Origin of the sequence: Microbacterium sp. CGR1, assembly GCF_051062835.1 — a bacterium.
Lineage (GTDB): Bacteria > Actinomycetota > Actinomycetes > Actinomycetales > Microbacteriaceae > Microbacterium.
The window spans coordinates 1308310-1364678 of sequence record NZ_JAOTPG010000001.1 but is presented as its reverse complement, the minus strand read 5'-3'; the positions used below and the strand labels follow the sequence as shown (position 1 = coordinate 1364678).

56 protein-coding genes and 1 tRNA gene (2 of these 57 only partly in view) are annotated in these 56369 nt (G+C 68.1%); 29 read left to right on the top strand and 28 right to left on the bottom strand.

Translation table 11 applies throughout. From position 1 onward, the window contains the following. Both OD997_RS06690 and OD997_RS06685 read right to left on the bottom strand, forming a co-directional pair. Positions 1–539, bottom strand: the 5' portion of a protein-coding gene (locus tag OD997_RS06690; RefSeq protein WP_434330904.1) for a hypothetical protein. Its footprint begins 388 nt before the window's first position; the window shows 539 of its 927 coding nt (coding positions 1–539); the start codon lies at positions 537–539; its stop codon lies beyond the left edge, outside the window. A gap of 204 nt (positions 540–743) precedes the next feature. Next, positions 744–1139 (bottom strand): hypothetical protein, encoded by a 396-nt coding sequence (locus tag OD997_RS06685; protein WP_434330903.1) that lies wholly within the window; start codon positions 1137–1139, stop codon positions 744–746. On the opposite strand from OD997_RS06685, the gene OD997_RS06680 reads away from it, so the two are divergent. Beyond that, positions 1138–1365, top strand: coding sequence for a hypothetical protein (locus OD997_RS06680; protein ID WP_434330902.1), 228 nt, complete (start codon positions 1138–1140; stop codon positions 1363–1365). The genes OD997_RS06685 and OD997_RS06680 overlap by 2 nt on opposite strands. 217 nt (positions 1366–1582) lie before the next feature. Here OD997_RS06680 and OD997_RS06675 read toward each other — a convergent pair whose 3' ends face one another. Both OD997_RS06675 and OD997_RS06670 read right to left on the bottom strand, forming a co-directional pair. After that, entirely contained in the window at positions 1583–2107 is a 525-nt protein-coding gene (locus tag OD997_RS06675; protein WP_434330901.1) for a hypothetical protein, read from the bottom strand. Between the two features lie 323 nt (positions 2108–2430). Then, positions 2431–3786: a DUF222 domain-containing protein gene (locus OD997_RS06670; RefSeq protein WP_434330900.1), complete on the bottom strand. Its 1356-nt coding sequence runs from the start codon at positions 3784–3786 to the stop codon at positions 2431–2433. A 134-nt stretch (positions 3787–3920) separates the two neighbouring features. Here OD997_RS06670 and OD997_RS06665 point away from each other — a divergent pair, with 134 nt between their 5' ends. The 6 genes from OD997_RS06665 (at position 3921) to OD997_RS06640 (ending at position 11327) form a co-directional block, all read left to right on the top strand. Then, positions 3921–4718 carry a phosphotransferase gene (locus tag OD997_RS06665; protein ID WP_434330899.1) on the top strand — a complete coding sequence of 266 codons (798 nt, stop codon included), beginning with the start codon at positions 3921–3923 and terminating at the stop codon, positions 4716–4718. A gap of 39 nt (positions 4719–4757) precedes the next feature. Beyond that, positions 4758–6569 (top strand): ABC-F family ATP-binding cassette domain-containing protein, encoded by a 1812-nt coding sequence (locus OD997_RS06660; RefSeq protein WP_434330898.1) that lies wholly within the window; start codon positions 4758–4760, stop codon positions 6567–6569. Positions 6570–6692: 123 nt separating this feature from the next. Next, a complete protein-coding gene (locus OD997_RS06655; RefSeq protein WP_434330897.1) occupies positions 6693–8513 on the top strand; it encodes a Na+/H+ antiporter in 1821 nt (606 codons plus the stop codon). 91 nt (positions 8514–8604) lie between these two features. Next, positions 8605–9525: a MetQ/NlpA family ABC transporter substrate-binding protein gene (locus OD997_RS06650; RefSeq protein ID WP_056312353.1), complete on the top strand. Its 921-nt coding sequence runs from the start codon at positions 8605–8607 to the stop codon at positions 9523–9525. Positions 9526–9624: 99 nt separating this feature from the next. Then, entirely contained in the window at positions 9625–10668 is a 1044-nt protein-coding gene (locus OD997_RS06645; protein WP_434330896.1) for a methionine ABC transporter ATP-binding protein, read from the top strand. Continuing rightward, positions 10668–11327 (top strand): methionine ABC transporter permease, encoded by a 660-nt coding sequence (locus OD997_RS06640; protein ID WP_056312350.1) that lies wholly within the window; start codon positions 10668–10670, stop codon positions 11325–11327. Before OD997_RS06645 ends, OD997_RS06640 begins: the two co-directional genes overlap by 1 nt. On the opposite strand, the gene OD997_RS06635 is transcribed toward OD997_RS06640, so the two are convergent. Together OD997_RS06635 and OD997_RS06630 are read right to left on the bottom strand one after the other, a co-directional pair. Beyond that, a complete protein-coding gene (locus tag OD997_RS06635; RefSeq protein WP_434332350.1) occupies positions 11314–12237 on the bottom strand; it encodes a pseudouridine synthase in 924 nt (307 codons plus the stop codon). The two genes, OD997_RS06640 and OD997_RS06635, sit on opposite strands and share 14 nt — an antisense overlap. An 18-nt stretch (positions 12238–12255) precedes the next feature. Continuing rightward, positions 12256–12750 carry a MarR family winged helix-turn-helix transcriptional regulator gene (locus OD997_RS06630; RefSeq protein ID WP_434330895.1) on the bottom strand — a complete coding sequence of 165 codons (495 nt, stop codon included), beginning with the start codon at positions 12748–12750 and terminating at the stop codon, positions 12256–12258. A gap of 71 nt (positions 12751–12821) precedes the next feature. Between OD997_RS06630 and OD997_RS06625 the strand changes: the two genes are divergently transcribed. From OD997_RS06625 to OD997_RS06600, 6 genes are all read left to right on the top strand, one after another. Then, positions 12822–12893, top strand: a tRNA-Gln gene (locus OD997_RS06625). A 1-nt stretch (position 12894) separates the two neighbouring features. Then, positions 12895–14325, top strand: a complete 1431-nt coding sequence (glmU, locus tag OD997_RS06620) for a bifunctional UDP-N-acetylglucosamine diphosphorylase/glucosamine-1-phosphate N-acetyltransferase GlmU (protein ID WP_434330894.1) — start codon at positions 12895–12897, stop codon at positions 14323–14325. Between the two features lie 9 nt (positions 14326–14334). Beyond that, complete coding sequence (locus OD997_RS06615; protein ID WP_056513449.1) at positions 14335–15369, top strand: ribose-phosphate diphosphokinase; 1035 nt, start codon at positions 14335–14337, stop codon at positions 15367–15369. Positions 15370–15454: 85 nt separating this feature from the next. Beyond that, a complete protein-coding gene (locus OD997_RS06610) occupies positions 15455–15922 on the top strand; it encodes an FMN-binding protein (RefSeq protein ID WP_434330893.1) in 468 nt (155 codons plus the stop codon). 17 nt (positions 15923–15939) lie between these two features. Further along, complete coding sequence (locus OD997_RS06605) at positions 15940–16797, top strand: FAD:protein FMN transferase (protein ID WP_434330892.1); 858 nt, start codon at positions 15940–15942, stop codon at positions 16795–16797. A gap of 27 nt (positions 16798–16824) precedes the next feature. Continuing rightward, positions 16825–18399 carry an FAD-dependent oxidoreductase gene (locus OD997_RS06600; protein ID WP_434330891.1) on the top strand — a complete coding sequence of 525 codons (1575 nt, stop codon included), beginning with the start codon at positions 16825–16827 and terminating at the stop codon, positions 18397–18399. A 202-nt stretch (positions 18400–18601) separates the two neighbouring features. Here the strand turns inward: OD997_RS06600 and OD997_RS06595 are convergent, their stop codons facing one another. Together OD997_RS06595 and OD997_RS06590 are read right to left on the bottom strand one after the other, a co-directional pair. Next, positions 18602–20074 carry a sensor histidine kinase gene (locus OD997_RS06595; protein WP_434330890.1) on the bottom strand — a complete coding sequence of 491 codons (1473 nt, stop codon included), beginning with the start codon at positions 20072–20074 and terminating at the stop codon, positions 18602–18604. A gap of 26 nt (positions 20075–20100) precedes the next feature. Further along, on the bottom strand, positions 20101–20829 hold the full coding sequence (locus OD997_RS06590) for a response regulator transcription factor (RefSeq protein ID WP_042540306.1): 729 nt from the start codon (positions 20827–20829) through the stop codon (positions 20101–20103). Between the two features lie 164 nt (positions 20830–20993). Between OD997_RS06590 and OD997_RS06585 the strand changes: the two genes are divergently transcribed. Both OD997_RS06585 and OD997_RS06580 read left to right on the top strand, forming a co-directional pair. Beyond that, positions 20994–22466, top strand: a complete 1473-nt coding sequence (locus tag OD997_RS06585) for an ABC transporter permease (RefSeq protein ID WP_434330889.1) — start codon at positions 20994–20996, stop codon at positions 22464–22466. A 67-nt stretch (positions 22467–22533) separates the two neighbouring features. Then, entirely contained in the window at positions 22534–23259 is a 726-nt protein-coding gene (locus OD997_RS06580; RefSeq protein ID WP_434330888.1) for an ABC transporter ATP-binding protein, read from the top strand. Positions 23260–23315: 56 nt separating this feature from the next. Here OD997_RS06580 and gndA read toward each other — a convergent pair whose 3' ends face one another. Together gndA and OD997_RS06570 are read right to left on the bottom strand one after the other, a co-directional pair. Then, positions 23316–24764, bottom strand: coding sequence for an NADP-dependent phosphogluconate dehydrogenase (gene gndA / locus OD997_RS06575; RefSeq protein WP_434330887.1), 1449 nt, complete (start codon positions 24762–24764; stop codon positions 23316–23318). Between the two features lie 124 nt (positions 24765–24888). Next, complete coding sequence (locus OD997_RS06570; RefSeq protein WP_256381367.1) at positions 24889–25014, bottom strand: hypothetical protein; 126 nt, start codon at positions 25012–25014, stop codon at positions 24889–24891. A gap of 222 nt (positions 25015–25236) precedes the next feature. Between OD997_RS06570 and OD997_RS06565 the strand changes: the two genes are divergently transcribed. Beyond that, positions 25237–25845 carry a 50S ribosomal protein L25/general stress protein Ctc gene (locus tag OD997_RS06565; protein WP_434330886.1) on the top strand — a complete coding sequence of 203 codons (609 nt, stop codon included), beginning with the start codon at positions 25237–25239 and terminating at the stop codon, positions 25843–25845. 119 nt (positions 25846–25964) lie between these two features. After that, positions 25965–26546 carry an aminoacyl-tRNA hydrolase gene (pth, locus tag OD997_RS06560; protein WP_434330885.1) on the top strand — a complete coding sequence of 194 codons (582 nt, stop codon included), beginning with the start codon at positions 25965–25967 and terminating at the stop codon, positions 26544–26546. Positions 26547–26588: 42 nt separating this feature from the next. Here the strand turns inward: pth and OD997_RS06555 are convergent, their stop codons facing one another. Both OD997_RS06555 and trpS read right to left on the bottom strand, forming a co-directional pair. Further along, positions 26589–27353 carry a hypothetical protein gene (locus OD997_RS06555; RefSeq protein WP_434330884.1) on the bottom strand — a complete coding sequence of 255 codons (765 nt, stop codon included), beginning with the start codon at positions 27351–27353 and terminating at the stop codon, positions 26589–26591. A gap of 24 nt (positions 27354–27377) precedes the next feature. Continuing rightward, a complete protein-coding gene (trpS, locus tag OD997_RS06550; protein WP_120493997.1) occupies positions 27378–28382 on the bottom strand; it encodes a tryptophan--tRNA ligase in 1005 nt (334 codons plus the stop codon). Positions 28383–28439: 57 nt separating this feature from the next. Here trpS and OD997_RS06545 point away from each other — a divergent pair, with 57 nt between their 5' ends. Next, the gene (locus OD997_RS06545) at positions 28440–28772 is read left to right on the top strand and encodes a hypothetical protein (protein WP_434330883.1); all 333 of its coding nucleotides are present in this window, start codon (positions 28440–28442) and stop codon (positions 28770–28772) included. A 36-nt stretch (positions 28773–28808) separates the two neighbouring features. Here OD997_RS06545 and OD997_RS06540 read toward each other — a convergent pair whose 3' ends face one another. From OD997_RS06540 to sdhC, 6 genes are all read right to left on the bottom strand, one after another. Continuing rightward, positions 28809–29651, bottom strand: coding sequence for an exodeoxyribonuclease III (locus OD997_RS06540; protein ID WP_434330882.1), 843 nt, complete (start codon positions 29649–29651; stop codon positions 28809–28811). A 10-nt stretch (positions 29652–29661) separates the two neighbouring features. Further along, on the bottom strand, positions 29662–30867 hold the full coding sequence (locus OD997_RS06535) for a YihY/virulence factor BrkB family protein (RefSeq protein WP_434330881.1): 1206 nt from the start codon (positions 30865–30867) through the stop codon (positions 29662–29664). A gap of 77 nt (positions 30868–30944) precedes the next feature. After that, positions 30945–31712 carry a succinate dehydrogenase iron-sulfur subunit gene (locus OD997_RS06530; RefSeq protein ID WP_434330880.1) on the bottom strand — a complete coding sequence of 256 codons (768 nt, stop codon included), beginning with the start codon at positions 31710–31712 and terminating at the stop codon, positions 30945–30947. A 2-nt stretch (positions 31713–31714) separates the two neighbouring features. Further along, the gene (gene sdhA / locus OD997_RS06525; RefSeq protein WP_434330879.1) at positions 31715–33541 is read right to left on the bottom strand and encodes a succinate dehydrogenase flavoprotein subunit; all 1827 of its coding nucleotides are present in this window, start codon (positions 33539–33541) and stop codon (positions 31715–31717) included. A 19-nt stretch (positions 33542–33560) separates the two neighbouring features. Beyond that, positions 33561–34004, bottom strand: coding sequence for a succinate dehydrogenase hydrophobic membrane anchor subunit (locus OD997_RS06520; RefSeq protein ID WP_056312310.1), 444 nt, complete (start codon positions 34002–34004; stop codon positions 33561–33563). Beyond that, entirely contained in the window at positions 34004–34438 is a 435-nt protein-coding gene (sdhC, locus tag OD997_RS06515; RefSeq protein WP_434330878.1) for a succinate dehydrogenase, cytochrome b556 subunit, read from the bottom strand. The genes OD997_RS06520 and sdhC overlap by 1 nt, the downstream gene beginning before the upstream one ends. Before the next feature lie 176 nt (positions 34439–34614). Between sdhC and OD997_RS06510 the strand changes: the two genes are divergently transcribed. From OD997_RS06510 to OD997_RS06465, 10 genes are all read left to right on the top strand, one after another. Next, complete coding sequence (locus OD997_RS06510) at positions 34615–35730, top strand: mannose-1-phosphate guanylyltransferase (RefSeq protein WP_434330877.1); 1116 nt, start codon at positions 34615–34617, stop codon at positions 35728–35730. 148 nt (positions 35731–35878) lie between these two features. Further along, the gene (locus tag OD997_RS06505) at positions 35879–36991 is read left to right on the top strand and encodes a BMP family lipoprotein (RefSeq protein WP_434330876.1); all 1113 of its coding nucleotides are present in this window, start codon (positions 35879–35881) and stop codon (positions 36989–36991) included. Positions 36992–37152: 161 nt separating this feature from the next. Next, positions 37153–38667: an ABC transporter ATP-binding protein gene (locus OD997_RS06500; RefSeq protein WP_434330875.1), complete on the top strand. Its 1515-nt coding sequence runs from the start codon at positions 37153–37155 to the stop codon at positions 38665–38667. Then, a complete protein-coding gene (locus OD997_RS06495; RefSeq protein ID WP_434330874.1) occupies positions 38664–39983 on the top strand; it encodes an ABC transporter permease in 1320 nt (439 codons plus the stop codon). Before OD997_RS06500 ends, OD997_RS06495 begins: the two co-directional genes overlap by 4 nt. Beyond that, positions 39980–41266 (top strand): ABC transporter permease, encoded by a 1287-nt coding sequence (locus OD997_RS06490; RefSeq protein ID WP_434330873.1) that lies wholly within the window; start codon positions 39980–39982, stop codon positions 41264–41266. Before OD997_RS06495 ends, OD997_RS06490 begins: the two co-directional genes overlap by 4 nt. Before the next feature lie 7 nt (positions 41267–41273). Beyond that, entirely contained in the window at positions 41274–41672 is a 399-nt protein-coding gene (locus OD997_RS06485) for a cytidine deaminase (RefSeq protein ID WP_042536471.1), read from the top strand. After that, complete coding sequence (locus OD997_RS06480; protein ID WP_434330872.1) at positions 41669–42961, top strand: thymidine phosphorylase; 1293 nt, start codon at positions 41669–41671, stop codon at positions 42959–42961. Before OD997_RS06485 ends, OD997_RS06480 begins: the two co-directional genes overlap by 4 nt. 51 nt (positions 42962–43012) lie before the next feature. Next, the gene (locus tag OD997_RS06475; RefSeq protein ID WP_434330871.1) at positions 43013–44128 is read left to right on the top strand and encodes an adenosine deaminase; all 1116 of its coding nucleotides are present in this window, start codon (positions 43013–43015) and stop codon (positions 44126–44128) included. 18 nt (positions 44129–44146) lie between these two features. Then, positions 44147–45250: a polysaccharide deacetylase family protein gene (locus OD997_RS06470; RefSeq protein ID WP_434330870.1), complete on the top strand. Its 1104-nt coding sequence runs from the start codon at positions 44147–44149 to the stop codon at positions 45248–45250. Between the two features lie 31 nt (positions 45251–45281). Further along, positions 45282–46133: a carbohydrate kinase family protein gene (locus OD997_RS06465; protein WP_434330869.1), complete on the top strand. Its 852-nt coding sequence runs from the start codon at positions 45282–45284 to the stop codon at positions 46131–46133. Between the two features lie 25 nt (positions 46134–46158). On the opposite strand, the gene OD997_RS06460 is transcribed toward OD997_RS06465, so the two are convergent. From OD997_RS06460 to OD997_RS06425, 8 genes are all read right to left on the bottom strand, one after another. Continuing rightward, positions 46159–46908: an alpha/beta hydrolase gene (locus tag OD997_RS06460; RefSeq protein ID WP_434330868.1), complete on the bottom strand. Its 750-nt coding sequence runs from the start codon at positions 46906–46908 to the stop codon at positions 46159–46161. A gap of 48 nt (positions 46909–46956) precedes the next feature. Beyond that, entirely contained in the window at positions 46957–48264 is a 1308-nt protein-coding gene (locus tag OD997_RS06455) for a flavin-containing monooxygenase (protein ID WP_434330867.1), read from the bottom strand. Positions 48265–48371: 107 nt separating this feature from the next. Next, positions 48372–49529, bottom strand: a complete 1158-nt coding sequence (locus tag OD997_RS06450; protein ID WP_434330866.1) for a mannitol-1-phosphate 5-dehydrogenase — start codon at positions 49527–49529, stop codon at positions 48372–48374. Beyond that, positions 49529–49960 (bottom strand): PTS sugar transporter subunit IIA, encoded by a 432-nt coding sequence (locus OD997_RS06445; RefSeq protein WP_434330865.1) that lies wholly within the window; start codon positions 49958–49960, stop codon positions 49529–49531. The genes OD997_RS06450 and OD997_RS06445 overlap by 1 nt, the downstream gene beginning before the upstream one ends. A gap of 67 nt (positions 49961–50027) precedes the next feature. After that, positions 50028–51659 carry a PTS mannitol transporter subunit IICB gene (locus tag OD997_RS06440; protein ID WP_434330864.1) on the bottom strand — a complete coding sequence of 544 codons (1632 nt, stop codon included), beginning with the start codon at positions 51657–51659 and terminating at the stop codon, positions 50028–50030. Next, positions 51656–53281 (bottom strand): phosphoenolpyruvate--protein phosphotransferase, encoded by a 1626-nt coding sequence (ptsP, locus tag OD997_RS06435; protein WP_434332349.1) that lies wholly within the window; start codon positions 53279–53281, stop codon positions 51656–51658. The genes OD997_RS06440 and ptsP overlap by 4 nt, the downstream gene beginning before the upstream one ends. A gap of 56 nt (positions 53282–53337) precedes the next feature. Further along, positions 53338–53619, bottom strand: a complete 282-nt coding sequence (locus OD997_RS06430; RefSeq protein ID WP_056312281.1) for an HPr family phosphocarrier protein — start codon at positions 53617–53619, stop codon at positions 53338–53340. Further along, a complete protein-coding gene (locus OD997_RS06425; protein WP_434330863.1) occupies positions 53616–53933 on the bottom strand; it encodes a PTS sugar transporter subunit IIB in 318 nt (105 codons plus the stop codon). Before OD997_RS06425 ends, OD997_RS06430 begins: the two co-directional genes overlap by 4 nt. A gap of 169 nt (positions 53934–54102) precedes the next feature. Here OD997_RS06425 and OD997_RS06420 point away from each other — a divergent pair, with 169 nt between their 5' ends. Continuing rightward, positions 54103–56025: a BglG family transcription antiterminator gene (locus OD997_RS06420; protein WP_434330862.1), complete on the top strand. Its 1923-nt coding sequence runs from the start codon at positions 54103–54105 to the stop codon at positions 56023–56025. Between the two features lie 10 nt (positions 56026–56035). Here OD997_RS06420 and OD997_RS06415 read toward each other — a convergent pair whose 3' ends face one another. Continuing rightward, positions 56036–56299: an HPr family phosphocarrier protein gene (locus OD997_RS06415; protein ID WP_434330861.1), complete on the bottom strand. Its 264-nt coding sequence runs from the start codon at positions 56297–56299 to the stop codon at positions 56036–56038. A 5-nt stretch (positions 56300–56304) separates the two neighbouring features. Beyond that, positions 56305–56369: the 3' end of a phospho-sugar mutase gene (locus OD997_RS06410; protein ID WP_434330860.1), read on the bottom strand. 1606 nt of this gene lie beyond the right edge of the window; 65 of the gene's 1671 nt are visible here — the last part of the coding sequence; the start codon falls outside the window, past its right edge; its stop codon occupies positions 56305–56307.

Here is a 56369-nt window from a genome sequence, read left to right as displayed (position 1 = left end):
GCGGCATCCCAGAGATCGACGACGGTGAAGCACGCCTCCACCCAATCGGTGTCGATTGCGGTGCGATAACTCGCTGCGTCGTCAGGTCCGGGGGACGGAGATGACTGCACCGGCGATGTCTTCTCATTCGGAATAGCGGCGTCCGCGACCGTCCGAGCGTCACCGAGGATGACTCGTATGTCGGAGCCGGGAGGCAACGGCAGCGCGTCGATGACGGCGGCGTAGAGCGCGGGTTCGAACTCCACCACCAGCTGAGGTGATCCGGCGCGCGTCGCCTGGAGGTAGCGTGCCAGCGTGAGTGCTCCGGCCCCCAGATGCACGGTGAACAGCGGCGCATCAGGCTCGGCGGCGGCATCCATTGCGCGGGCGATGTGTCGGGTGTAGCTGTACTCGAGGGCTGTGGGTTCGGTGATCGAGACGACGGACTGCGGAATTCCATCCACGCTGAGCTCGAAGCGACCGGGTCGCCTTCTCGACTGCACCAGCTTTGCCTTGCGGTTGGCTAGTGAGAGCGAGAACACCCGGCGACTCCATGGCACCTGTCTAGTTTAGGCCGGACGGAATCGGTCGGTGGTTGCCTCTCGAGGAGCAGGGCGCCATAGGCGAATATGCTCTCGGAAGGCCGACCCTCCTCGAGATCGTCGAGTCGTACGAGACAGCGATCAGCCATCTGGCAGAACAGGGCCGCTCGGACCTTCGGGCCGGAGTCTCTTTCTTGTTGGCGTGCTGCTGTGGTGCGTTCTTCAGCAGCCGATGCCGGCCGGGTTCTCGTCGCAGGTGTGGGCGACGAGCGCGGTGCGGGCCTCGAGGATGCGGATCTCCTGCGTGGTGCCGCTGGTCGTGAGCTGCCCGGGAATGTCGATCCATCCGCCGCCGAGGTCCACCTGCGCGGTGTACCGGATATCCACGCGGGCCGGGTAGACGCCCGGTTCGCGGTAGACGTGGCTGGTCGGGGTTGGCGTGAACTGTGCTTGGCCGAGCGCCGCCCAGGTCTGCCCCGGCGTCGTGAGGGTCGCGGAGCTGCCGTCGCCGTAGGTGTACTCGTATCCCGCCGGCGTGAAGCGCACGCGAAGCGGGATGCCGAACAGCTCGCCGACCTGGATCTGCGACGTCGCAGCTCCGATGAAGTTCGTCGGCATGCCAGCGATCCCGACGTTGCCCGGTTCTGAAGCCGCGTCGACGGATTCGGGTGCGAACCGCACCAGGTCGGCGATCCTGATCGTGGGTATGCCCGGTGCAGGAGGCGTGGCCGCCGTCGGGGATGCGGGCTGGTTCGAGCGCCGCGCACAGCGGGTCGTGCCGGAGTCGTTCATGCAGGCGGCGAGGTCGATCGCCTCATCGCTCGGTCCTGACGGTCCGCGCTGAGTGCCGGGCCCTCCACCTCCGCGAGGTGAGCCGGAGTTCGAGTTCGTGTTCGTGCCCGGCTGCTCCTGCGTGCCGGAGACCTCGAGCGACGTGCCGTCGGTCGAGCCGCAGAGGCCGAGTAGCGATGTCTCAGGCGCGCATCCGGTTGCGATAGCAACGGGCGGCGAAGCGAAGCTGAGAAGCGATACGACGAAGACGCAGATTGAGCGCTTTGATCTCAGCATCTCTCACCGTCCGTTGTTGTCGTGTCAGAGATCAGCAGTGATTCCCTGTCGCCCACGAAAGTTACCTCGAGCACCACCAGGTCTCCTCTTCCGGGTGGAGTGACATTGGCGCCTGTGTTGTCTAGCAGCGACAGGGTCGAGACGTCGGTGCAAACGATCATGGCTACTGACGCAACGCTCGTGGAGAGCTCGCTGGAATCGCCCTCAATAGAATTAATGCTGGCCGCACCGACCGCGGACAGGCCGCGAGACAGCAGCATGTTCTGTGTATCGATGTCGGCTTCGAGAGCTGTGCCTGTAAGAAAGCGCTGAGGATCGGCATCCGCCGCGCCGGCCCGCCGAGCGTTGCCCGCATCGTTGTACGCCCGATAGACCTCTTCCGCGGCGGCGAATGCCTCCTCCTCGCTGGCGAACGCAGGTGTCGATGTCGGTGTCGGGGGCGTTGGCGCTGGCGCGCATCCCGCGAGGCAACCGAGCGCCGTGGTCAGTGCGACGGCGGCTAGCGCGACCGCACACACAGGCGGGCGCCTCCGACGCATCCGCATCGCATCACGCATGGCCCACCGACCACTGCAGACCGATGTAGAACCGGTATACCTGCCCGGCGCCCGCCGACGCTCTTTCAGCAGCCAGGTCGGCGTCCCGACCGGGCGTCACGATGGTCGCTGAGGTGCAGCCTGCGAAAGCGCAGGTCATAAGCAAGATACTGACAACCGAGCTGAAGCGTGTGCACGTGGAGATAACTGGAGATTGAGGAGGAGTCACCGCGCCACCGTAGTGAAATCCCGCTGCGCGGCGTCGCGGTTGTCCACAGCCCTGGGGTCGGCACGCGTCGAAACCGTCAGAACGGGGCGCGCACGTCTTCCGACACGGTGAAGGTGACCGTGTTCGGTGCAGGGGGAGTGTCGATGTAGGTGCGGCCGGTCGGGCTCGTCCATTCGACCACCCCGCCCGGCTTCTGTTCGACGTGCCAGGGGGAGTGGTGCTTCAGGACGTGGTGTCGCCGACAGAATGAGGCGAGGTTCGTCTCGCAGGTCGCGCCGCCCGCCGATGCTGCGTGGTTGTGGTCGAGGTCGCATTTCCGCGCCGCGATCCCGCATCCGGGGAATCGACAGCGTTGGTCTCTCGCTCGAAGATGTCGTCGGAGATGTTTTCCTGGTCTGTATCTGTCGACCGCGAGCACCCGCCCGCTGATCGGATGCGTCATGACCCGATCCCACCCCGTGGCCGTGCCCGCGAGCTTTCGCGCGGTATCGGTGTCGATGGGGATAACCCCGTCGAGCTCGGCCGGCGGGCTGGCCGAAGCCCCGTCGAACGGCGTCTGCTCGTGTGAAGCCGCGTCCGCGTCATCTGCCATCAGGGTCGTCACCGGAACCGTGACCTCGATGCGTGCCGTGATCTCTGCGAGCAGCCCGTCTTCGGTGTCATGCCCGGTCGGCGTGCCGCTGAGCACCAGGTCGGCCAGCAGGTCGGCACGGATCTCATCGACAGTTCGGTCGTCGGCGACGAAGTCGAGCCCCTCTCGCTTCGCCGACCGCCTCGCGCGAAGGTTCTCATCGCGCAGTGCGTGAGCCATCTGCGAGAGGCGGTCGAACATTCCGTGGATCAGCGCCGCGGGCGCGTGCACATGCAACCCGGCCATCCCGTCTTCGCCGTCGGTCACCCAGACGCGCCGTTGAGCGCGTGCCTTGCGGTGTCGCTCTGTCACCGTCGTCGGAGCGAATCGCTCGGCCACTCGACGCGCCAGCGCGCGAAGCCTGTTGGGGGACTCGACTGCGGCGAGAGGAAGCATGATCGTCGCGTACGCGTGGCGGGCGCTCGGGGACTCGATGTGCGACCCGGCGTCGACGATGACCCGGGAATGTGCGGCACTGATGCGCCCCTGACCTTGCGCCTCCCACACGGTCGGGAAGAGGTCGATCAGCATTCCCGCAGCAGCCATCCGGCGCTCGATGGTGCGGTCGCTGACGTGCTGCACGGCCGCGATCTCGGCGGCGATGGTGCGGATCGAGTGGTCGCCGCGATCAGGATGGTCACCCTGTTTCGCGATGTCGATCGCCAGTCGCCCGGCGATCGCGAGAAGGCCGTCGCGAGCCGCCATCATGCTGCTCACCGTCGCCTCTGCGATCTGCAGCGACGTCACCAGATCGGCGAGTGTCGCCATCTGGGAGTCCGTCGCGTCGAGCAGTGCTGTCATGCAATAAGTAGATCAGGACCCACCGACATTAGAACGTAGTTTCGAGATATACCCGATATGCAATGAAAGAAACGTGCCAGTCGAGTCCAGCAGGGGGGACTCCCTCGCAGAACCTCCTGAAATATCCTCTCCCCATGTCCCCGGCACTCCCACCCTCACGCGAGGCCCTCGACGCCTTCGGCCTCGCGAGCGCCCACCAGCACGAGCTCCTGAACCTCCCCGGCGGGCGGGGACTGACCTGGAGAGCCGGCGACACGGTGCTGCGCCCGTCCGCCGGCGACGGCGAGACGGTGTGGAAAGCGCACGTCCTCGCACAGCTACCCCGTTCCGCACGGTTCCGCACACCGCGTCCGATCGCCGCGCGATCCGGAGAGTGGACGGTCGACGGATGGGAGGCCTGGCAGTGGCTCCCTGGCGCCGCGGATGAGACGCGCGTCATCGACGTGCTCGACGTGGCAGATGCCTTCCACAGCGCGGTCCGCAGGCTCGAGCGCCCCGACTTCCTCGATCAGGCCGACGATCCGTGGGCGAGATCCGACAGGATCGCGTGGGAAGAGGAGCCACCGCCCGCGAACGCGACCCTCCACCGTCTGATCGCTGCGTTCCGCCCGGTCTCGGCACCAGCGCAGATCATCCACGGCGATCTCCTCGGCAACGTGATGTTCGAGGCCGGAGAGGCTCCGGTGGTCATCGACTGGGCTCCGTACTGGCGTCCGACCGGCTTCGCCGATGCGATCGTCCTCGCCGACGCCGCATGCTGGCACGGTCTCGAGACCGCCGAGATGATCCGGCTCGCAGACGACCGGGACGACGGGCGGCAGTTCCTGATCCGCGCACTCGCCTTCCGGATCACGACGTTCGTACTCCTCGGCCACTGGGACGACCGGATGCAGGCGCGGCACGATCCTGCGGTCGAGACCGCCCTAGTCTGACCGGGGCGCACAGCGCGCCCGACTACCCTGGGAGGCAACATGGCACATCTTCTCGGGGCAGAAGCCCTTCACCTCGAATATCCGACCAGGGTCGTCTTCGACTCCGTGACCCTCGGCATCGAAGAAGGTGACCGCATCGGCATCGTCGGCCGCAACGGCGACGGCAAGTCGAGCCTCCTCGGCATGCTGGCCGGGATCAAGGAGCCGAACTCGGGCCGTGTCACGGTGCGCGGCGGCACGACCATCGGCGTTCTCGACCAGGCAGACACCCTCAGCGACGACCTCACCATCAGCGCCGCTGTCGTCGGCGACACCCCCGAGTACGAGTGGGCCGGCGACCCCCGCATCCGCGATGTGATCGAGGGACTGCTGAAGGATCTGCCGTGGGATGCCGAGATCGGCTCCCTCAGCGGTGGTCAGCGCCGTCGTGTCTCGCTCGCCAAGCTGCTCACCGGCGATTGGGACGTCATCGCCCTCGACGAGCCCACCAACCACCTCGACGTCGAAGCCATCACGTGGCTGGCCGGGCACCTCAAGAAGCGGTGGAGTGCGAACTCCGGGGCCCTCATGGTCGTGACCCACGACCGGTGGTTCCTCGACGAGATCTGCACCGAGACCTGGGAGGTGCACGACCGCATCGTCGAGCCCTTCGAGGGCGGCTACGCGGCGTACATCCTGCAGCGCGTCGAGCGCGACCGCATGGCGGCCGCCACCGAGGCCAAGCGCCAGAACCTCGCCAAGAAGGAGCTCGCGTGGCTCCGCCGAGGAGCGCCGGCACGAACCGCGAAGCCGAAGTTCCGCATCGACGCCGCGAACGAACTCATCGCCGACGTGCCGGAGATCCGCGACAAGATCTCGCTGCAGTCGCTCGCCGTCTCGCGCCTCGGCAAGGACGTCGTCGACCTGCTCGACGTCGGAGTGACCTACCCGACCGTCGACGGCGGCACGCGTGAGGTGCTGCGTGACGTCGAGTGGCGCATCGCACCGGGGGAGCGCACCGGCATCCTGGGCGTCAACGGCGCCGGAAAGTCCACGCTCCTCGGGCTCATCTCGGGCACGGTCGAGCCCACCGTCGGCCGGGTGAAGCGCGGCACGACCGTGAAGGTCAAGACCCTCACCCAGCGCCTCGACGAACTCGAGGACGTGCGGCGCGAGCCGGTGCGTGTCGTGATCTCGCGTCTGCGCACCTCCTACACGATGGGCGCGGGATCCAAGGCGCAGGAGCTCACTCCCGGGCAGCTGCTCGAGCGACTGGGCTTCGACTCCGCGCAGCTCTCGACCCCGGTGAAGGATCTCTCCGGTGGTCAGCAGCGTCGTCTCCAGCTGCTGCTCGTGCTCCTCGACCAGCCGAACGTGCTGATCCTCGACGAGCCGACCAACGATCTCGACACCGACATGCTCGCGGCGATCGAGGACCTGCTCGACTCGTGGTCGGGAACCCTGCTGGTCGTCAGCCACGACCGGTACTTCCTCGAGCGCGTGACGGATCAGCAGTTCGCGATCCTCGACGGTCACCTGCGGCACCTCCCCGGAGGGGTCGACGAGTACCTGCGTCTGCGTCAGCTGCAGACCTCGGCCCCAGGCAGGTCGCAGACCGCGGTCAATACCGAGAAGAAGGCGCCCAGCCTCGACGGCGCCGCCCTGCGCGCAGCGCAGAAAGAGGTCTCGTCACTGGAGCGTCGCATCCAGAAGCTCACTCAGCAGGTCGATAAGGCGAAGACCGCTCTCGCAGATCACGATCAGTCGGACTTCGCCGGCCTCGGCGACAAGATGAAGTCGATCAGCGATCAGCAGGCCGAGATCGAGGAACTCGAACTCCGCTGGTTCGAACTCACCGAAGAACTCGACTGAACTGACCCCTCGCGATCCTGCCTCCGTGGGAATACGGTGGCAGTGCGATGCGCTGTGCTCTGGGCGGGGTTCGATGCCATCCGGGATCGCACAGCTTGATCCTGCGGTACCCGGGAGGTTCAGATGGAAGGACTCGAGGTCACCGTCCTGATCGGACTCACGATCCTCGTGGGAACGCTGCTCGCGCCGAGAGTGCGCCTGGCGCTGCCCCTGGTGCTCGTCATCATCGGTCTGCTGCTCGGCTTCGTGCCGCAGCTGCGCGAGATCCAGCTCCCACCCGAGACCGTATTGCTGCTGTTCCTCCCGGTGATGCTGTTCTGGGAGAGCCTGACGACGTCGCTGCGCTCGATCCGCCGTGACTTCCGGTACATCCTGCCGATGAGCACGGTGCTGGTCGTCGCATCAGCCTTCGCCGTCGCGGGAGTCGGACTGCTGTTCGGGATGCCGTGGGAGACCGCCCTCATCCTCGGTGCGGCGGTCGCCCCGCCGGATGCGACAGCCGTCGCCGCACTCGGCCGGCTGCTGCCGCGCCGCATGTTCATGAAGCTCAAGGCAGAGAGCCTGACCAACGACGGCACCGCGCTCGTGCTCTACGCGATCGCCGTGTCGCTCGCGCTCGGCGGCAACATCACACCGCTCTCGGTGACGATGTCGGTGCTCACCTCGTACGTCGGCGGCATCGCGGCCGGTGTCGTGATCGCGGCGCTCGGCTACCTGCTGCTGCGTCGCACCTCGTCGACGATCGTCATCAACGTGACGCTGCTGCTCATCCCGTTCTCCGCCTTCCTGCTCGCCGAGATCGTGCACGCGTCCGGAGTCCTGGCAGTCGTCGTCGCCGGTCTCATCGTCGCCTACGTCTCGCCGAGGGTGACCACGGCCTCGTCGCGCAGGCAGGCCGACGCGGCCTGGCCGTTCGGGGTCTTCCTCCTCAACGGAGCCCTGTTCGTGCTGATCGGGCTGGAGGTGCAGTTCGTCGCGCACGAGATCTCGGCCGCGGCGATCGGACGCCTCGTGCTCATCACCCTCGGGGTGTGGGTCACGCTGCTGGTCGTGCGCTATCTCTTCCAGGTCATGAACATCCTCTTCCAGCGCAGGATCACCCCCCGCCCGTCCACGGGTGCGCGAGCGCGCTCGATGGCGGTGTCGACCGTCGCGGGAATGCGAGGAGCCGTCTCCCTCGCGATCGCGCTGTCGGTCCCTGCGGCGAGTGCGACCGAAGGTGAGATCGCCGGCCGCGACGAGATCGTCTTCGTCACCGCGGGCGTGATCATGCTCAGCCTGCTCGTGCAGGGGCCACTCCTTCCCGCGATCGTGCGCTGGGCGCGGTTCCCCGTCGATCACAGAGAAGACGAGGAGTACGAGCTCGCAGAGCGCGCCATCTCGGGAGCGGCACTCGCGGCCCTCGACGACCTCGCGGCAGAGCACGGCGTCGGGCAGGAGATCCGCGACAAGGTGCGCGCCGAGGGCTACCAGATGCTCGAGTTCTCGAACGCGCGCGCACTGGCCCGTGAACAGGCGATCGTCGACGCCGAGGCGCAGGCGCTCGACGTGCTGCTCGACGAACCGGATCCGCTGGGCAGCGGGAACACGATGTCCGAGGCGGCCGGTGACGGCGAGGCGAGCGACGGCGGATCGGATGCGGCGCAGACGGTGCTGCGTCTGCCGGATGCCACTCGCATCGACGCCGACGGGGAGAGCCCCGAAGGCGAGGTCAGGACCCTGCAGATGCTCGCCACGTCGGTCGACGTCGACGTCATGCAGCGCTCGCCGCTGCTGCGGCACGAAGAGCACACCCGCCTCAAGCTCGCGCTCATCGACCGCAAGCGCGAGGTGCTGCTCGGGCTCCGCAGAGAGGGCACGGTCGATGATCTGGTCGTTCGCCGCATCGCGGCGCGGCTCGACCTCGAACAGGTCCGGCTGCAGGGCATCGAGGAGTACGACTGAGAGCTGTGACGCTCTGTGACACTCGATTGTCGCGCGCGGCGTCGCGCTGCCTAACGTATTCGAGTCCCCCAAGAGAGGAACCCGAACACACATGTCCATCACAGCATCCCGTCGGACCACGTCCGTCATCGCCGCGCTCGCCGCGGTCCCGCTCTTCGTCGCGCTCGCAGGCTGCGCGACGGCATCCTCCGACGCCGGCTCCGGCGGCGGCGACTCCGAGAACGAGACCGTCAAGATCGGCGTCGTCGGCAAGGGAGACGCGCAGTGGGCTCCTTTCGTCGAGGCAGCCGCTGACGAGGGCATCACGGTCGAGCTCGTCGACTTCGGCTCGTACGAGCAGCCGAACCCCGCACTGACCGAGGGCGAGATCGACCTCAACCAGTTCCAGCACATCGTGTACCTGGCCGAGTACAACAGCGCCTCGGGTTCCGACCTGACGCCGATCGGCTCGACCGCGATCTACCCGCTGGGGCTGTACTCGAAGAAGTACGACGACGTCGACAGCATCCCCGAGGGCGAGACCGTCGCCGTTCCGGATGACGCGTCGAACCAGGCCCGCGCACTGCTCGTGCTGCAGTCGGCCGGTCTCATCGAGCTGAAGAGCGGCGGAACGATCTTCTCCGACCTCGCCGATGTCGACACCGACAAGTCCAAGGTGAAGGTCACGGCCCTCGAGGCCGCCCTGATCCCCACGTCGCTTCCCGATGTCGCCGCGGCGATCATCAACAACGACTTCGTAGAGGACTCCGGTCTGACCTTCGACGACGCGATCGCGCAGGACGACCCTGAGGACCCGAACGCGCTGCCGTACGTGAACATCTTCGCGTCGCGCGCCGAGGACGCCGACAACGAGACGTACCTCAAGCTCGTCGAGATCTTCCAGACGAACGAGGACGTGCAGGCCGGTCTGATCGAGTCGTCGGGTGACACCGCGGTTCCGCTGCAGACGCCGGTCAAGGACCTCGTCGCCTCGCTGAAGAAGGTCCAGGAGGACACCGAGGCCAAGAAGTAGGACGACCGGGTGCCAGACACCCCCGTCCGATGAGGGAGAATCGGGTGGCGCTTCGTGCGTCACCCGATTCTTCGTTCCCGAAGCAGACCGGAGCACCACATGCCGATCGTCACCCTGACGAACGTCTCGAAGACCTACCCCTCCCGCACCCGTGAAGACGCCGAGGTCGTGGCCGTCGACGATGTCACCCTCTCGATCGAGAAGGGCGATGTCTTCGGCATCATCGGCTACTCCGGCGCGGGCAAGTCCACCCTCGTGCGGCTGATCAACGCGCTCGAACCCGCGACCGGTGGAACCATCACGGTCGACGATGTGGACATCACCTCTCTCCGTGAGAGCGAGCTGCGCAAGGTCCGCGGGGGGATCGGCATGATCTTCCAGCAGTTCAACCTGTTCGCCTCGCGCAGCGTCAAGGCGAACATCGCGTATCCGCTCAAGCTCGCCGGCTGGTCGAAGGCCGACATCGAGACGCGGGTCGCCGAGCTCCTCACCTTCGTCGGTCTCGCCGACAAGGCAAAGGCCTACCCCGAGCAGCTCTCCGGTGGTCAGAAGCAGCGCGTCGGCATCGCCCGCGCGTTGGCCACAGGGCCCGCCATCCTGCTCGCCGACGAGGCCACCAGCGCGCTCGACCCGCAGACCACGCACGAGGTGCTGGATCTGCTCAAGCGGGTCAATCGGGAGCAGGGCGTCACAATCGTCGTGATCACCCATGAGATGGACGTCATCCAGACCATCGCCACCAAGGTCGCGGTCATGGAGAACGGTCGCGTGATCGAGCAGGGCGATGTGTTCGACGTCTTCTCCGCCCCGCAGAACCCCGCGTCGCAGCGCTTCGTCGGCACGGTCGTCAAGGGCATCCCCTCGCCGTCCGAGCTCGGCGTGCTGCGCGAGCGGCACCGAGGCCGCCTCGTCACGTTCTCGTTCCGCGACGGCGACTCCTCGCAGGCGCAGGTGTTCCTCGACCTCGCGGGCGCAGGCCTCGACTTCGAGCTCGTGTACGGCGGGATCAACGACATCCGCGGGCGGGCCTTCGGCCACCTCACGCTCGCGATCCGCGGCGAGAGCGCCGTGATCGACCGCACACTCGGGGAGATCTCGCAGCGCGTCGAAGTCACCGAGATCGCCGGAGAGGAGGCGCTCTGATGGATCGTCTGAACGAACTGTGGCCCGAATTCTGGAAGGCCGCGCTCGAGACCCTCTACATGACGTCGTTCGCACTCGTGCTCGGCGGCATCCTCGGTCTCGCGATCGGTGTCATCCTCTACGTCAGCCGCCCCGGCGGGCTCGCGCAGAACCGACCCGTCTCGGTCGTCGCGAACCTCGCCGTGAACTTCTTCCGCCCGATCCCGTTCGTGATCTTCATGGCCGTGGCTCAGCCGTTCGCCCGCGTGGTGGTCGGCACCGGCATCGGCACCACGGCCGGCGCGTTCATCATCGGTCTGGCCGCGGCCTTCGCGATCGGCCGCATCGTCGAGCAGCACCTCGTCTCGGTCTCACCCGGAGTCATCGAGGCCGCCCGCGCGATGGGTGCCGGCCCCTGGCGCATCCTCTTCACCGTGGCGATCCCCGAATCCCTCGGACCGCTGATCCTCGGATACACGTTCATCGTCGTGGCGCTCATCGACATGACCGCGATGGCCGGTCTCATCGGCGGCGGCGGTCTCGGAGCGTTCGCGCAGATCTACGGCTTCCGCCAGTTCGAGCCGCTCGTGATGTGGGCGGCCATCGTGCTGATCGTGGTGTTCGTGCACCTGGTGCAGATGCTCGGCACGCGGCTCGCGCGCAAGATCATGCGCCGCTGACAGGCGCTTCCTGCAGCGTGCGCGTCGTGGAGAACACCCTCGGCGCGCCGCTCAGCGGATCCACGAAGTGCAGCTCGCGAGCGAGCAGCTGCATGGGGTGATCGAAGTCGTCCGGCCGCTCGCCGCGCAGCTCGGGGTAGAACGGGTCGTTCAGGATGCCGAGGCCCAGGGCCGCGAGGTGCACCCGCAGCTGATGCATCTTGCCGCTGTGCGGGCGCAGCAGCGTGTGCACGACGCGATCGTCGGCATCGAGGACCTCGATCAGGGTCTCGGCGTTCGGCGCCCGCTCGTCGTCGACCTGGACCTTCAGCTCGTTGCGGAGCTTCACGATGTGGTTGCGGTAGACGAGGGGGTATCGCGACGCATCCCAGTCGACCGGACGCGCCGAGACCGCCTCATAGACCTTCTGCACCTGCCGGGTCTCGAAGAGCAGCTGGTACGGGCCTCTGGTGGCCGGACGCGCCGAGAACATGAGCACCCCGGCGGTCGCCCGATCCAGGCGGTGGATGGGTGCGAGCTCGTCGTTGCCGAGCAGATTGCGGAGGCGGATCAGCGCGGAGTTCTGCAGGAACTTCCCGCCGGGGATGGTCGGCAGGAAGTGCGGCTTGTCGATGACCACCAGGTCGTCGTCCTGGTGGATGACCTCGATCTCGACGGGGAGCCGGGTCTCGACGGGAGGATCACGGTAGTACCAGATGAACTCCTCGACGCCGAGGGGAGTGTCCCGGTTCAGGGGAGTGCCGTCGCGAGCCACGATCTCGCCGCGATCGAACCGACTGAGCAGGCCCTCGGGATCGAGGTGGAAGAAGCGATCGATCATGTAGGCGCCCACGGTCGGCCACTCGCCGCTCATCGGGACGTGCAGGCGCGTGGCGCCGACGCCGTCGCGCACCGGAAGAGGGGAGAGCATCGCCATGTCGTCAGCCCCTCACGCGTCGAAACTGAGGCTGAGCTTGCGCAGCAGCCCGGCGAGGCGGTCGCGGTCGCCCTTGGACAGGGCCTGCAGCAGGTCGTCCTCGACATCGACGAGACGCGTGATCGCGGCATCCACTCGGATCCGCCCGTCATCCGTGAGCGTGACGAGCACGCTGCGTCCGTCGGCCGGGTCGCCCTCGCGTCGCACGAAACGACGTCCGACCAGCCGGTCGATGCGGTTGGTCATGGTGCCGCTCGACACCAGCGTCTGCTGCAGCAGCTGCTTGGGGGAGAGCTGGAACGGCGCTCCGGCGCGGCGCAGAGCCGAGAGCACATCCCACTCCCAGGCCTCCAGGTCGCTGCGGCGGAAGACGTCGCGCCGAGCGCGGTCGAGCAGTCGGGTCAGCCGGTCCATTCGCGACAGCACCTCGAGGGGTGAGAAGTCGAGGTCGGGGCGCTGGGTGTTCCAGGCGCCGACGATCCGATCAACCTCATCAGCCTCTGTCATCCGTCCATTATCGCCGGTAGCACGCAGGCGGACGTGGCAGACTTGATCCGCGGCTCCCTCGAGGGCCGCGGTCCGCCGTGGTGTAATGGCAGCACGACAGCCTTTGGAGCTGTTAGGTCTAGGTTCGAGTCCTGGCGGCGGAGCATGACTGGGAACAATCTCGCGATCATCATCCTCGCCGCAGGCCAGGGAACGCGCATGCGCTCGCGCCTGCCCAAGGTGCTGCACCCGATCGGGGGGCGACCGCTCGTCGGACACGTCCTCACGACTGCCGGCCGGCTCGAGGCCTCCCACGTCGAGGTCGTCGTGCGGCACGAGCGCGACCAGGTCGTCGCTGCTCTCGAGGCCGACTACCCGGACGCGATCTTCATCGACCAGGACGAGGTGCCCGGCACCGGACGCGCCGTGCAGGTCGCGGTCGACGCCCTTCCCGCATCCTTCGACGGAGATGTCCTCGTGCTCTCGGGCGACTGCCCGCTCGCGGATGCCGATACGTTGCGCTCGTTCCTCGACGCGCACCGGGAGGCGGATGCCGAGGCGACCCTGATGACCGCGGTCGTCGACGACCCGAACGGCTACGGCCGCGTCATCCGCGACGCCGAGGGCGGCGTCGACCGCATCGTCGAGCAGAAGGACGCCAGTGCGGACGAGGCGGCTGTGCGCGAGATCAACGCCGGCATGTACGTGTTCCGCGTCGGCACGCTGCGCAAGTACCTCCCGTCCGTGGGCGTCGACAACGCTCAGGGCGAGATGTACCTCACGGACGTGCCCGGGCTCCTCCGCCGCGACGGCAGCCGTGTCGCGGCTTCCGTCGTGTCCGACGTCACGGTGACATACGGCGTGAACGACCGCGCGCAGCTCGCCGAGGTCGGCCGACTGCTCAACCGCCGCATCGTCCGCCGCTGGCAGCTCGAGGGCGTCACCGTCATCGACCCGGCGACGACGTGGATCGACGACGACGCGACGCTCGCACCCGACGTGACGATCCTCCCGAACACGCACATCCTGCGTGCCACGACGGTCGCCGAAGGCGCGATCATCGGACCGGACACGACGCTCGTCGACTGCGAGGTGGGCGAGGACGCGATCGTCCGCCGCACCGATGCCACCCTCGCCGTGATCGGCGCGGAGGCCACGGTCGGACCCTTCTCGTTCCTCCGCCCCGGCACCGTGCTCGGCGCCAGAGGCAAGATCGGCGCCTACGTCGAGACCAAGAACGCCGAGATCGGCGAAGGCAGCAAGGTCCCGCACCTGTCGTATGTCGGGGACGCGACCATCGGCCGCGGAGTCAACCTCGGAGCGAGCACGATCACCGCGAACTACGACGACGTGAACAAGCACCGCACCGTGGTCGAGGACGAGGTGCACACCGGGTCGCACACGACTCTCGTCGCGCCCGTTAGGCTGGGAGCAGGCGCCAAGACAGGTGCCGGCGCCACGGTCCGCAAGGACGTTCCCGCCGGTTCCCTTGCCATGAGCGTCGCCCCTCAGCGCAACATCGAGGGTTGGGTCGAGAAGAACAGGGCAGGCACGGGCGCGGCAGACGCCGCAGCCCGATCCCGAGTGGCGGAATAGGCGAAAACGATGGCGCGCAAGAAGAAGACTGTCGATCTGGACCGGGACAACGGCATCGCCCCCGGGCTCGTCGCCAAGACCAAGAAGCGGCTCGTGGTCGCGGGGGGTCGATCGCACCCCGAGCTCACCGCCGCGGTCGCCGCGTCGCTGGGCACCGAGGTCGTGCCCACCGAGCACCGTACGTTCGCGTCGGGCGAGATCTACGCCCGGTTCGACGTCTCGATCCGAGGGTGTGACCTCTTCCTCATCCAGACGTTCGGCGAGCCGGTGAACGAGTGGCTCATGGAAGCGCTCATCATGATCGACGCCGCGAAGCGCGCGTCGGCCAAGCGCATCACCGTCGTCGCCCCGTACTATCCGTATTCGCGTCAGGACAAGAAGGGCCGAGGCCGCGAGCCGATCAGCGCCCGACTGGTCGCCGACCTGCTGAAGACGGCCGGGGCCGACCGCGTGATGAGCGTCGACCTGCACGCAGCTCAGATCCAGGGCTTCTTCGACGGTCCCGTCGATCACCTCTTCGCCAAGCCCGTGCTGCTGGACTACTTCGAGCGCACGCTGAGCGCGGAGGATCGCAAGATCCTCACCGTCGTCTCTCCCGATATGGGTCGTGTCCGCGTCGCCGACACGTGGTCCGACAGCCTCGGTGCGCCGCTGGCCATCATCCACAAGCGCCGCGACCCGAAGGTCGCCAACCAGGTCTCGGTGCACGAGATCGTCGGAGCCGTCGAGGGACGCACCTGCCTCCTCGTCGACGACATGATCGACACCGGTGGCACCATCGTCAAGGCCGCCCAGGCGCTCAAGGCCAACGGCGCGCATCGTGTGATCGTCGCCGCGACGCACGCGATCTTCAGCGACCCGGCATCCGAGCGCCTCCAGGATGCATCGATCGACGAGGTCGTGATCACCGACACGATCCCGCTGACCGAGTCCCGCCGCTGGGACAAGCTGACGATCCTCCCGATCGCTCCGCTTCTGGGCCGCGCGATCCGCGAGGTCTTCGAAGACGGATCCGTCACGAGCATGTTCGGCGGCGACGCGTAAGCAACTCATATATCGGGCACAGCCCGCGCATAGATCATGTCCCTACGGTCGAATCAACACATCGATCAAGGCCGGGAGGACCATCATGATCCGCACGACTGTACCGACTTCTGTTCGCAAGGGCGCAGCTCTCGCCGGCGTCGCAGGACTCCTCGTCCTCGCGGGATGCTCCGGCACCGCTGACGCCGAAGACCAGTCCACCGACACCGGGACCGACACGAGCACCGAATCGACCGATTCGGGCGCGGCTGCCGGCGACTACGCCGACGGCACCTACACGGCCGACGGCTCGTACCAGACGCCCGAGACGGTCGAGTCGATCAGCGTGACCCTCACGATCGCCGACGGTGTGGTGAGCGAGGTCGAGGTGACGGGCGACCCGAAGGCCCGCGAGACCGAGCAGTACCAGGGCCAGTTCATCGAGGGCATCTCGGATGAGGTCGTGGGCAAGTCGCTCGATGAGCTGAACGTCAGCCGCGTCGCCGGCTCGTCACTCACCAGCGGCGGGTTCAACGAGGCCGTCGACTCGATCAAGGAGCAGGCCGCCGCCTGAGGCGCCCTGACACGGCCATGGCGATCTGGCGCTTCGACGCGATCGGCACGACCTGGGAGATCGAGACCACGAGCGAGCTCGGCTCCGACGATCGGCAGTCCGTCGGTGCCGAGATCGATCGGTTCGACCGCGAGTGGTCCCGGTTCCGCGAGGATTCGGCGGTCACCCGCGTGGGGCGTGACGGCGGAAAGATCTCGTCGCCGGATGCCGGGGCGATGCTCGACGCCTACCTCGAGCTCTCGCAGGCGACCCGCGGCGCGGTCAATCCGCTCGTCGCCGACAGCCTCGCAGCGCTCGGCTACGACGCGTCGTACTCGCTCGTCGCGGGTGATCCGATCGCCGCACCTCGGGCCTGGACCGAGCGCCTGCGATGGACGGAGGGCGAGGCCACGGCATCCGCTCCCGCACTCCTCGACGTGGGAGCACTCGGCAAGGGCCGCCTCGTCGACATCGTGACCGATGCGCTCGCCGACGTGCCCGGTGATCTCGTCGTCGACGCGGGCGGTGACATGCGGGTGCGCGGCAGCGCCGTGCGCGTCGGCCTCGAGCATCCGTACGATGCGAGCAAGGCGATCGGTGTCATCGAGCTGCAGGATGCGGCGCTGTGCGCTTCGGCGGTCAACCGCCGCGCGTGGGGCGAAGGCCTCCACCACGTGCTCGACGCTCGCACCGGAGTTCCCGTGCGCACCTGGGCCGCGACCTGGGCGATCGCGCCTGCGGCGATGAGGGCGGATGCCGTCGCCACCGCGCTCTTCTTCGACGGCGGCCCCGAGCTCGCAGCATCGTGGGGCGTCGAATGGGTGCGGATGTCGACGGACGGCCGCGCCGAGCGCTCGCCCGGATGCCCTGCGCAGCTGTTCACCACCCGCCCCTGAGTGCTCGAAGTAGGGAAGAGTAGACCCGTGATCACCTCCATCACCGCCCTGCGCCAGCGCGTTCTCGCGCTGCTCGGCGGCATCTCGATGTACCGCCTGGTGCTGTTCTCGCTGCTGACGCTGGCCCTCATCGCCCTCGTGCTGTCGGCGCTCGGGGTGATCGTCTCGCCCGCACCGCTCGAGATCATCGCCTCGTTCGTCGTGCTCGCGGTCGTGATCTCGCTCGTGGATGCGGCGGCGCAGCGAATCCTGCGGCTGCCCTGGCGCATCGAGTCCTCGCTCGTCACCGCGCTGATCCTCCTCTTCGTCCTGCGCCCGGGCATCGAGCCGACGGCGCTGCTCGGGCTGGCGATCGCCGGCGCCGTCGCCAGCCTGTCGAAGTATCTGATCGCCTGGCGCGGGCGGCACATCCTCAACCCGGCGGCTTTCGGCGCCGCCGTGGTGTCGATCCTCGGTTCCTTCGGAGCCTTCGAGTGGCTCGGCACGTCGTCGTCGTGGTGGGTCGGAACACCGTCGCTCTTCATCCCCGTCCTGCTCCTGGGGCTCGCTGTGCTGTGGCGCACCGAGAAGGTGCGCATCGTCGTGGTCTTCCTCGTCGTCGCGGTCGCCGTGTCGCTGCTGCGGCAGGCGGTGCAGGCCCAGGAGTTCGCGATCGGGTTCGACCTCGGCTCCGCTTTCTCGTTCGCCGTGCTGCAGTCACCGTTCCTGTTCCTCGGGGCGTTCATGCTGTCGGAGCCGCTGACCCTGCCCCCTCGTCGCTGGCAGCAGTTCTCCGTGGCGGCGCTCGTCGGCGTGCTCGCCGGGTGGCCGATCGAGGTCGCCGGGCTCTTCACCCTCGGCCAGGAGCGTGCGCTGCTCATCGGCAACCTCCTCGCGTTCGCCTTCGCGCTGCGGGGGTCGGTGCGCTTGGTGCTCGAGAAGCGTCAGTTCATCACTCCCACGGCGCAGGAGCTCACCTTCCGTGCCAAGGGAAAGGTCCGCTTCCTTCCTGGCCAGTACCTGGAGCTTGACGTGCCGCATCACCGGCCGGATGCCCGAGGCACCCGCCGCGAGTTCAGCATCGTCTCGGCACCCGCTGACCTCCCCACACTGCGCATCGCGTACAAGGACGGCGATCAGAAGCATCCGTCGAGCTACAAGCGTGCGCTGGCCGCCGCAGAGCCGGGAGCCGCGCTCGCGGTGACCGGAACCTGGGGAGACTTCCTGCTGCCGCGCGCCGAGACACCTGTACTGATGGTTGCGGCCGGCATCGGTGTGACGCCGTTCGTGTCGCAGCTGCGTCAGCTGCAGCTGACGGGGCAGCAGCGGGACGTCGTGCTCGTCTACGTCGCATCCGACAGCTCGGAGCTGGCGTTCCGTGACGAGCTCGCCGCGACCGGCGCTCGGGTCGTGGTCTTCACCCGTGACGAGCCGGCAGACCTTCCCGCGCAGTGGACGTGGGCGCAGGGCGCCCGGCTCGACGCCGCAGGGCTGGAGCGCTACGTCCCCGACCTCGGTGCGCGCCACTCGTTCATCTCCGGCCCGCCGCGTCTGATCGCCGATCTCGCGCCGGCTCTTCAGAAGGCCCGGTCGCTCACGACCGACGCATTCGCTGGATACTGAGTCGGGCCGAGTCCGGTTCTGTGGGCCGGGGTGCACTCCCGTACCGGAACTCCATGCGGGAATTCCCGTGCCGGAACTCCGGTGCGGGGCCACTTCCGCACCGGAATTCCTCTGTGGGATCACTTTCGCACGTGAACCACCCGGTCCCGGTGCGAAAGTGGCCCCGCATAGGCAGGGAGAGCCGCGCGATCAGTCCGCGACGTCAGTCGGTTGAGGCCTGAGCCGGGCTGATCGGGAGGCGCACGGTGAACGTCGTGTCTCCGGGCTCGCTCGCCACGGTGATCTGGCCGCCGTGGCCTTCGACGATCGCCTTCGCGATGGCGAGTCCGAGACCCGTGCCACCGGTCTGGCGAGCACGCGAGCTGTCACCGCGTGCGAAGCGGGCGAAGAGCTCGTCGCGCACCCCGGGGTCGATGCCGGGGCCGTCGTCGTGCACGCGGAGCACGGCCTCGTCGCCTTCGCGGCTCACGCTGAGCGTGATCGAGGTGCCTGCCGGGGTGTGGGTCCGCGCATTGGCGAGGAGGTTCGCGACGACCTGATGCATCCGTCCGGCGTCGCCGATGATGACGATCGGCTCTTCGGGGGCCTCGATGTTCCAGTGATGATCGGCGGCGGTCGGACGCGCGTCCGACAGCCCTTCCAAGGCGAGCTGCGTGAGGTCGACGGTCCCGTGCACGAGCTCTCGTCCCTCGTCGAGGCGGGCCAGGAGCAGCAGATCCTCGACCAGGCTCGTCATCCGGAGCGACTGGGCCTGGATGCGCTCGAGCGACGTCGTGGTGCCATCGATCGCCGCCTCCCCGCCCTGCTGCTTCAGAGCGCGCAACGACAGCTCGGAGTATCCGCGGATCGACGACAGCGGCGTGCGCAGCTCGTGGCTCGCATCGGCGACGAACCGCCGCATCCGCTCCTCGTTCTGCTGGCGGGCGGCCAGCGAGGTGTTCACATGGTCGAGGAGGGTATTGAGCGATGCCCCGACGAGACCGGTCTCGGTACGAGGGTCGGCTTCGGCTGCCGGCACGCGTTCGGTGATCTGCACTTCGCCTCGGTCCAGCGGCTGGTTTGCGACACGGGTGGCGGTCGCGGCGACGGCTCGCAGCGGTCTCAAGCCGACGCGGATCGTGATGGCCGTCGTCAGCGCGAGGAGGATCAGACCGCCGATCGTCGCGAGGGCGATCACGGTGAGAAGCGTCGTCAGCTGATTCTGGATCTCTGTGCGGGGCAGGCCCGTCGCGACGTTGACGCCGTTGGGCGCCTGCTGAACCACCACCAGGTACGAGCCGAAGTCGTCCAGGGTGACCGTGCCGCTCGGGCGTCCGTCGAGCGCTGTGTTGATGCGTTCGAGATCGGCGCTGGTGAGCGTCTGAGAGACCCCGCTCAGCTCGCCTTTCGTGTCGGGGAAGACGACGCCGCTCGTGCCTCCCTCTGTGCTCGAGACTGCGAGCAGGATCCCGGGCACACCGGGGTTCCGCTCGGCGAGGATCGTATCGATGTCCGCGAACTGCGCAGGCACCTGGCTGACCCACTTGGTCACCTGAAGCGAGTAGCTGTTCAGTCGCACTTCGAGCTGTCGTTCGAGGGTTCCTCCGAGCAGCGCACTGGTGATGACGGCGACGATCACGAGGATGAGCGAGACGAAGCCGATCACGGCTGTCATCAGCCGGGTCTGCAGGCTCATCGGCCGTCGCGTCATCCTCGTCGAGCTCACTGAGGCGCCTTGATCATGTAGCCGACGCCTCTCACGGTGTGCAGCAGAGGTGTGCGTCCGGCGTCGATCTTCTTGCGGAGGTATGAGATGTACAGCTCGACCACCGACGATTTGCCGCCGAAGTCGTAGCTCCAGACACGGTCGAGGATCTGCGCCTTCGACAGCACGCGGCGCTCGTTGCGCATGAGGTAGCGGAGCAGCTCGAACTCGGTCGCCGTCAGCTCGATCTCGGTGCCGTCGCGCACGACCTCGTGGCTGTCCTCGTTGAGGGTCAGGTCGGCGACGCGCAGGATCGACTGTCCGTCGTCGGCGGTCGCGTGGCCGGTGCGGCGGATGATGGCGCGCAGGCGGGCGATGACCTCTTCGAGGCTGAAGGGCTTCGTGACGTAGTCGTCCCCTCCGGCGGTGAGGCCGGCGACGCGGTCGCCGACGGCATCCTTCGCGGTGAGGAAGAGCACCGGAACCAGGCTGCCGGATTCGCGCAGGCGGCGGAGCACGGCCATGCCGTCGAGGTCGGGCATCATGATGTCGAGCACGAGAGCGTCCGGCTCGAACTCGCGTGCGACCTGAAGGGCTTCGAGACCGGATGATGCGGTGCGCACCTCCCAGCCCTCCATGCGCAGTGCCATCGCGAGCAGATCGGTGAGCATCTGCTCGTCGTCGACGGCGAGGATGCGCAGGGGCGAGCCGTCGGGGCGGCGCAGTTCGGGGAGATCGGAGCTCATGAGTACATTCTGCGGAATCACCTATGGGGTTTCTATGGATTCCGCTATGCGTCTCCTGTGAGATGCCCACCGCATAGGTTTCTCATCATTCCTCCCTCGATGTCGCAAAACTGCGCTCCTTAGCGTCGTGATCGGCCTGCGAACGGCGCGGCGTAAGGAGACACATGTACGGGACATATCTGCGGCGAGAACTGTCGGGCCGCAAGAAGCAGACGTGGATCGTCGCGATCGGACTCGCGATCGCGATCGCTCTCGTGATCATCGTCAACGCCCTCACGGCGGGAGTGCGCGATGCGCAGGCACAGGCTCTCGAGTCGGTGTACGGGGTGGGCACCGACCTCACGGTGACCGGTGCCGCGGCAGAACCGGGGGAGGGTGGAGGGCAGCGCTTCGACTTCGGATCCGAGGACGGAGCCACCGACGGAGACACGACGACCCTCAGCCAGTCGACGCTGATGACGGACTTCATGCGCGGGACGCTCGAGGCGTCCGTGCTCGACACCGTCACCTCGACCGACGGCGTGACCGCGGCATCCGCGGCGCTCAGCCTCACCAACTCGACGTTCTCGGGCGAGCTTCCGAGCGGAGGATTCGGCGCGCAGGACGGCGCGACCGAGGGAACCGCACCGACCGAGGGTCAGGCTCCTCCTCAGGGCGGCACGGATGGTACCGGCGGCGGTTCGTTCGGCGTCGACTCGTTCACGGTTCTCGGGATCGACCCCGCCGTGACGTCCGTCGGGCCGCTCGCATCCGTCGCGATCAGCGACGGCCGTGCTCTCGACACCGATGACGCCGGGGCCCTCGTCGCCCTCGTCGACGCCACCTACGCGACCACGAACGAGATCGTAGTCGGCGACGCCATCGACGTCGCGGGCTCCGACGTCGAGGTCGTCGGCATCGTGGCATCCACCTCCGACTCCGCAGACACCGCGGCGAACGTGTATCTGCCCCTCGACACGGCGCAGGAGCTCTCCGGTGCCGGAGACGTCATCTCGACCGTGTACGTGCAGGCGGAGTCCGCATCGTCGATCGACGCGGTGCAGGCGGCCCTCGCGGAAGAACTGCCCGATGCGACGATCACCTCGCAGTCCGAGCTCGCCTCGACCGTCTCGGGTTCGCTGTCCAGTGCCACGTCGCTGATCACGAACCTCGGCACCTGGTTGTCGATCATCGTGCTCGCCGTCGCGGTGCTGCTGTCGGTGCTGCTCACCCTGTCGGGTGTCTCCCGCCGCACCCGCGAGTTCGGCACCCTCAAGGCCATCGGCTGGTCGAACGGGCGCGTCGTGCGCCAGGTCGCCGGTGAATCGATGGTCCAGGGCCTGATCGGAGGCGTGGTGGGACTCGCGCTCGGGATCGCCGGAATCGTCGTCATCAACCTCGTGAAGCCGACGGTCGCCGCTGCCGCCGCCGGCAACGCGGAGGGCGGGCCCGAGGGAATGGGCGGCGGCCCCACGGGAGGAGGCGGCATGTTCCAGACCCAGCAGGCGGCCGACATCGTGCTGCAGGCGCCGTTCACCCCGTGGGTGCTGGTCGCCGCGGCCGGCCTCGCAGTCCTCGGCGGCCTCGTCACCGGAGCGTTCGGAGGCTGGCGTGCCGCGCGTCTCAGCCCGGCCGAGGCCCTGCGATCCGTCGCCTGACGGACTCGCGCACGCACGTCACGCACGTCACAGACAACACGCACGTCACAGACAAGGAGACACGGACATGACATTCGCAGATATCGCTCCGGCCGCGAACGGCACGGATGCCACGGCACCCCTGTACCGCGCACAGGGTGTCACGCGCACCTACACGCAGAAGGGGCGCACGGTGAAGGCGCTCACCGGCGTCGACCTCACCATCCACCCCGGTGAGTTCGTCACCATCCAGGGGCCCACCGGCGGGGGCAAGTCGACCTTGCTGCAGATGCTCGGTGCGCTCGACAAGCCGTCGTCCGGATCGCTGAGGCTCGGCGACATCGAGCTGGCATCGGCATCCGCGCGTGAGCTCAGTCGCATCCGCGCCGAGGAGATCGGCTTCGTCTTCCAGGGGTTCAACCTGATCCCCACGCTGACGGCGGCCGAGAACGTGGACATGGCGCTCGAGCCGGCCGACCTGAGCCGCGCCGAGCGGGCGACTCGTGTCGCCGAGGCGCTCGCTCACGTCGGGCTCGCCGACCGCGGCGATCACCTGCCCACCGAGCTGTCGGGCGGTCAGCAGCAGCGTGTGGCGATCGCGCGGGCGGTCGTGAAGCGGCCCCGCGTGCTGCTCGCGGACGAGCCCACGGGCAACCTCGACGAGAGCATGCGCGATGAGATCCTCGCCCTGCTCGAGGGGCTGTGCGCAGAAGGCATCACGATGATCGTCGTCACGCACGACTCGGCGGTCGCCCGCCGCGCCACCAGGCGCCTGCGGCTGGCGAAGGGGACGGTGCAGGACATCACCCGATGAGACATGACGAAGGCCCCGGCGGAATCGCCGGGGCCTTCGTCATGTCCGAGACGCGCTCAGTGCGTGTCTTCGGCCTCGATCTCGGTGCGGTCGCCCGACCACTGCGTGTGGAAGGTGCCCGGCTTGTCGATGCGCTTGTAGGTGTGCGCTCCGAAGAAGTCGCGCTGCCCCTGCACGAGGGCGGCGGGGAGGCGGTCGGCGCGGATGCCGTCGTAGTACGACAGCGACGACGAGAACGCCGGAGCCGGGATGCCGGCCTGTGCCGCCGCGACCACGACCCGACGCCACGGCGCCTGAGCGCGCGTGATCGCCTCGGTGAAGTACGGAGCGGTCAGAAGCACGGGGAGGCCGGGCTCTGCCGCGTACGCGTCGGCGATGCGGTTGAGGAACTGCGCGCGGATGATGCAGCCTCCGCGCCAGATCTTGCTGATGGCGCCGAGGTCGATGTTCCAGCCGTACTCGGCAGCGCCCGCGCGGATCTCGTCGAAGCCCTGCGAGTAGGCGACGATCTTCGACGCGTACAGCGCGAGACGGACGTCTTCGATGAAGGCGGCCTCGTCGGTGACGGAGAACGCGTCGTCGGGGCCCGGGAGCGAACCCGCGACCTCGCGCTGCTCGGGGTGCGACGACAGCGAGCGGGCGAAGGTGGCCTCGGCGATGCCCGAGACGGGGACGCCGAGCGAGAGCGCGGTCTGCACGGTCCACGCGCCGGTGCCCTTGGCGCCGGCCTGATCGAGGATGACGTCGACGAGGGGCTTGCCGGTCTCGGCGTCGACCTGGCGGAGCACCTCGGCGGTGATCTCGATCAGGTACGACTCGAGCTCGCCCTTGTTCCACTCGGCGAAGATCTCGGCGATCTCGGCGGGGGACTTGCCCGTGCCGCGGCGGATGAGGTCGTAGGCCTCGGCGATCAGCTGCATGTCGGCGTACTCGATGCCGTTGTGCACCATCTTGACGAAGTGTCCTGCGCCGTCGTGGCCGACGTGCGTCACGCACGGCTCGCCCTCGGCGACGGCGGCGATCGACTTGAGGATCGGGCCGAGGGTGATCCAGGACTCGTCAGAGCCGCCGGGCATGATCGACGGGCCGGTGAGAGCGCCCTCTTCGCCGCCGGAGATGCCGGCGCCGACGAAGTTGATGCCGGTCTCGCGAACGGCCTTCTCGCGGCGGATGGTGTCGGGGAAGTACGCGTTGCCACCGTCGACGATGATGTCGCCCGGCTCGAAGACCTCGACGAGCGAGTCGATCACGGCGTCGGTCGGGCCGCCGGCCTTGACCATGATGATCGCGGTGCGCGGCTTCTGCAGCGAGTCTGCGAACTCCTGGTACGTCTTGGCGGCGACGAAGCCGGCCTCAGGGTGCTCGGAGACGAGGGTCTCGGTCTTCTCGTAGCTGCGGTTGAAGATCGCCACCGTGTTGCCCTCGCGGCTGGCGAGGTTGCGGGCGAGGTTCGACCCCATGACGGCGAGTCCGACGACTCCGATGTTCGCTGATGCTTCGGGCACAGATGGCTCCTAGATCGAGAAGAAAGGGATGCATCCAGATTATCGCGACGTCAGGGGTGCTTCTCCCGTGTGTCGCAGGAATGCGTTCCTCGCGAGCGTGCGGCGACCGCCCGACCCGGAGGGATCAGTCCTTGCGGTAGCCCGAGCGGCCGAGCGAGAAGAGCGCGGCGAACGTGAAGCCGGCAGCGCACACGGTCATGGCGCCGATGAGCCAGGCGATCGCGTGGGAGAAGAAGACGCCGTCGAGCATGAGAAGAACTCCGTGTTCTGCAGAGAGGGATCGGTGTCCACAGCCTACCGGCTCATCCGGTATCATGAGAGGAGTACCTCGGCGAGGGATGCTTCTGCGCGTGCGCTGGCATCCGTTATCGACGCGGCGAAGCAAGCCGGTGGCTTTCCTCACGTGTCTGCGTTCGAGAACAATTCCAAGACCACCGCGTAGCTGTCGCTGCGTGCCCCGAAGGAGAACCCCATGTCTGAAGACACCAAGGTCAAGGCCGAGCTCCGCGAGAGCTTCGGCAAGGGCTTCGCCCGTCGTCTGCGCGCTGCAGGCAAGATCCCCGCCGTCATCTACGGCCACGGCACCGACCCCGTGCACGTCGCACTGCCGGGCCACCAGGTCTCGCTGATCATCCGCCGCGCCAACGCGCTGCTCGAGCTCGACATCGAGGGCACGCCTCAGCTCGCGCTGGTCAAGGACGTCCAGAAGGACCCTGTGCACCAGATCATCGAGCACATCGACCTGCTCGTCGTGAAGAAGGGCGAGAAGGTCGCGATCGACCTTCCCGTCATCGTCACCGGTGAGCCCGCTCCCGGCACGATCGTCAACCAGGACGCGAACACCCTGTCGATCGAGGCAGAGGCCACGCACCTCCCGCAGAACGTCGAGGTCTCCGTCGAGGGTCTCGAAGACGGCTCGCACATCACCGCCGCCGACGTCAAGCTCCCCAAGGGCTCGACGCTGCTGACCGACCCCGAGGTCCTGGTCGTCGCGATCTCGATCCCGGCGGAGGAGTCGCTCGAAGAGGACGAGGCCGGAGCCGACGAGGCTGCTGCCGAGGAGGCGCCCGCCGCGGAGTGATCTCCGCAGGCGCAGCGCACAGCTGACTGCATCACAGAGGGGGCGCGAGCAGATCGCGCCCCCTCTGTCGTATTCTGACTCGGGAACCGCACGGTGCCCGCATCCGAGAGGACGAGGACATGGCATCCACCTGGCTCGTGGTGGGGCTCGGCAACCCCGGCCCGCGATACGAGGCGACGCGGCACAACATCGGCCAGATGGTGGTCGACGAGCTTGCTGCACGGCGAAACGAGAGCTTCCGTGAGCACAAGGGCGGCGCGCGCGTCGTCGAGACCTGGCTGCGGCCGGGGGGAGACAAGCTCGTGCTCGCCAAGCCCAACACGTTCATGAACGTCTCCGGCACGCCTGTCGCCGCTCTGGCGCGCTTCTACTCGGTGCCGGCCGAGCAGATCATCGTCGTCCACGACGAACTCGACATCCCCTTCGACTCGGTCAAGCTCAAGACCGGAGGTGGGCACGGCGGACACAACGGGGTGCGCGACATCGCCCGAGCGATCACCACGCCCGACTTCCCGCGCGTGCGCGTCGGCATCGGGCGACCGGTCGGGCGGCAGGATCCTGCCGACTGGGTGCTCTCGCCGTTCGGCAAGGACGAGCGCGCGAACCTGCCGATCCTCGTGTCGGATGCCGCGGACGCCGTCGAGCTGCTCGTCGCCGAGGGGCTGCTGGCAGCGCAGCAGAAGCATCACGCTCCACGCTGACACCCCACGCGATCCTGGGGTCGGCGGATCGAGGGCGACCGGCTAGGGCAGGAAGCCCGTCGCGGTGCCGGTCGAGACGGCGACGAAGAGCACGACCCAGAAGATGATGGGGCCGAGCACGGCGACGACCAGAGCACCGATGCCCGCGCCGCGGGCCTGCTTCTTGCGGATGGCGAGGATGCCGATCACGATCGCGGCGATGCCGAGGATCGTGCCGGTCCAGAACGAGAGCTCGGCCCACAGCACCTGATCGCGTGCGGGGGAGAGGATCGACAGGAAATCGGGATCCGTGGTGTCGAGTCCGCCGGGGATCCGGCGTCCGATCTCGAACCCCGCGATTCCGGCGACGATCGGAGTGACGACAGCGGCGACGATCGCGAAGATCAGAGCGAGGATGCCGAGGAGCCCGGACTTCTTCTGCTCCATCTCCGGTGCCTGGTACGCGCCGGCCGGAGTCGCGTAACCGCCGACCGGCACCTGGTATGCACCGGGAGGGGCTGCCTGGTAGACCGGGGCACCGGGCTGGCCCGCGGGAGGAGAGGCGGGGTACACCGGGCTGCCCGCCGGAGCGGGAAATGTCGGTGCCGTCGCGGCTGCCGGAGGTCCGGCCTGGTACGACGGCGGGGCAGGCTGGTACGACGGCGGTGCGGCCTGGTACGCGGGAGGTGCGGGCGGTGCCGGCGGAGCCGGAGCGTAGGCAGGAGGCGCGACAGGCGGCTGCTGGTCAGCGGGCTGGGGCGCAGCGGGCTGGGGTGCCGGTGGCACGGGAGGAACGGCACCGGACGGGGGCAGCTGCGGATCAGTCACGCCCCCATCCTATGGCCGGTCGTGTCAGATGCGACGAAGCAGACCGACCCGGTCGTACACGGCGGCGAGAGTCGCGTCGGCGACGGCGTCGGCCTTGGCGGCGTTCGCGGCGAGGATCCGATCGAGCTCTGCGGGGTCGTCCAGGAGCTCGAGTGCGCGGGCGCGAACCGGCTCGAATTCGTTCACGACGACCTCGGCGAGACCCTTCTTGAAGTCTCCGTACCCGCGACCGGCGTACTCGTCTTCGATGGCAGGGACCTGGCGACCCGACAGGGCAGCGTAGATCGTGAGCAGGTTCGAGACACCGGGCTTGTTCTCCCGGTCGAAGCGCACGGAGCCCTCGTTGTCGGTGACGGCCCGCATGATCTTCTTCGCGGACTTGGCCGGGTCATCGAGCATCCAGAGCACACCCGCATCGCTCTCGGCGGACTTCGACATCTTCGACGTCGGATTCTGCAGATCGTAGATGCGCGCCGTGTCCTTCTGGATCACGGGTCGGGGCACGACGAAGGTCTCTCCGAAGCGCGAATTGAACCGCTCGGCGAGATCACGGGTGAGTTCGACGTGCTGCTTCTGGTCGTCGCCGACCGGCACGACGTCTGTCTGATAGAGCAGGATGTCGGCGGCCATCAGGACGGGGTAGGTGAACAGGCCGACGCTCGTGGCATCGGCGCCGTAGCGCGACGACTTGTCCTTGAACTGCGTCATCCGCCCGGCCTCGCCGAATCCGGTGATCGTGGAGAGGATCCAGGCCAGCTCCGCGTGAGCGCGCACGTGCGACTGCACGTAGAGCGTCGACAGGGACGGCTCGATGCCTGCGGCGATGTACTGCGCGGCGGTGCGGCGGGTCTTCTCGCGAAGCTCCGCCGGGTCCTGCGCGACGGTGAGCGCGTGCAGGTCGACGACCGAGAAGTAGGCGTCGTAAGAGCTCTGCAGATCCCGCCACTGCAGGAGCGCTCCGATGTAGTTGCCGATCTGCAGAGAGTCGGCGGAGGGCTGCATTCCTGAGTAGAGGCGAGGTTTCGTCACGGTATCAATCCTATGGGGGTGGTGGTGGTGCGCGAGCCTGCGGGGGAGACTCGCCTCATGACGACTGCCCCTGAAGCCGCCGGCGCCCCAGGGGAGCGTCGCGATGTGCTCTCCCGCATCATCGGAGTGGTCCTCACGGTGCTGTTCGGGCCGCCGTTCGTGCTTCTCGCGTGGATGGCTCTGAGCAGCCGGTTCGGCTGGACGAGCGGCGACCCGCACGGTTACGGGATGATCTTCGGCACGTTCCTGGCGCTTGTCACCGGCATCCTCGTCGCGATCGCTGTGCCGCTCGTGCTCCCCCGCGCACGCCGAGGAGCTGCATACCTGTGGAGCATGCTCGGCTACCTTGCGGTCGCCGCGGGACTGATCGTCGCGCTCGTCACTGCCTGATCGCTCCGAAGCGGCAGGCGTTCGATGCGTCGGCCGTCAGTACGTGTAGTCGACCACGACCGGTGCGTGGTCGCTCCACCGCTGGTCGTAGGTCGCCGCGCGAGCGACGTGGTACGCGGTCGCGCGCTCTGCGAGCGCGGGGGTGGCCAGGTGGTAGTCGATCCGCCACCCTGAGTCGTTGTCGAAGGCCTGGCCGCGCATCGACCACCAGGTGTACGGCCCCTCGACCTCGCCGTGGAATGCGCGTCCGACGTCGATCCAGCCGAGTCCGGTGCCGCGGGTACCGTCGACGCCCTCGACGGCCTCGCCTGCTGTACCGAGGAATCGGTCGAAGTAGGCGCGCTCTCGGGGCAGGAATCCGGCCTTCTTGCGGTTGCCACGCCAGTTCTTGATGTCGAGCTCGCGGTGCCCGACGTTCAGATCGCCCGTGACGAGGGCGAGCGCACCGTCGGAGTCGCCGAGCTCGGCGAGCCGTACGCCGAACGCGTCGAGGAACTTCCACTTCTCCTCCTGCTTCGGAGTGTCGGCCTCGCCGCTGTGCACGTAGGCGCTGACCACCGTGAGCGGACGGTCGCCGATCTGGAAGTCGGCCTCGATCCAGCGGCCCTTCGAGTCGAAGTCGGCGTCGCCGAAGTCGGTGCGGGAAGCGATCGCCGGCACGCGGCTCGCGATCGCCACACCGGCGCGACCCTTGGCCGTCGCCTCGTCGTGCACGAAGGTCCAGCCGGGAAGCGCGGCCTCGAGGTGCTCGTCCTGCCCGCGCACCTCTTGCAGGGTCAGGATGTCGACGTCGGCGGCATCGAGCCAGCCGCTCATGCCGTTGCGAGCCGCCGCTCGGATTCCGTTGACATTGACCGAGGCGATACGCAGATGAGGCATACTCACCAGCCTAACGAGGGCCGCCGACATCCTTCGACGGGCGCTGCAGCTCCGCAAGGATACGCTGCGCGAGGGGAGAGCTCTCATCGACGGGCGGGGGAGCAGATGCCTCGAGGGACTCGAGCTCCTTCTCGGCCGCACGCAGGGCGCGTTCGGTCTGCCAGGTGCGGTACCAGGGTGCGTCGTCCCGAGCGGCCTGGGCCTCGCGCACCCGGATTCGCGCCGCCTCCACCAGCGTCCGGTACTCCGCCAGACGTCGCTCCGCCTCGGTCTGGGAGAGCAGAGGCAGATCCCTGTCCTGGGCGCTGACCGCGATCCATGACGACGCCACCAGCATCACCACGCCGTTGACGCGGAACCACAGCAGCAGGCCGATGAAGATCGCGAACGTGGCGAGCAGGGGATTCGAGGGGGTGTAGCTCAGGAGGAACCCCGCGCCGAACTGCAGGATCGTCATCGCCCCGCCGCCGAGGAGGGCACCGGGCCAGATCGTGCCCCAGTGCAGCGACGTTCCCGTGAGGAAGCGGACCATCGCCGCGAGCGCGGCCGACAGCACCGCGAACGACACCAGGACCGTGCCGATGCGGATGCTGGTCAGGCCGTCGAGCGCCGCCCCCCAACCCAGCAGGCTGAGGATCCAGGCCAGCGCGACGGCGCTTGCGGAGCTGAGCAGCGAGCCGACGATCAGCGAGGCCCCGAAGATCAGCGCGGCCAGCAGGTCACGCGCCTTCAGGATGACGTAGCTGCGGCGGTCGGGCGGCAGACCGAAGATGTCCCTGGTAGCGCGTCGTGAGAACGTCACCCATCCGATGGCGGTCCAGATCACGGTTCCGAGGGCGATCAGACCGGTGATGCTCAAGATCCCCGTCGTGCTGGCCGCGATCTCCTGCACCTGGGCCGGGGTGAACACCCCGCCCTGATCCTGGATCAGATTCGGGATGTAGCTGTTGATGATGTCGATCATGCTGTCGACCGCCTCGCTGCTGCCGCCGAGCCACAGGCCTGCGATCGCGAAGGCGAGGTAGATCGCCGCGAAGATGGCGAACAGCGCCTGATAGCTCACGCCCGCGGCGAGGAGGAATCCGTTGTGCTGCAGGAAGTGACGCCACACGCGCACCGGGAAGAGGCCCAGCGTGCGCCTCGTCAGCGCGGTCGCACGTTCGACCGCCGCATCGAGGCGGCCGGCCTCTGACGCCGCGCGATCGGGTTCTGACACGTCTTCACCTTATCCACACGACGAAAACGGGCAGGCCCCCGTGGGGAGCCCGCCCGTTCGCGTCGATGTTCCGTGCGTCAGACGCGACCGCGCAGCACGGCCTGCTTGACCTCGGCGATGGCCTTGGTGACCTCGATTCCTCGGGGGCACGCCTCGGAGCAGTTGAAGGTCGTGCGGCAACGCCACACGCCTTCCTTGTCGTTGAGGATGTCGAGGCGCACTGCGGCGTTGTCGTCGCGCGAGTCGAAGATGAAGCGGTGCGCGTTCACAATCGCGGCGGGGCCGAAGTACTGGCCGTCGGTCCAGAAGACGGGGCACGACGAGGTGCACGCGGCACAGAGGATGCACTTGGTCGTGTCGTCGAAGATCTCGCGATCCGCGATCGTCTGGACGCGCTCCTTGCCCTTCTCGGGCACCGAGTTCGCGACGAGGAAGGGCTGCACCTCGCGGTAGGAGGCGAAGAACGGCTCCATGTCGACGACGAGGTCCTTCTCGAGCGGCAGACCCTTGATCGCCTCGACGTAGATCGGCTTCGAGATGTCGAGGTCCTTGATCAGCGTCTTGCAGGCGAGGCGGTTGCGGCCGTTGATGCGCATGGCGTCGGAGCCGCAGATGCCGTGGGCGCAGGAACGGCGGAACGTGAGCGAGCCGTCGACCTCCCACTTGATCTTGTGCAGCGCGTCGAGCACGCGGTCGGTCGAGTACAGCTCCACGTCGTAGTCGACCCAGTGCGGCTCGGAGTCGACCTCGGGGTCGAACCGGCGGATGTTGAACGTGACGATGAAGGACTGGATGCCGGTCTCTTCGGTCGTGTCTGCGGGAGCTTCAGCGATGGCGTTGGACATGCTCAGTACTTCCTCTCCATCGGCGGGTAGTTCAATTCGCCCTGGTCGTTCTTGGTGAACACGACGGGCTTCCAGTCGAGCTTGATGTGGTCGCTCGGGGTGGAGGAGTGCGGATCGCCCGTCAGGTAGGCCATCGTGTGCTTCATGTACTTCTCGTCGTCGCGCGTCGGGAAGTCGTCGCGCATGTGGCCGCCACGGCTCTCCTCGCGGTTCTGTGCGGCGTAGACGACGACCTCGGCGATGTCGAGGAGGAAGCCCAGCTCGACGGCCTCGAGCAGGTCGGTGTTGAACCGCTTGCCCTTGTCGTCGACGTGCACGTTCTTGTAGCGCTCGCGCAGTTCGGCGATGACGCCGAGCACGTGCTGGAGGGAGTCGTGCGTGCGGAACACCTGCGCGCCCTTGTCCATCTCGTCCTGCAGAGCCTTGCGGAGCACGGCGATGCGCTCGGTGCCCTGGTTGTTGCGCAGGCTCTCGAGCATGTCGGACACGAACGCGGCCGGGTTCTCGGGGAGCGGCACGAACTCGGCGGTCTTGACGTACTCGACCGCGTTGCGCCCCGAGCGCTTGCCGAACACGTTGATGTCGAGCAGCGAGTTGGTGCCGAGGCGGTTGGCGCCGTGCACCGAGACGCAGGCGCACTCGCCGGCGGCGTAGAGGCCGGGGACGACCGTGTCGTTGTCGGCGAGGACTTCGCCGTTGTTGTTGGTCGGGATGCCGCCCATCGCGTAGTGCGCGGTCGGCATGACCGGCACCGGCTCGACGACCGGGTCGACGCCCAGGTAGGTGCGGGCGAACTCGGTGATGTCGGGCAGCTTGGTCTCGAGGACCTCGGCGCCCAGGTGTGTGCAGTCCAGCAGCACGTAGTCCTTGTGGGGCCCGGCGCCGCGACCCTCCGCGACCTCCTGGACCATGCAGCGCGCGACGATGTCGCGGGGCGCGAGGTCCTTGATGGTCGGGGCGTAGCGCTCCATGAAGCGCTCACCCGAGGCGTTGCGCAGGATCGCACCCTCGCCACGTGCGCCCTCGGTGAGGAGGATGCCGAGACCGGCGAGGCCGGTGGGGTGGAACTGGAAGAACTCGAGGTCCTCGAGGGGGAGGCCCTTGCGCCAGACGATGCCGACGCCGTCACCGGTGAGGGTGTGAGCGTTGGAGGTGGTCTTGAAGATCTTGCCGAATCCGCCGGTCGCGAAGATGACGGCCTTGGCCTGGAAGACGTGCAGTTCACCGGTCGACAGGTCGTACGCGACGACGCCCGAGACCTGGGTCTTGCCGTCGGCGTCCTTGACCGTGAGCAGATCGAGCACGTAGAACTCGTTGAAGAAGTTGATGCCGAGCTTGACGCAGTTCTGGAACAGCGTCTGCAGGATCATGTGGCCGGTACGGTCGGCGGCGTAGCACGCGCGGCGGACCGGGGTCTTGCCGTGCTCGGCGGTGTGACCGCCGAAGCGGCGCTGGTCGATCTTGCCCTCGGGGGTGCGGTTGAAGGGAAGACCCATGTTCTCGAGGTCGATGACCGCGTCGATGGCCTCCTTCGCGAGGATCTCCGCAGCATCCTGGTCGACCAGGTAGTCGCCACCCTTGACGGTGTCGAAGGTGTGCCACTCCCAGCTGTCCTCCTCGACGTTCGCGAGCGCAGCCGCCATGCCACCCTGCGCCGCACCGGTGTGCGAACGCGTCGGGTACAGCTTGGAGATCACCGCGGTCTTCGCGCCGGGGCCGGCCTCGATCGCCGCGCGCATGCCGGCGCCGCCGGCTCCCACGATGACGATGTCGAACTGGTGGTAGTGCACACCGTCGCGCACGACGGAATCCTGGGTCTCGGTAGTCACTTCTCGTATGCCTTCTCTTCTACTTGCCCAGCGTCTGGCACTGTTCCCACAGCGTGCTCGTCTCGGTCACGCCGAGGCACGGGTCGAACGTGAAGACGACCAGGGTGCCGAGGATGATGAGCAGGGCGGCTGCCAGGCCGAGGGCCCAGGTCAGAGCCTTGCGAGCGGTGTTGTTCGTGACGTAGTCGTTGACGATCGTCCGCATGCCGTTGGCGCCGTGGATCAGGGCAAGCCAGAGCATGATGACGTCCCACCACTGCCAGAACGGCGTGGCGAACTTGCCTGCGATGAATGCGAAGTCGAGGGCGTGGATGCCCTCCCCGACCATCAGGTTGATGAACAGGTGGCCGAAGATCAGCACGACCAGGACGACGCCGGAGCCGCGCATGAAGAGCCAGCCCCACTTCTCGAGGTTGAATCCGCGCTGACGGCGGACGGGCGCTGCGACAGTCTGAGCGGTCATCAGTGTCCTCCTCCGAAGCCGGCGAACGCGAGGGCGAGGTGACGCGGCACGAAGCCGGCCATGATGATTCCCCACACCAGCAGCACGCCCCAGAAGAGCTGGCGCTGGTACTTGGCGCCCTTCGACCAGAAGTCGACCGCGATGATGCGCAGGCCGTTCATCGCGTGGAACACGATGCCGGCGACCAGCACGACCTCGCCGAGCGCCATGATCGGGTTCTTATAGGTGCCGATGACGGCGTTGTACGCCTCGGGGGACACCCTGATGAGTGCAGTGTCGAGCACGTGCACCAACAGGAAGAAGAAGATGGCGACTCCGGTGATGCGGTGAAGCACCCACGACCACATGCCTTCGCGACCCCGGTAGAGGGTGCCGCGAGGTGTCTTGGAAGTGGTTTCCGAAATCGACGGTGTCAAGCGAGCGCTTGTGGACACGGTCGTCCTCCCTGGATCGATGTGACTCGGTCGCGTGCGATGCGTGGTCCAAGCATGAGCCTGCTGCCAGGCACGGCCGATCGGACACCATCCTATTCCCGTGCGGCGCCTGTGGGCGACGAAGGGGAGCCTAACCATCTCGATGTCGAGATGTTCCGTCGGGATACCCTGGCAGGGTGAGCCAACCGATCAAGGACTTCTACGCAGTGATCCCCGCCGGCGGCATCGGCAGCCGACTGTGGCCGTTGTCCCGCGCCGACGCCCCGAAGTTCCTGCACGATCTCACCGGTTCGGGGCATTCCCTGCTCCGTGACACCTGGGACAGGCTGGAACCGCTCGCGGGCGCTGACCGCATCGCCGTGGTCACCGGGCGAGCGCACCGCGCCGCGGTCGAGGCGGAACTGCCCGGCATCCCGGATCTGAACGTCTTCCTGGAGTCGGAGCCCCGCGAGTCGGCGGCGGCCATCGGACTGGCCGCCGCGATCCTGCACCGCCGCGACCCCGACGTGATCATCGGGTCCTTCAGCGCCGACCACGTCATCCGCAGCACCCGCGTGTTCGAGTTCGCCGTGCGCGACGCGGTCGAGGTGGCCCGCGAGGGATACATCTGCACGATCGGCATCTCTCCCACCGAGCCCGCCACCGGGTTCGGCTACATCAAGAAGGGACCGGAGCTCGTCGTCGACGGCGCCCGCGAGGCGGCGCTGGTGGAGAGCTTCGTCGAGAAGCCCGACCTCGAGACCGCCCAGGCGTACCTCGCCGATCGGGGCTACCTCTGGAACGCCGGCATGTTCATCGCCAGGGCGAGCGTGCTCCTCGACGAACTCGCCGAGAACGAGCCGGCCCTGCACGCGGGGCTCCTCGAGCTCGCCGAGGCATGGGACGACCGCGAGCGTCGCGGCCCCGCCGTAGACCGGATCTGGCCGGGGCTCAAGAAGATCGCGATCGACTACGCGGTGGCCGAGCCCGCCGCGCGGCGCGGACGCCTCGCCGTCGTGCCCGGCCACTTCGACTGGGACGACGTGGGGGACTTCGCCTCGCTCACGAAGCTCATCAACAACGGTCGCAAGAACGACCTCGCGGTGCTCGGCCCGAACGCCCGCGTTCTGTCGGATGCCGCCAGCGGCATCCTGGTCAGCCAGACGTCGCGCGTGATCAGCCTCATCGGGGTGCAGGACATCGTCGTCGTCGACACACCCGATGCGCTTCTCGTCACGACGGTGCAGCACGCGCAGCGTGTGAAAGGCGTCGTGGAGTCGCTCAAGCTCACCGGACGGGGCGACGTGCTCTGATGAGCACCCACCGCCGCTCATCGGCTGACTTGGTTTCAGCTTTGTAACCATTCGATTGCCGCTCGGGTGCGGGCATGCACAAAAGTCGAAACAGTAGGTAACTTTGAGCGATCCGCGAGGGCCGCGGGATCGTTGAGGGAGGCATGAGTTGACCATCTCCACCACCAAGAAGCTGCTCGGCGCGACCATCGCCGCGGGCGTCGTCTTCGCACTCGCCGGCTGTGGCCAGGCTCCGACCGAATCGGGCGGCAACGGGGGCGGGGATGCAGCATCCGACTTCCTCCCCTGCCTCGTCTCCGACGCCGGCGGTTGGAACGACAAGTCGTTCAACCAGTCCGCCAAGGAAGGCATGGACCGTGCCGCTGACGAGCTCGGCGTCAAGCCGCTCGAGTTCGAGTCGGCCAACGACAACGACTACGCGCCGAACCTCGAGACCGCGGTCTCGGAGGGCTGCTCGCTGATCGTCTCCGTCGGCTTCAAGCTCTCGGCAGCGACCGTCGAGTCGGCGCTCGCCAACCCGAAGATCAACTACGCGATCATCGACGACTACGCGGACAACGACTTCGACGGCACCACGGATGCCCCGAACATCAAGCCCCTCGTCTTCGACACCGCTCAGGCCGCCTACCTCGGTGGCTACGCCGCCGCAGGCTGGTCGTCGGCTGCCGGTGTGAACAAGGTCGGCACCTTCGGCGGAATGCAGATCCCGTCCGTCGCCGTGTTCATGGACGGCTTCCAGCTCGGTGTCGAGAAGTACAACGAGGACAAGTCCGGTGCGGTCGAGGTCTTCGGCTGGGACACCGCCACGCAGAAGGGCTCCTTCACCGGCGGCTTCGACGCGAACGACACGGCCAAGCAGACCGCGCAGGGCGTGCTCGACCAGGGCGTCGACGTCATCCTCCCGGTCGGCGGTCCGATCTACCAGAGCGCGGCTGCGGCCATCGCTGACAGCGGCAAGGACACGCTGCTCGTCGGCGTCGACAGCGACCTCGCCGTCGCTGACGAGTCCGTGGCCGACGTCACGCTCTTCTCGATCATGAAGGCGATCGACGTGGCCGTCGAGGATGCGACGATCGCAGCCTCGAAGGGCGACTTCGACCCGGCTCCCTACATCGGCACTCTCGAGAACGAGGGCGTGAAGCTCTCGGGCTTCGGCTCGTTCGAGGGCGACCTGCCCGACGGACTGCTCGACGAGATCGACGCTCTGAAGGAGCAGATCATCGCCGGTGACATCACGGTGGAGTCCCCGAACTCCCCGTAAGTCATCGAGTTCCAGCGCGGGGCGAGTGGTGCAAGCGGCCACTCGCCCCGCGCCGTGGACGGACGACGATGACTGTTCACGGCGCACCCGGGCGATCCCCGAGGACTGCGCCGCAGATTCTTCAGACTCTTCTGGATGACACTTCTGGATAAGGTGCAGATATGAAGCTCGAACTCCGCGGCATCACCAAGCGGTTCGGAACCCTGGTGGCCAACGACCACATCGACCTGGTCGTCGAACCGGGGCAGATCCATGCGCTGCTCGGCGAGAACGGCGCAGGCAAATCGACCCTGATGAACGTCCTCTACGGGCTGTATCAGGCCGACGAGGGCGAGATCCTCCTGGACGACGTCGTCCAGCGGTTCCGCGGTCCCGGTGACGCCATGAATGCCGGCATCGGCATGGTGCACCAGCACTTCATGCTCGTGCCCGTGTTCACGGTGGCCGAGAACGTCATGCTCGGCCACGAGCAGACGAAGGGCGTCGGCACCCTCGACATCGCGAAGGCGCGGGAGCACGTGCGCTCCGTCGCCGCGCGCTTCGGCTTCGACATCGACCCCGACGCGATCGTCGGCGACCTGCCCGTCGGAGTGCAGCAGCGCGTCGAGATCATCAAGGCGCTCTCGCGCGACGCGAAGGTGCTCGTGTTCGACGAGCCCACTGCCGTCCTCACCCCTCAGGAGACAGACGAGCTGATGGGCATCATGCGCCAGCTCCGCGACGAGGGCACCGCGATCGTCTTCATCACCCACAAGCTGCGCGAGGTCCGCGAGGTCGCGGACACCATCACGATCGTGCGCCTCGGCCGCATCGTCGGAGAGGCATCGCCCACGGCGACGAACGGCGAGCTGGCCTCGCTCATGGTCGGCCGTGCGGTCGAGCTCACCGTGCACAAGGATGCTCCGCGCCTCGGTGACGGCGGCCTCGAGGTGAAGGGTCTGCGGGTTCTGACCTCCACGGGCGCGATCGTCGTCGACGACGTCGACTTCACCGTGCGCCCCGGCGAGGTGCTCGCCGTCGCCGGCGTGCAGGGCAACGGACAGACCGAGCTCGTCGAGGCCATCGTCGGTCTCGCGGCCCGGGTCGAGGGATCCATCTCGCTCGACGGCACTCAGCTCGTCGGCAAGAGCGTGCGGGCCATCCTCGACGCCGGTGTCGGCTTCGTCCCCGAGGACCGCACCGAAGACGGCCTCGTCGCCGGCTTCTCGGTCGCAGAGAACCTCATCCTCGACCGCTCAGGCGACCCCGAGTTCAGCCGCGGAGGAACTCTGCGCCGCGCGGCGCTCGAGGAGTTCGCCCACGCGCGCATCAAGGAGTACGACATCCGGGCGCAGGGCCCGCACACTCCGGCGGGGACTCTCTCCGGCGGAAACCAGCAGAAGGTCGTGATCGCTCGCGAGATGAGCCGCGAACTCCGACTGCTCGTGGCGGCGCAGCCGACCCGTGGAGTCGACGTGGGCTCGATCGAGTTCATCCACAAGCGCATCATCGAGACGCGTGACGCCGGCATCCCCGTCGTCGTGGTCTCGACCGAGCTCGACGAAGTCGCAGCTCTCGCCGACCGCATCGCGGTCATGTACCGAGGCACGATCGTCGGGATCGTTCCCGGCGACACCCCGCGCGAGACGCTGGGTCTGATGATGGCGGGCGCCGCCGAGGGAGAGGTGGCCGCATGAGCGGTTCGACGCCACAGGCCGGGGGAGCGGGCACCGAGGGGTCCGGCGACCAGCTCTCGGTGAACACCACCACGACCCTCCGCGATCCCGTGGATGTGCCGCCGCCCCCTCGCGGCAACGTGATCCTCAAGGAGATGCTGCGGGGCAGCGCGGTGACGACGATCCTGGCGATCTTCCTCGCGCTCGTCGTCGGCGGCATCCTGATCGCCTTCACCAACGAAGACGTCATCGAGGCCTCCGGCTACTTCTTCTCGCGTCCGACCGATACGATCGCCGCGGCGTGGAACGCCGTCTACAACGGCTATGAGGCCCTGTTCCGCGGAGCGATCTTCAACGCGCGAGGCGCCGACTTCGCCGCGCAGATCCGGCCGCTCACCAACACCCTCGGGTTCGCAGCCCCGCTGATCGCCGCCGGTCTCGGTGTGGCACTCGCTTTCCGTGTCGGCCTCTTCAACATCGGTGCACGCGGACAGATGCTCATCGGTGTCGCGGTCGCAGGTCTCCTGACCTTCCAGCTCGACCTGCCGTTCTGGCTCCACATCCCCGTCACGCTGATCGCCGGCATCGCCGGTGGTGCTCTGTGGGGAGCAATCGCCGGTCTGCTCAAGGCGAAGACGGGCGCCCACGAGGTGATCCTCACGATCATGCTCAACTACGTGGCCTACTACCTGCTGCTGTGGATGATCCGCACCCCGGGCCTCCTGCAGAAGCCCGGCACGAACCAGGCCCTCGGCTACGCGACCCCCGAGAGCGCGCAGTTCCCTTCGCTCCTCGGCCCGCAGTTCCCCCTCCTCGACCTCGGCTTCGTCATCGTCATCATCGCGACGCTGTTCGTCTGGTGGCTCATCGAGCGCTCGTCACTCGGCATGCGGATGCGCGCCGTGGGTGAGAACCCGCACGCGGCCCGCGCCGCGGGAATCAGCGTGCAGCGCGTCTACGTCTACGCCATGCTGCTCGCCGGTGCTCTCGCCGGTCTCGCCGGGATGAACCAGATCCAGGGTGCGGTCACGACCGGAATCACCGAGACCATCGACGCCGGCATCGGCTTCGACGCGATCACGGTGGCCCTGCTCGGGCGCAGCCGTGCGTGGGGGACGTTCGCCGCCGGCATCCTGTTCGGCGCGCTCAAGGCCGGATCCTTCTCGATGCAGGCGCAGGACATCCCTGTCGACATCGTGCTCGTCGTGCAGTCGCTCGTCGTGCTGTTCATCGCCGCGCCGCCGCTGCTGCGCACGGTGTTCTTCCTTCCCAAGACCGACGCGGAGAAGGCTGCCAAGGCGAGAGCCAAGGCCGCGAAGAAGGCGGTGACCGCATGACCTCCCTCGTCCAGAGCGAAGCCGCTGACGGAACTGTGCAGCTCGCCACCGTGCGCGAGCGGCACCTGAAGGCGCCGATCGTCCTCGCCGCAGCCACCGTGCTGCTGGCGCTGCTGTTCCTGCTGGTGCCTCGCACCGGAACGAGCAGCTTCCGACTCAACGATCCGTCGTCGCCGTTCGCGCTGCCCGACGTGGCGCTGCCGACCGGACCGACCAGCTGGGTCGTCATCGTGATCCTGGCGCTGCTGTCGGGTCTCGCGTTCCTGCGGGCCTGGTCCTATCGCAAGGCCTCGATCTGGCTGGTGATCGCATTCAGCGTGCTCGCCGTCTTCGGGTTCCTCGTGTGGGCGGGTGCAGGCGGCCTCGTGCCCGTCAGCAGCCTGCTGTTCGGCGCGGTGTCGCTCTCGGTCCCGCTCGTGTTCGGTGCGCTCGGTGGTGTCATCGGCGAACGTGCCGGCGTCGTCAACGTCGCGATCGAGGGCCAGCTGCTCCTCGGAGCGTTCTCGGCGGCGCTTCTCTCGAGCGTCACCGGCAGCCCGTTCATCGGTCTGCTGGGCGCCATGCTCGGTGGCGTGCTCGTCGCGGCGGTGCTCGCGGCGTTCGCCATCAAGTACCTCGTCGAGCAGGTGATCGTCGGTGTCGTGCTCAACGTCCTCGTCAGCGGTCTCACCGGGTTCCTCTACGGCGCGCTGCTCGCGCCGAACGAGGCCGCCCTCAACACGCCGGTGCGCTTCAGCCGCATCGAGATCCCGCTGCTCAGCGACATCCCGATCATCGGGCCGGTGCTGTTCAACCAGACGTTCATCGTCTACCTCATGTTCATCACCGTCGCGATCGTCGCGTGGGGCCTGTACCGCACGAAGTGGGGACTCCGCGTCCGCGCCGTGGGTGAGCACCCGCAGGCCGCCGACACCGTGGGCATCAAGGTGAACGCGACTCGATTCTGGAACGTGCTGCTCGCGGGTGCGATCGCGGGCATCGGAGGAGCGTACTTCACGCTCGTCTCGGTGCCGCAGTTCGGCAAGGACATGACCGCCGGCCTCGGCTTCATCGCCCTCGCCGCAGTGATCTTCGGACGCTGGGACCCGATCCGCGCGACGCTCGCCGCCCTGCTGTTCGGCTTCGCGACGAACCTGCAGAACCTGCTGTCGATCCTGAAGACGCCCATCCCGGGCGAGTTCATGCTGATGCTCCCGTACGTCGTCACGCTGCTCGCGGTAGCCGGCTTCGCCGGTCAGATCCGCGGCCCCGCAGCCAGCGGCAAGCCGTACATCAAGTCCTAGGAGAGACATGACAGACATCGACTGGGATGAACTCCGTCAGGTCGCGACCGACGCCATGACGAAGGCGTACGCGCCGTACTCCCGCTACAGGGTGGGCGCGGCCGCACTCGTCGGCGACGGACGGATCGTCGCCGGATGCAACGTCGAGAACGCCTCGTACGGCGTGACGCTGTGCGCCGAGTGCGCACTGGTCGGCGACCTGCACATGTCGGGCGGCGGTCAGCTCGTCGCCTTCGTGTGCGTCAACAACGACGGACAGACGATCATGCCGTGCGGCCGCTGCCGCCAGCTGCTCTACGAACACGCGATGCCCGGGATGCTGCTGGAGACCGTCTCCGGCATCCGGACCATCGATGAAGTACTGCCGGATGCGTTCGGCCCCCGAGACCTGGAGGACGCCCGATGAGCGTTGAGCCCTTCGACGCCGTCGATGTGATCCGTGCCAAGCGCGACGGAGGCGCGGTGCCCGAGAAGGCGCTGCGCTGGATGGTCGACGCGTACACGCGCGGCTACGTGTCGGACGCGCAGATGGCGTCGTTCGCGATGGCCGTGTTCCAGCGCGGCATGGAGCGCGATGAGATCCGCGTGCTCACCGATGCGATGATCGCGTCGGGGGAGCGGATGAGCTTCGCGACCCTGGGCAAGAAGACCGTCGACAAGCACTCGACGGGCGGTGTCGGCGACAAGATCACGCTGCCGCTCGCGCCGCTCGTCGCGGTCTTCGGCGTCGCCGTGCCGCAGCTCTCGGGCCGCGGTCTCGGCCACACCGGTGGCACGCTCGACAAGCTCGAGTCGATTCCCGGCTGGCGCGCCGCGCTCAGCAACGAAGAGATGTTCGCCCAGATGCAGGGCGACGTCGGCGCAGTGATCTGCGCCGCAGGCTCGGGCCTCGCTCCCGCCGACAAGAAGCTCTACGCGCTGCGCGACGTCACAGGCACGGTCGAGGCGATCCCGCTGATCGCCTCGAGCATCATGTCGAAGAAGATCGCCGAGGGCACCGACGCCCTGGTGCTCGACGTGAAGTTCGGCTCCGGCGCGTTCATGCAGGACATCGACCGTGCACGCGAGCTCGCCCGCACGATGGTCGCTCTCGGCACCGACTCGGGAGTCGCCACGACCGCGCTGCTCACCGACATGAACGTGCCCCTCGGCCTCGCCATCGGCAACGCGAACGAGGTCCGCGAGTCCGTCGAGGTCCTCGGCGGAGGAGGCCCCGCAGACGTCCGCGAGCTGACGATCGCCCTGGCTCGCGAGATGCTCTCGCTGGCCGGACAGCCGGATGCCGATGTCGAGGCCGCTCTCGACGACGGCCGCGCGATGGACAGTTGGAAGGCCATGATCCGCGCGCAGGACGGCGACCCCGACGCGCCGCTGCCGACCGCCCGGGAGACCCACGTGGTCACGGCTCCGTCCGACGGCGTCGTGTCGCAGATGGACGCGCTGCCGTTCGGCATCGCCGCCTGGCGTCTCGGTGCGGGGCGCGCACGAGCGGAAGATCCTGTGGTCTTCGAGGCGGGCATCGATCTGCATGCGAAGCCCGGTGACCGCGTCGTCGCGGGTCAGCCCCTGTTCACCCTCTCCGCAGCCGACGAGGCGCGGTTCCCGCGGGCGCTCGAGGCTCTGGAGGGATCCTGGGCCATCGGCGACGAGGCTCCCGCCGCGGGCCCGATCGTGCGCGAACGCATCACGGCCTGATCCGCTGACCGCTAGCCTGAACTGAGCGAATCAGCGACCGAGAGGATTTTCATGTCGATCGACGCGAACGGTGATGTCACCATCCAGGGAGCATCCCTGCGCAGCCTGCCCAAGGTGTCGCTGCACGACCACCTGGACGGCGCCGTGCGCCCGTCGACGATCATCGAGCTGGCGGATGCGATCGGACTCGAGGTCCCGGAGTCCAAGCCCGCAGCCCTCGGGACCTGGATCGCGAAGAAGAGCGACTCCGGTTCGCTCGTCGAGTACCTGAAGACCTTCGATCTGACCACCGCGGTCATGCAGACGAAGGAGGGTCTGACCCGCGTCGCACGCGAGTTCGTGCAGGACCTCGCGTCCGACGGCGTGATCTACGGCGAGGTGCGCTGGGCGCCGGAGCAGCACCTCACCCGTGGGCTGACGCTCGAGCAGACGGTCGAGGCCGTGCAGCAGGGCATCGAGGAGGGCGAGGACGCCGCTGACCGCGACGGCCACAGCATCCGCGTCGGCCAGCTGATCACCGCCATGCGCCACACCGATCGCTCGCTCGAGATCGCCGAGCTCGCGGTGGACTTCCGCGACCGCGGAGCCGTCGGCTTCGATATCGCAGGACCCGAAGACGGCTTCCCCGCCTCGAATCACCGCAAGGCTTTCGACTACCTCGCCGAGAACTTCTTCCCCGTCACGGTGCACGCAGGTGAAGCCGCAGGCCCCGCGTCGATCCGCTCGGCCCTGCTCGACGGACGCGCGTTGCGTCTCGGACACGGCGTGCGAATCGCCGAAGACCTGCAGGTCATCACGCAGGAGGGCGACGAGGTGCAGGTGCAGTTCGGCGACCTCGCGCGGTGGGTGCGCGACCGCGAGATCCCGCTCGAGCTCTCGCCGTCGTCGAACCTCCAGACCGGCGCGATCGCGGCCTGGGGCACCACGCTCGCCGACCACCCGTTCGACCTCCTCTATCAGCTCGGTTTCGCCGTCACGGTCAACGTCGACAACCGCACGATGAGCGCGACCTCGCTCACGCGCGAACTCGCGAACCTGGTCGAGACGTTCGAGTACGACCTCGACGATCTCGAGACCTTCCAGTTCAACGCCGCAGCCGGGGCCTTCCTGCCCGTCGAGGCGCGCGAAGAGCTCGTGGAGATGATCGCAGAAGGATTCGACGTCTGAGACATGGGCAACTGAGTCGTGGCTTCCGGGGGGAAGCGACGCCGACTGGGCGTCGCAGTCATCATCAGCACGGTCATCGTGCTCGCGGGCGGTGCGGCCGCGGCATACGCGTGGGTCACCCGCGAGCCTGAAACGGTCATCCCGAAGACGACTGCGGCGGTCATCGAGCGCCCGCTGACGGCGGCCGAGCAGATCGTCGCCGACGCCGACGATCCGCTGGCGTGCGCCGTGAGCTTCCTCGGGGAGGGCGCGCCCGAGGACCCGATGCTGCAGTGGCAGAACGCCCTCTACGTGGGTCTCCCGATCCCGGCTCAGGACGGCCGTGTGTTCGCAGGGTGGTACGCGAGCGAGGCGGATGCTGCCGCGTTCACCGTCGCGGCGCGCATCAACGGGGCCGACCCCGTGGTCTGCGTCGATCAGCAGATCGATCTGTTCGCCGCGTGGACGACTCCCGAGGCGAACGCCGCGGCTGCCGTGCAGGTGCCGATCCTGATGTACCACCAGTTCACGGCGAATCCCGAGGGCGAGACCGGGTGGCTGCGCGGCAATTACGCGTACATCGGCGACTTCGACGCGCAGATGAATCACATCGCGACCACCGGCTTCTACCTTCCGACCTGGGACGAGCTCAGCGCGTTCATCGACGGACGGCTCTCGCTGCCCGCGCGTTCGGTGATCATCACCGACGATGACGCCGATCAGACCTGGTTCGACCTCGCCGTGCCTGTGATCGACAGGTACAAGCTGCTCTCGACGTCGTTCATGATCACCGCCTACCGTCAGGATCCGCCGCCGTCGATCTACGTCCTGCGGCGATCGCACACGCACGACATGCACCAGGCGGGTGAGAACGGCAAGGGCCGGATGGTGAACTGGACGGCCGACGAGATCGCCGCCGACCTCAACGCCTCGGCCGATGTGCTCGGCGTGCGCGAGGTGATCGCCTATCCGTTCGGTCACTACAACGACACCGCCAAGCAGGGCGTCGCCCAGGCCGGTTTCGAGATGGCGCGCACGATCGAGCCGGGGTACGTCGAGATCGGCACGGACAAGCTCGCGCTGCCGGTCGTCCGCATCGACTACGGCATGGGTCTGGACTCGCTGATCAAGCGAATCGGCTGACCTGTCGCCTGCACGCGGGAGGATGGAGCGCATGACCGCATCCGTCTTCATCGCGGGCCCCGCCTCGTGGAACTCGATCGTCGTGCTCGACAGGCTTCCCGAGCCCGTACCGCACATGCAGTTCGCGGAGGAGAGCTGGGAGACCCTCGGCGGGACCGGCGCGGGCAAGGCGCTCGGTCTCACCGCGCTCGGACGCCCGACGCTGTTCTATGCGCTGACGGCGTCGGACGAGCCGGGGGAGCGCGTACGCGGCGCGCTCGACTCGGCGGGGGTGCACACGATGTGGGGTGACGGCGATGCCACCGAGCGGCACCTCAACCTCATGACACGGCAGGGTGGCAGGGTATCGCTCTACCTCGCGTCACCATCGGCCACGCACGGCGACGATGACGGCGCGATCAAGGCAGCGATGACCGCATCGGATGTGATCGTGCTGGACCTCGCCGCGGAGGCGCTGAGGCTTCTCCCCATGGCGGCGTCCACCGGTCGCCCGATCTGGGTCGACGTGCACGACTACGACGGCGAGGCCGACTTCCACCGTCCGTTCCTCGCGGCAGCCGATGCGGTGTTCTGCAACGCTGACCGTCTCGACGATCCGATCGCATTCCTCCGCTCCCGCATCGAGGCCGGTTCGTCGCTCGCGGTGTGCACGCTCGGCGCGGAGGGCGCGGTGGCGATCGATGCCGACGGCGCGGAGCACCGCGTCGCGGCCGCCCCCGCCGACGTGGTCGACACGAACGGCGCCGGCGACGCATTCCTCGCCGGCGTCCTCGACGCGTGCCTCGACGGCCTCGACGTGCCGACCGCGCTCGCGGCGGGGGCACGGACCGCATCCCTGGTGCTCAGCACCAGACATCTGCATCCGCTGCTCGAGCGCGACTGAGATTCCGCCCGTTTCGCCGATCCGATCAGCGCTGGGCGAGCTCCGTCATGAACGGGACGAGCACCTCGGCGACCTGCTCGTGCATCTCGTCGTCCGTGATCGTCGGCTCTCTGTCGCCCGACTGGGGGCCGTAGTCGCCGAACGATGCGTGGGATGCTCCCTCGATCTCGACCATCTCGGCGTCGGCCGGGAGCAGATCGCGGGCCGCCTCGATCTTTTCGGGCGTCGAGAGTCCGTCCTCGCTGCCCGAGATGCTCAGGACGGCGAGATCAGTGTCGGAGACGTCGTTCGAGCAGTACGAGCCGAACAGCACGAGCGCCTCTGCGTCGGCGGCCAGCTGGCAGGCGCGCACACCGCCCAGCGAGTGCCCGCCGATCGCCCAGTCGTCGATGTCGGGTGCGGCGGAGGTGAAGGCATCGAGTCCGCGCAGGTCGAAGAAGGCGAGGTTCAGCCACGGGCGCGTGATGACCACCGTGACACCCTCTTCGGCGAGGCTCTGCAGGATCGGAGCATACGCCCACGGGTCCACCTTCGCCCCGGGGACGAAGACCAGGCCGAGATCGGACTCTCCGTCTGCCGGGGTGAGCACGATTCCCTGCTCGGCATCCTCGACGTGGATGGCGGGATTCTCACGGACGCTCGCCAGCGGAGCCTTCTCGGCGGGCATCACCCCGATCTGGCTCCAGGCGACGATGCCGCCGATTCCGAGCACGAGGACCGCGACGAGTCCCCAGACGATCACCTTCAGGACACGACGGCCACGCTTCTTCTGCACGGGAACAACGTTACGGCCTGTGCATGTGAACAACCTCGGGGGCGACGCTCACCCGCGACCGGGGAGGACGGAGCTCTCGAGCGCCTCCCGTTCGCGTCGGACGGCACCGCGGTAGGCGTCCTTGTTGACGTAGTACGCCATCCGAGCGAGACCGAGGTAACGGTAGCCGCCGGTGAGGTCGGGCCACGGCTGCGTCGTCACCCTCTCGCGGAACCGCGCCGCGTTCGGGGCATCGTGCTCCACGGCATCGAGATAGGTGGCGAGGAGGTCCGCCTGTTCGTAGCGGCCCTGCCATCCGATGCCGGATGCCTCGATCATGCCCATCACGTACAGGCCGTTGAACGAGGAGGGGAAGAGGTTGAGGAACAGCCGGGGAGCCGCGCCCTGCCACTGCAGATGCCGCCGATCCACGAACGGGTAGTCGAGTGTGTAGCCGGTCGCGAGCAGTACGAGGTCGTAGTCGTCCGCCGTGCCGTCGCGGAACCGCACGGTCGATCCGTCGAAGCGGTCGATGTCGGCTCGGATGCGCAGATCGCCCTGCCCCAAGTGGTTGAGGACCATGGTGTTGACGATCGGGTGCGATTCGTAGATGCGGTACTCGGGCTTCGGGAACCCGAAGCGCACGGGATCGCCCGTGAAGGCTTTGAGCACACGGCTGTCGACGGCCTGCTTGATGCGGGCGGGAAGCGGTCTGCCCTGATTCAAGGTGTCGCTGGGCCTTCCGAACAGGTAGCGCGGCACGAAGTAGTAGCCGCGGCGCACGCTCATGTCGACGGACGCGGCATGGTGCACGGCATCCACCGCGATGTCGCATCCGGAGTTGCCCGCGCCGATCAGGAGCACCCTCTTGCCGGCGAGCTGCGCGGGGGACCTGTAGGAGCTCGTGTGCATGAGTTCGCCACTGAAGGAGCCGGTGAAGGCGGGGATGTTCGGCCGGGCGAGGGTGCCGTTCGCGAGCACGACCCCCGCGTACCACTGCGTCTGCTCGCCCTGAGGACCCGCGCTGGTGAGATCCCACCCGCCGTCACGTGGTTCGAGTCGGGTGACCGCGGTCTCGAACCGGAACAGCTCGGTGAGTCCGAAGTGCTCGGCGTAGTCCTCGAAGTACTCCCGCAGCACGCGGTGGCCCGGGTAGTCGACCGTCGAGCGCATCGGGAACTCGGTGAACTCGGTCGTGGTTCGCGACGAGATGAGGTGCGCCGACTCGTACATCGTGCTGCGGGGGTTGTCGATGTCCCACAGCCCGCCGACGCCGGACGAGGCCTCGTAGCCGTCGACCCCGATCCCGCGTCTGGTGAGAGCGCGCGCGGCGGCGAGTCCGGACGGCCCTGCGCCGATGATCGCGTACCTGTTCATGCTGCTCCCCGCACCTCTGCGTGCTCGCACCTCACGCCCCCTGACCGATCGTATCGGCAGGGGGCGCAGGGAAAGCGTGCGGGCGGCATTCGGCCGCCCGCGGTGCGTCAGGAGGCGTGCAGCGCCGTCTGGCGCGAGACCACCGCATCGCGGATCGCCGGGAACAGCGGATGCTCGGGGTCGAGGCCCGTCGTGCGCGCGGTGAACGCGAGCGCATCCTCCGTGCGCAGGAGCTCCTGCAGCTCGACCGCCTGCTCGTCGTCGGGCTCTTCGAATTCCAGGGCGGCGGCGACGGCGCCGACCAGGGCGACCGTGGGGAGGCCCCGCTCGGCCGCCATGGAGGCGGGTCCGATGAACCGCTCGTGTCGCGAGATCTTGCGCAGCGGCTGACGGCCGACGCGCTGGACGGTGTCGACGAGGGCGGGGTTGCGGAACCGCTCGAGGATCGTCGCTCGGTACTCGGCGAGGTCGGCGGGGTCGAGCCCGTGCTCTGCCACCAGCACCGCGGAGGTCTCTTCGAGGGCCGCCGACACGCGGGCCGCGATGTCGGGGTCTGCGAGGGCATCCGAGATGCGCTCGATACCGGCACGGGCACCGAAGTACGCGGTGGCCGCGTGGCCCGTGTTCACCGTGAAGAGCTTGCGCTCGATGTACGGAGCCAGGTCATCGACGAAGTGCGCGCCCGGGATCTTCGGCAGTGTGCCGCCGAAGGCTCCGGATTCGATCGCCCACTCGAAGTACGGCTCGACCGTGACGTCGACGCCTCCGTCGGCGGGCTGGCCGGGGACGATGCGGTCGACGGCGGTGTTCGCGAACACGGCCCGCGAGAGCAGCTCGGGAGCATCCGCCCCTGCCGCCTTCTCGACCTCGGCGCGCAGGGTGCCTGTCGCACCGATCGCGTTCTCGCATGCCATGACCTGCAGAGGCGCGGCATCGGGGGAGCGGCGTCGAAGGCCCTCGACGATCGTGGGGGCCACGAACCGCAGCACGGTCGGTCCGACCGCGGTCGTGGCGACGTCGGCGGTCGCGAGCTCGTCGGCGACGGCATCCGGATCCGACTTGCTGTTCACCGCACGGAAGCCGGTCACGACGTGATCGGTGCCGCCAGGGCCGGCTTCGTGCACGGTGTACGAGTCGACCGCGTTGATCGCATCGACCAGTGCGTCGGCGACGTCCGAGAAGACGACCTCGTACCCGCCCTCGTGCAGCAGGAGGCCGACGAAACCGCGGCCGATGTTGCCCGCTCCGAAGTGGACGGCCTTCATCAGTCGTTCACCGCCGAGAGCAGTGCGTACAGCTCGTCGGGGGTCTGTGCGGCGTTGAGCTTGGCGACGTCGTCGTCATCGGAGAAGAGGATCGCGATCTGCGAGAGGATCTCGAGGTGCTCGTCGCCGCGGCCGGCGATTCCCACCACGAACGTCGCGGGCTCGCCCGCCCAGTCGACGCCGCCGTCGTAGCGGACGACCGACAGGGCGGATCCCAGGATCGCGTCTTTCGTGTCGTTGGTGCCGTGCGGGATCGCCAGCCCGTTGCCCATGTACGTCGACACGGTCGCCTCGCGCTGACGCATCGCGTCGACGTAGGCGGGGGTGACGGCGCCGGCCGACACGAGGATGTCGGTGGCCTCCTGGAGGGCTGCCTCCTGGGTGCTGGATCCTGCGTGGATGCGGACCTGTCCGAGGGTGAGAACGCTCATGGTGATTCCTTCTTTCTGAGAATGTGGGGGCGGGGCGGATGCCGTGGCACCCGCCCCGCCCGGTCTGTCACGCGTCGGAGTCGCGCTGCTCGCGCACCATCTCGACGACCTCTTCGTACTTCGGAGAGTTCATGAAGTTGTCGACGGACACGTGGATCGAGTTCGGCGACTGTGCCTTCGCGCGATCGGTCAGCTGCTGCTGCGTGATCACGAGGTCGGCGCTGCCGTCGAGGTTCGCGATCGCCTGGTTGGTGACCGTGACCCCGTCGATCTCGGCCTTCTTGAACTTGTTGCGCAGCACGCTCGCGCCCATCGCGGAGGAACCCATGCCGGCGTCGCAGGCGAACACGATGTTCGCGATGCGACGGTCGGTGGCCACTCCCGCACCGGCGACTGCCGCGCCTGCGGCGCCAGCACCCGAAGAGGCGCGGAGCGCATCCATCGCGGCGGAAGACTTGCCCTTGTTCGCCTCGGTCTGCGCGATCGCGTCGCCGAAGCTGTCGCCCTCGGCCTCGAGGTCGCGCTTGCGCGATGCCCGCAGGATGACGCCGGTGATGAGGAACGTCACGACGGCGGCGATCACGACCGAGAGGTACACGACCAGCAGGTTGCCGACACCGCCTCCGACGGCCGCGGCCGTGACGGCGATGATGCTGCCGGGGGCTGCCGGGAAGGCGAGACCGCCGCCGAGGACCATGTTCGTCGTGACACCGGCCGCGCCACCCGCGATCAGCGCGAGGATGGTGGTCGGCTTGCTCAGTGCGTACGGGAAGTAGATCTCGTGGATGCCACCGAAGAACTGGATGATGGCCGCACCGGGTGCCGAGGCCTTCGCCGCACCGACACCGAAGAAGGTGAAGGCGAGCAGGAGTCCGAGGCCGGGGCCGGGGTTCGCCTCGATGAGGAACAGGATCGACTTGCCGGTCTCGGCGGCCTGCTCGATGCCGAGAGGGGTGAACACGCCGTGGTTGATGGCGTTGTTGAGGAACAGCACCTTGGCGGGCTCGACGATGATCGATACCAGCGGGAGCAGGTTCAGGGAGACGAGCCAGTCGACTGCACCGCCGAGCACCGCGCTGACGCCGAGCATGACCGGGCCGAAGGCGAAGAATCCGACGATCGCCAGGACCATGCCGAGGATTCCGGCCGAGAAGTTGTTCACCAGCATCTCGAAGCCGGGGCGGATCTTGCCGTCCCACAGCCGGTCCATGCGCTTGGTGATCCAGGCCGCGATCGGCCCCATGATCATGGCACCGAGGAACATCGGGATGTTCGTGCCGACGATGACACCCATCGTGGCGATCGTCGCGACGACGCCGCCGCGCTCGCCGTAGACCATGCGGCCTGCGGTGTTGGCGATGAGGAGCGGGAGCAGGTACGTGACCATCGGGCCGACGAGGCCCACATACGCGAGGATGTTGCCATCGGCGCCTTCGGCGACCGCGGTCATCGCACCCTGCCAGCCCAGGACGGCCGAATCGCCACCGCCGCCGACGATCTCGGCGACACCGGCCCAGTGCCAGCCGAAGGGGCTCTCCGCCCCGAAGAAGCCCTTCGGGATGAACAGCATGGTGATGAATCCCCACGCGATGAACGCGGCGATGTTGGGCATGATCATGCCCGAGAGGAACGTGCCGAAGCGCTGCACGCCCGTTCGGAGGCCGCCTGCCTTCGTGGCGGCCGGTGACGTCGTCGTCATGATGTCGTCTCTTTCTGGTGAGGGGGAAGGGTTGCTGTGGCATCGGCCACGGCGAGGCGGGCTCCGGCGGCGTCGTCGGCCGCCAGTGCCAGTTCGGCGAGGTTGCGGGCCTCGTCGAGGGTTCGGGTCGAGAGCATCTGCCGTACGTCTGCCAGCGCGGACGGAGCCATCGAGAGGCTCGTCGCGCCGAGGCCGACGAGCACCACGGCGAGCATCGGGTCTGCCGCGGCCTCGCCGCAGATGCCGACCGGCTTTCCGAGGCGGGCACCGGCGGCACCGACCTCGCCGACGAGTCGGAGCACGGCGGGGTGCCAGGGGTCCTGGAATCCGGCGACGGATCCCAGCATGCGATCGGCGGCCATCGTGTACTGCGTGAGGTCGTTCGTGCCGATCGACGCGAAGTCCGCATGCGCGAGGATTCGGTCGGCGAGCAGCGCGCTGGACGGGATCTCGACCATGACGCCGGCGGTCTTCAGGCCGTACTCGCGGGCGAGCGCGGTGAAGTACTCGGTCTCCTCGACGGTCGCGACCATGGGCGCCATGACCCAGAGGTCGGCCTCGGTCGCGGCATCCGCCTCGGCGAGAGCGGTCAGCTGCTCGCGCAGGATGTCCTCGCTCGCGCGGAGTGCGCGGAGGCCACGGAGCCCCAGTGCCGGGTTCTCCTCGTGCGCGTCGTTGAGGAAAGCCAGGGGCTTGTCGGCCCCGGCATCCAGCATGCGCACGACGACCTTCTTGCCGGGGAAGGCGGCGAGCAGCTCGCGGTACGACTCGCGCTGCTGCTCGACGGTCGGCGCCTGGGCCGACGAGAGGAACAGGAACTCGGTGCGGAACAGCCCGACGCCCTCGGCCCCGCGTTCGACGGCATCGGATGCGTCTGCAGGTTTCCCCAGATTCGCCAGCAGCGGGATCAGCGTGCCGTCGGCGAGGGCGCCGGGAGTCAGTGGTGCGTCGTCCGCAGAGCGTCGGGCGGCGGCGCGCTGTTCGGCGCGCTCCTTCTCGTCGTCGGTCGGATCCAGGGTCACGAGTCCGGCGGCCGCGTCGACGATCACCGACTGGCCGGTGGCGAGGGCGGATGCCGAGGCCGCGCCGACGATCGCGACGATGCCCTTCTCTCGGGCGAGGATCGCCGTGTGCGAGGTGGGCCCGCCGTCGAAGGTGATGAGCGCGAGCACCTGGTCGAGGTTCAGCAGCGCCGTGTCGGCCGGGGCGAGGTCACGTGCGACGAGGACGAAGGGATGGCCGGGGTCGGGTACTCCGGGCGCATCCACTCCGCGAAGCCGTGCGAGTACCCGCTGGGCGATGTCGTCGAGGTCGGCCGCGCGCTCGCCGAGGTAGCCCCCGACCGCCTCGAGGGTGGCGCGGAAGCCGGCGAAGGCGTCGTGCACGGCCCACTCGGCGGTGGCGCCGTCATCGATCCTCGCGTCGACCTCGTCCTGCAGGGTGGGGTCCTCGGCGATCATCGCCTGGGCCTCCAGCACCTCCTGGGCCGAGCCTCCGGCCGTCTCGCCTCGGGCGGTCAGCTCCTGAGCCACCGAGGCGACGGCCTCGCGCACCCTGGCGCGTTCGGCATCGATGCCCTGCGTGCTGGGGGTGTTCTCCGGAGCGGGCAGCGCCTCGGTCATCCGCACGACGACGCCCTGGGCGACGCCGAGACCGATCCCGACTCCTCGTAGTTCGCTCACGCGCCGGCATCCTGGTCATGGTCGGTCGTCAGCAGCTCGGTGAGCGTGTCGAGCACGCCCTCGGCGCTGTCGCCGTCCGCGGTCAGCGTGACGTAGTCGCCGTACTCGATCGCGAGGGCGATGACGCCCAGGATGCTGGCCGCGTTGACCGCCTTGCCGGAGTCCTTCGCGATGGTCACCGGGATGCCCGAGTCCTTGGCTGCCTGTGCGAACAGCTTCGCGGGGCGGGCGTGGAGTCCGTGGGATGAGCCGATGCGTACGGTGCGGGAGACGGTCATGATGTTCCTTTCGGGGTGTTCCTGGCGTCGGCGAGGATCGAGCGGGCGAGCGCGAGGGTGCGGGTGCCGTCGCGGTCGGCGAAGACGTCCTCCGGGAGGACGACCGCGGGCGCGGAGGTCGCATCGCGGATGGCATCGAGGCGGTCGGCGAGATGAGGGCCGACGAGGATGAGGTCGTGATCGCCGTCGGTGACGGAGTGCTCCATGCCGGCTGCCGCGTCCCAGTCGAGACCGGCGTCGGAGGCCGCTCTGCGCAGTCGCTGTGCGACGAACGTGCTCGACGCGCCGGCGCCGCACACCACGAGGATCTTCATCGATGCCCACTACCTTTCCTGAGAACAGTCTGGGAACTGGCGAGGGTGCTCGCCAACAGGTTCCTTTCCGCCCCTGCGGAACATCGGTTTCGGAGCGGGGTCACGCGCTTACTGACATCATGGAAGTCACGTCAGGACAGTGCAGTCGGCACGGAGGAGGGGGAGGATCATGTCGCGTCAGCGCCAGGACCAGCTCCTCTCGACCCTGCTCCGCCAGGGCGACTGGGCGACGGCCGCGAGTCTCGCCGATCAGCTCGGGGTCACGCCTCGCAGCATCCGTTCGTATGTGGCGGCATTGAACGCCCGCACGGGCTCCGGGGATGCCGTCGAGTCGGGGCCCGCGGGGTACAGGGCGGGGTCAGCGGCGCGCGATGCGCTGCGCACCAGGCAGGCTGGCGAATCCGCACCCCGTGATCGGCTGCACGGCATCGTCCGCACCCTTCTCGACCTTCCGGACGGCGTCGACGTGTTCGCGATGGCGGACGAGCTGCACGTGAGCGAGGCGACCCTCGAATCCGACCTCGCCCGAGTGCGCGGGCTGCTGGACGGCACCGAGCTGACTCTGGAGCGCGACCGTGAGATCGTGCGCCTGCGCGGCAACGAGGCGGCTCAGCGCCGTCTTCTCAGCCGCCTCGCGCACGACGAGATGGACGCCGCGTCCTTCCACCCCGAGACGTTCCGTCGAGCCCTCGCGGGCACGGCTGTCGCCGCGGGGTCCGTCGCCCCCTTCAAATCCGAACTGGTGCGCGAACTCGGCGAGCTGGGCTACTACGTCAACGAGCTCGCGATCTCTGACGTGCTGCTGCACATCGCGATCGCCGCCGAGCGGGTCGCGGCCGGACATGCCCTCGAGGCGGGCCCCGCGGGTGCCAGGGAGGAGATCCCGAGAGTCGGAGCGGTCATCGCCCGCCTCGCCCAGGAGCACTTCTCCGTCGCGCTGGGCGACGGCGACAGCGGTCACCTCGCCTCCCTCGTCCTCACCCGCATCGTGGCTCCAGGGGAGGACGCCGCCGGCGATGTGGCTCGCAGCGGTGTCGCCCCGGCGGTCGAGGCCGCCGTCCGCGCCGAGATCACGAGGGCTGCCGACGACTTCCAGGTCGATCTGGTCGATGAGACCTTCGTGCTGCGCCTCGCCCTGCACGTGCAGAACCTGCTGCGCCGCGCGGAAGAGAGTGCGCTCACCCGCAATCCGCTCACGAGGTCGCTCAAGACCTCCTATCCGATGATCTTCGAGGTGGCGGTGTCGATCGCGAGCGGGCTGCACGACCGGCTGGGGACGCCCATCCACGACGACGAGATCGCCTACATCGCGATGCACGTCGGCGGGCGGCTCGAGCGCAGCCGCAAGGCCGAGTCGATCCTCACGGCGACCATCGTCTGCCCCGGCTACTACGAGCTGCACGAGCTGCTGCGCTCCAGCGTCGACCGCTCGCTGGGGTCCGCCATCGAGGTCACCAGCGTCGTCACGAATGTCGACCCGGATTGGGCCTCCTTCGACACGGATCTGGTGCTCAGCACGATCGAGCCGGGCGCGACCGGCGACCGGTTCGTGCGCATCCAGCCGTTCCTCACCGACGCCGACGTCGATCGCATCCAGCAGGCCGCGGCCCGGGTGAGACGAGGACGGCGTCTGACGCGACTGCGTGCCGAGCTCGCACGGTACTTCGATGCCGACGCCTTCGTGTACCCGCTCCCCGACGAGGGTGAGGAGGCGATCATCCGTCGCCTCGGAGGCCTGCTTGTGTCCGCGGGTCTCATCGGCGAGGACTACGTCGAGAACACGATCCTGCGCGAGCGGATGTCATCGACGGCGTTCACGGACGCCCTCGCCGTACCCCACGCGCTGCAGATGACGGCATCGAGGACAGCGATCGCGATCGGCGTCGCCGACGGGTCTGCGGCCTGGGGCGAGGGCCGGGTGCAGGTGGTCGCCCTCGCCGCATTCAGCGAGAGCGACCGTGCCGCATTCCAGACCGTCTTCGAGCAGCTTGTCGAGGTGTTCAGCGAGCGCGACAGCGTGCAGCGCATCCTTCGCCGCGGAACGAGCTTCGAGGCGTTCCTCGACGAGCTCGTCGCCGTGATCGACGGCTGACCGCTCAGGCTCAGAGCCGAGGGTCGAGCACGCCGGCCAGCGCGTCGAGCACGGAGTCGGCATCTGCCGACTCCGCCGTCTCGAGCACCACGGCGTCGCCGGGCGCGAGCGCGAGATCCATCAGCGCGAGAACGCTGCTGAGGTCCACGACCGCGCCCGACGACGTGCGCAGGGTCACCGCGTGCGGGTGCGCCTGCACGACGCGCACCAGCTCGGCGACGGGGCGCGCGTGCACCCCGTTGTGCGCGCTGATGACGACATGTCTTCTCGGCATGCGACCTACGAGCGTTCTTCCAGGAGGGTCCGCACGGCGGCCTCGAGTTCGCGCACGATCTCGGCGGCGC

Coding starts and splice junctions, on each gene's coding strand:
- OD997_RS06545 (WP_434330883.1), top strand. CDS start 28,440: ATGACGACTGCCCCTGAAGCCGCCGGCGCCCCAGGGGAGCGTCGCGAT.
- OD997_RS06685 (WP_434330903.1), bottom strand. CDS start 1,139: ATGCCGACGAACTTCATCGGAGCTGCGACGTCGCAGATCCAGGTCGGC.
- OD997_RS06615 (WP_056513449.1), top strand. CDS start 14,335: ATGGCGCGCAAGAAGAAGACTGTCGATCTGGACCGGGACAACGGCATC.
- glmU (WP_434330894.1), top strand. CDS start 12,895: ATGACTGGGAACAATCTCGCGATCATCATCCTCGCCGCAGGCCAGGGA.
- OD997_RS06580 (WP_434330888.1), top strand. CDS start 22,534: ATGACATTCGCAGATATCGCTCCGGCCGCGAACGGCACGGATGCCACG.
- OD997_RS06680 (WP_434330902.1), top strand. CDS start 1,138: ATGCCAGCGATCCCGACGTTGCCCGGTTCTGAAGCCGCGTCGACGGAT.
- OD997_RS06475 (WP_434330871.1), top strand. CDS start 43,013: ATGTCGATCGACGCGAACGGTGATGTCACCATCCAGGGAGCATCCCTG.
- OD997_RS06650 (WP_056312353.1), top strand. CDS start 8,605: ATGTCCATCACAGCATCCCGTCGGACCACGTCCGTCATCGCCGCGCTC.
- OD997_RS06450 (WP_434330866.1), bottom strand. CDS start 49,529: ATGAAGGCCGTCCACTTCGGAGCGGGCAACATCGGCCGCGGTTTCGTC.
- OD997_RS06640 (WP_056312350.1), top strand. CDS start 10,668: ATGGATCGTCTGAACGAACTGTGGCCCGAATTCTGGAAGGCCGCGCTC.
- OD997_RS06585 (WP_434330889.1), top strand. CDS start 20,994: ATGTACGGGACATATCTGCGGCGAGAACTGTCGGGCCGCAAGAAGCAG.
- OD997_RS06480 (WP_434330872.1), top strand. CDS start 41,669: ATGAGCGTTGAGCCCTTCGACGCCGTCGATGTGATCCGTGCCAAGCGC.
- OD997_RS06455 (WP_434330867.1), bottom strand. CDS start 48,264: ATGAACAGGTACGCGATCATCGGCGCAGGGCCGTCCGGACTCGCCGCC.
- OD997_RS06590 (WP_042540306.1), bottom strand. CDS start 20,829: ATGAGCTCCGATCTCCCCGAACTGCGCCGCCCCGACGGCTCGCCCCTG.
- OD997_RS06565 (WP_434330886.1), top strand. CDS start 25,237: ATGTCTGAAGACACCAAGGTCAAGGCCGAGCTCCGCGAGAGCTTCGGC.
- OD997_RS06430 (WP_056312281.1), bottom strand. CDS start 53,619: ATGACCGTCTCCCGCACCGTACGCATCGGCTCATCCCACGGACTCCAC.
- OD997_RS06415 (WP_434330861.1), bottom strand. CDS start 56,299: ATGCCGAGAAGACATGTCGTCATCAGCGCGCACAACGGGGTGCACGCG.
- OD997_RS06655 (WP_434330897.1), top strand. CDS start 6,693: ATGGAAGGACTCGAGGTCACCGTCCTGATCGGACTCACGATCCTCGTG.
- OD997_RS06530 (WP_434330880.1), bottom strand. CDS start 31,712: ATGTCCAACGCCATCGCTGAAGCTCCCGCAGACACGACCGAAGAGACC.
- OD997_RS06610 (WP_434330893.1), top strand. CDS start 15,455: ATGATCCGCACGACTGTACCGACTTCTGTTCGCAAGGGCGCAGCTCTC.
- OD997_RS06630 (WP_434330895.1), bottom strand. CDS start 12,750: ATGACAGAGGCTGATGAGGTTGATCGGATCGTCGGCGCCTGGAACACC.
- OD997_RS06670 (WP_434330900.1), bottom strand. CDS start 3,786: ATGACAGCACTGCTCGACGCGACGGACTCCCAGATGGCGACACTCGCC.
- OD997_RS06645 (WP_434330896.1), top strand. CDS start 9,625: ATGCCGATCGTCACCCTGACGAACGTCTCGAAGACCTACCCCTCCCGC.
- OD997_RS06520 (WP_056312310.1), bottom strand. CDS start 34,004: ATGACCGCTCAGACTGTCGCAGCGCCCGTCCGCCGTCAGCGCGGATTC.
- ptsP (WP_434332349.1), bottom strand. CDS start 53,281: ATGACCGAGGCGCTGCCCGCTCCGGAGAACACCCCCAGCACGCAGGGC.
- OD997_RS06595 (WP_434330890.1), bottom strand. CDS start 20,074: ATGAGCCTGCAGACCCGGCTGATGACAGCCGTGATCGGCTTCGTCTCG.
- OD997_RS06570 (WP_256381367.1), bottom strand. CDS start 25,014: ATGCTCGACGGCGTCTTCTTCTCCCACGCGATCGCCTGGCTCATCGGC.
- OD997_RS06440 (WP_434330864.1), bottom strand. CDS start 51,659: ATGACGACGACGTCACCGGCCGCCACGAAGGCAGGCGGCCTCCGAACG.
- OD997_RS06425 (WP_434330863.1), bottom strand. CDS start 53,933: ATGAAGATCCTCGTGGTGTGCGGCGCCGGCGCGTCGAGCACGTTCGTC.
- OD997_RS06465 (WP_434330869.1), top strand. CDS start 45,282: ATGACCGCATCCGTCTTCATCGCGGGCCCCGCCTCGTGGAACTCGATC.
- pth (WP_434330885.1), top strand. CDS start 25,965: ATGGCATCCACCTGGCTCGTGGTGGGGCTCGGCAACCCCGGCCCGCGA.
- OD997_RS06445 (WP_434330865.1), bottom strand. CDS start 49,960: ATGAGCGTTCTCACCCTCGGACAGGTCCGCATCCACGCAGGATCCAGC.
- OD997_RS06500 (WP_434330875.1), top strand. CDS start 37,153: ATGAAGCTCGAACTCCGCGGCATCACCAAGCGGTTCGGAACCCTGGTG.
- OD997_RS06420 (WP_434330862.1), top strand. CDS start 54,103: ATGTCGCGTCAGCGCCAGGACCAGCTCCTCTCGACCCTGCTCCGCCAG.
- OD997_RS06540 (WP_434330882.1), bottom strand. CDS start 29,651: ATGCCTCATCTGCGTATCGCCTCGGTCAATGTCAACGGAATCCGAGCG.
- OD997_RS06605 (WP_434330892.1), top strand. CDS start 15,940: ATGGCGATCTGGCGCTTCGACGCGATCGGCACGACCTGGGAGATCGAG.
- OD997_RS06495 (WP_434330874.1), top strand. CDS start 38,664: ATGAGCGGTTCGACGCCACAGGCCGGGGGAGCGGGCACCGAGGGGTCC.
- OD997_RS06635 (WP_434332350.1), bottom strand. CDS start 12,237: ATGCTCTCCCCTCTTCCGGTGCGCGACGGCGTCGGCGCCACGCGCCTG.
- OD997_RS06665 (WP_434330899.1), top strand. CDS start 3,921: ATGTCCCCGGCACTCCCACCCTCACGCGAGGCCCTCGACGCCTTCGGC.
- OD997_RS06485 (WP_042536471.1), top strand. CDS start 41,274: ATGACAGACATCGACTGGGATGAACTCCGTCAGGTCGCGACCGACGCC.
- OD997_RS06490 (WP_434330873.1), top strand. CDS start 39,980: ATGACCTCCCTCGTCCAGAGCGAAGCCGCTGACGGAACTGTGCAGCTC.
- OD997_RS06660 (WP_434330898.1), top strand. CDS start 4,758: ATGGCACATCTTCTCGGGGCAGAAGCCCTTCACCTCGAATATCCGACC.